Annotated in this window: 59 protein-coding genes and 1 pseudogene (1 of these 60 only partly in view); 28 read left to right on the plus strand and 32 right to left on the minus strand. The window is 63.6% G+C overall.

What is annotated here, in order from left to right; translation table 11 throughout:
- Nucleotides 1-335: 335 nt before the first annotated feature.
- The gene (locus MF270_RS21230; protein ID WP_238367796.1) at nt 336-1,676 is read left to right on the plus strand and encodes an SAM-dependent methyltransferase; all 1,341 of its coding nucleotides are present in this window, start codon (nt 336-338) and stop codon (nt 1,674-1,676) included.
- Nucleotides 1,673-2,728: a type II glyceraldehyde-3-phosphate dehydrogenase gene (locus tag MF270_RS21235; protein ID WP_238367797.1), complete on the plus strand. Its 1,056-nt coding sequence runs from the start codon at nt 1,673-1,675 to the stop codon at nt 2,726-2,728. Before MF270_RS21230 ends, MF270_RS21235 begins: the two co-directional genes overlap by 4 nt.
- A gap of 22 nt (nt 2,729-2,750) precedes the next feature.
- Here the strand turns inward: MF270_RS21235 and MF270_RS21240 are convergent, their stop codons facing one another.
- From MF270_RS21240 to MF270_RS21310, 15 genes are all read right to left on the minus strand, one after another.
- Nucleotides 2,751-3,521, minus strand: coding sequence for an SDR family NAD(P)-dependent oxidoreductase (locus tag MF270_RS21240; RefSeq protein WP_238367798.1), 771 nt, complete (start codon nt 3,519-3,521; stop codon nt 2,751-2,753).
- Entirely contained in the window at nt 3,518-4,456 is a 939-nt protein-coding gene (arcC, locus tag MF270_RS21245) for a carbamate kinase (protein WP_238367799.1), read from the minus strand. Before arcC ends, MF270_RS21240 begins: the two co-directional genes overlap by 4 nt.
- Before the next feature lie 2 nt (nt 4,457-4,458).
- Nucleotides 4,459-5,460, minus strand: coding sequence for an ornithine carbamoyltransferase (gene argF, locus MF270_RS21250; protein WP_238367800.1), 1,002 nt, complete (start codon nt 5,458-5,460; stop codon nt 4,459-4,461).
- Nucleotides 5,461-5,474: 14 nt separating this feature from the next.
- Nucleotides 5,475-6,701, minus strand: a complete 1,227-nt coding sequence (locus MF270_RS21255) for an arginine deiminase (RefSeq protein WP_238367801.1) — start codon at nt 6,699-6,701, stop codon at nt 5,475-5,477.
- 24 nt (nt 6,702-6,725) lie between these two features.
- Complete coding sequence (locus MF270_RS21260; protein WP_238367802.1) at nt 6,726-8,174, minus strand: YfcC family protein; 1,449 nt, start codon at nt 8,172-8,174, stop codon at nt 6,726-6,728.
- A gap of 17 nt (nt 8,175-8,191) precedes the next feature.
- A complete protein-coding gene (locus MF270_RS21265) occupies nt 8,192-10,576 on the minus strand; it encodes a heavy metal translocating P-type ATPase (RefSeq protein ID WP_238367803.1) in 2,385 nt (794 codons plus the stop codon).
- Between the two features lie 83 nt (nt 10,577-10,659).
- Nucleotides 10,660-12,018: an NADH-quinone oxidoreductase subunit N gene (locus MF270_RS21270; protein ID WP_238367804.1), complete on the minus strand. Its 1,359-nt coding sequence runs from the start codon at nt 12,016-12,018 to the stop codon at nt 10,660-10,662.
- On the minus strand, nt 12,018-13,478 hold the full coding sequence (locus tag MF270_RS21275) for a complex I subunit 4 family protein (RefSeq protein ID WP_238367805.1): 1,461 nt from the start codon (nt 13,476-13,478) through the stop codon (nt 12,018-12,020). Before MF270_RS21275 ends, MF270_RS21270 begins: the two co-directional genes overlap by 1 nt.
- Before the next feature lie 17 nt (nt 13,479-13,495).
- Nucleotides 13,496-15,391: an NADH-quinone oxidoreductase subunit 5 family protein gene (locus MF270_RS21280; protein WP_238367806.1), complete on the minus strand. Its 1,896-nt coding sequence runs from the start codon at nt 15,389-15,391 to the stop codon at nt 13,496-13,498.
- A complete protein-coding gene (nuoK, locus tag MF270_RS21285; protein WP_237273239.1) occupies nt 15,388-15,699 on the minus strand; it encodes an NADH-quinone oxidoreductase subunit NuoK in 312 nt (103 codons plus the stop codon). The genes MF270_RS21280 and nuoK overlap by 4 nt, the downstream gene beginning before the upstream one ends.
- Nucleotides 15,696-16,220 (minus strand): NADH-quinone oxidoreductase subunit J family protein, encoded by a 525-nt coding sequence (locus MF270_RS21290; protein ID WP_238367807.1) that lies wholly within the window; start codon nt 16,218-16,220, stop codon nt 15,696-15,698. The genes nuoK and MF270_RS21290 overlap by 4 nt, the downstream gene beginning before the upstream one ends.
- 33 nt (nt 16,221-16,253) lie before the next feature.
- Nucleotides 16,254-17,011 (minus strand): IS5 family transposase gene (locus tag MF270_RS21295; protein ID WP_238367808.1). Its coding sequence is split into 2 segments (ribosomal slippage): nt 16,254-16,675 and nt 16,675-17,011, totalling 759 coding nucleotides; the frame shifts between segments, so codons are not numbered across the junction.
- A gap of 27 nt (nt 17,012-17,038) precedes the next feature.
- Nucleotides 17,039-17,959, minus strand: a complete 921-nt coding sequence (locus MF270_RS21300; protein ID WP_238367809.1) for an NADH-quinone oxidoreductase subunit H — start codon at nt 17,957-17,959, stop codon at nt 17,039-17,041.
- A complete protein-coding gene (locus tag MF270_RS21305) occupies nt 17,956-19,803 on the minus strand; it encodes a heavy metal-binding domain-containing protein (RefSeq protein WP_238367810.1) in 1,848 nt (615 codons plus the stop codon). Before MF270_RS21305 ends, MF270_RS21300 begins: the two co-directional genes overlap by 4 nt.
- Nucleotides 19,800-20,162, minus strand: coding sequence for an NADH-quinone oxidoreductase subunit A (locus tag MF270_RS21310; RefSeq protein ID WP_238367811.1), 363 nt, complete (start codon nt 20,160-20,162; stop codon nt 19,800-19,802). The genes MF270_RS21305 and MF270_RS21310 overlap by 4 nt, the downstream gene beginning before the upstream one ends.
- Nucleotides 20,163-20,540: 378 nt before the next feature.
- On the opposite strand from MF270_RS21310, the gene MF270_RS21315 reads away from it, so the two are divergent.
- Nucleotides 20,541-21,227 carry a DUF6629 family protein gene (locus tag MF270_RS21315; RefSeq protein WP_043847429.1) on the plus strand — a complete coding sequence of 229 codons (687 nt, stop codon included), beginning with the start codon at nt 20,541-20,543 and terminating at the stop codon, nt 21,225-21,227.
- A gap of 396 nt (nt 21,228-21,623) precedes the next feature.
- Here the strand turns inward: MF270_RS21315 and MF270_RS21320 are convergent, their stop codons facing one another.
- From MF270_RS21320 to MF270_RS21390, 15 genes are all read right to left on the minus strand, one after another.
- On the minus strand, nt 21,624-22,580 hold the full coding sequence (locus tag MF270_RS21320) for an IS5 family transposase (protein WP_238367812.1): 957 nt from the start codon (nt 22,578-22,580) through the stop codon (nt 21,624-21,626).
- 208 nt (nt 22,581-22,788) lie between these two features.
- Entirely contained in the window at nt 22,789-23,814 is a 1,026-nt protein-coding gene (locus MF270_RS21325) for a TrbL/VirB6 family protein (RefSeq protein ID WP_238367813.1), read from the minus strand.
- The gene (locus MF270_RS21330; RefSeq protein WP_094023174.1) at nt 23,814-24,233 is read right to left on the minus strand and encodes a hypothetical protein; all 420 of its coding nucleotides are present in this window, start codon (nt 24,231-24,233) and stop codon (nt 23,814-23,816) included. The genes MF270_RS21325 and MF270_RS21330 overlap by 1 nt, the downstream gene beginning before the upstream one ends.
- Nucleotides 24,234-24,250: 17 nt before the next feature.
- Nucleotides 24,251-25,237 carry an ATPase, T2SS/T4P/T4SS family gene (locus MF270_RS21335; protein ID WP_238367814.1) on the minus strand — a complete coding sequence of 329 codons (987 nt, stop codon included), beginning with the start codon at nt 25,235-25,237 and terminating at the stop codon, nt 24,251-24,253.
- A 1-nt stretch (nt 25,238) separates the two neighbouring features.
- Nucleotides 25,239-26,561 (minus strand): TraB/TrbI/VirB10 family type IV secretion system protein, encoded by a 1,323-nt coding sequence (locus MF270_RS21340; protein ID WP_238367815.1) that lies wholly within the window; start codon nt 26,559-26,561, stop codon nt 25,239-25,241.
- Nucleotides 26,558-27,220, minus strand: a complete 663-nt coding sequence (locus MF270_RS21345) for a TrbG/VirB9 family P-type conjugative transfer protein (RefSeq protein WP_238367816.1) — start codon at nt 27,218-27,220, stop codon at nt 26,558-26,560. The genes MF270_RS21340 and MF270_RS21345 overlap by 4 nt, the downstream gene beginning before the upstream one ends.
- A gap of 41 nt (nt 27,221-27,261) precedes the next feature.
- The gene (locus tag MF270_RS21350; protein WP_238367928.1) at nt 27,262-27,915 is read right to left on the minus strand and encodes a VirB8 family type IV secretion system protein; all 654 of its coding nucleotides are present in this window, start codon (nt 27,913-27,915) and stop codon (nt 27,262-27,264) included.
- Nucleotides 27,916-27,917: 2 nt separating this feature from the next.
- Nucleotides 27,918-28,730, minus strand: a complete 813-nt coding sequence (locus tag MF270_RS21355; RefSeq protein ID WP_418887894.1) for a type IV secretion system protein — start codon at nt 28,728-28,730, stop codon at nt 27,918-27,920.
- Complete coding sequence (locus tag MF270_RS21360) at nt 28,727-29,869, minus strand: lytic transglycosylase domain-containing protein (protein ID WP_238367818.1); 1,143 nt, start codon at nt 29,867-29,869, stop codon at nt 28,727-28,729. The genes MF270_RS21355 and MF270_RS21360 overlap by 4 nt, the downstream gene beginning before the upstream one ends.
- A 3-nt stretch (nt 29,870-29,872) precedes the next feature.
- The gene (locus MF270_RS21365; RefSeq protein ID WP_238367819.1) at nt 29,873-30,076 is read right to left on the minus strand and encodes a hypothetical protein; all 204 of its coding nucleotides are present in this window, start codon (nt 30,074-30,076) and stop codon (nt 29,873-29,875) included.
- Complete coding sequence (locus tag MF270_RS21370) at nt 30,076-32,448, minus strand: VirB4 family type IV secretion/conjugal transfer ATPase (protein ID WP_238367820.1); 2,373 nt, start codon at nt 32,446-32,448, stop codon at nt 30,076-30,078. The genes MF270_RS21365 and MF270_RS21370 overlap by 1 nt, the downstream gene beginning before the upstream one ends.
- A complete protein-coding gene (locus MF270_RS21375) occupies nt 32,438-32,716 on the minus strand; it encodes a VirB3 family type IV secretion system protein (protein ID WP_238367821.1) in 279 nt (92 codons plus the stop codon). Before MF270_RS21375 ends, MF270_RS21370 begins: the two co-directional genes overlap by 11 nt.
- A gap of 11 nt (nt 32,717-32,727) precedes the next feature.
- Nucleotides 32,728-33,018 (minus strand): TrbC/VirB2 family protein, encoded by a 291-nt coding sequence (locus MF270_RS21380; RefSeq protein WP_238367822.1) that lies wholly within the window; start codon nt 33,016-33,018, stop codon nt 32,728-32,730.
- Nucleotides 33,015-33,656, minus strand: a complete 642-nt coding sequence (locus tag MF270_RS21385; protein ID WP_238367823.1) for a lytic transglycosylase domain-containing protein — start codon at nt 33,654-33,656, stop codon at nt 33,015-33,017. The genes MF270_RS21380 and MF270_RS21385 overlap by 4 nt, the downstream gene beginning before the upstream one ends.
- Nucleotides 33,657-33,729: 73 nt before the next feature.
- The gene (locus MF270_RS21390; protein ID WP_088671273.1) at nt 33,730-34,065 is read right to left on the minus strand and encodes a hypothetical protein; all 336 of its coding nucleotides are present in this window, start codon (nt 34,063-34,065) and stop codon (nt 33,730-33,732) included.
- Between the two features lie 183 nt (nt 34,066-34,248).
- Here MF270_RS21390 and MF270_RS21395 point away from each other — a divergent pair, with 183 nt between their 5' ends.
- From MF270_RS21395 to MF270_RS21485, 20 genes are all read left to right on the plus strand, one after another.
- Nucleotides 34,249-34,527 carry a hypothetical protein gene (locus MF270_RS21395; protein ID WP_418887895.1) on the plus strand — a complete coding sequence of 93 codons (279 nt, stop codon included), beginning with the start codon at nt 34,249-34,251 and terminating at the stop codon, nt 34,525-34,527.
- A gap of 114 nt (nt 34,528-34,641) precedes the next feature.
- On the plus strand, nt 34,642-34,977 hold the full coding sequence (locus MF270_RS28385; RefSeq protein WP_336246044.1) for a hypothetical protein: 336 nt from the start codon (nt 34,642-34,644) through the stop codon (nt 34,975-34,977).
- Nucleotides 34,974-35,297 (plus strand): hypothetical protein, encoded by a 324-nt coding sequence (locus tag MF270_RS28390; protein ID WP_336246045.1) that lies wholly within the window; start codon nt 34,974-34,976, stop codon nt 35,295-35,297. The genes MF270_RS28385 and MF270_RS28390 overlap by 4 nt, the downstream gene beginning before the upstream one ends.
- 237 nt (nt 35,298-35,534) lie before the next feature.
- Nucleotides 35,535-36,377 (plus strand): hypothetical protein, encoded by an 843-nt coding sequence (locus tag MF270_RS21405; protein WP_238367824.1) that lies wholly within the window; start codon nt 35,535-35,537, stop codon nt 36,375-36,377.
- Between the two features lie 181 nt (nt 36,378-36,558).
- Nucleotides 36,559-36,936 carry a hypothetical protein gene (locus MF270_RS21410; RefSeq protein WP_238367825.1) on the plus strand — a complete coding sequence of 126 codons (378 nt, stop codon included), beginning with the start codon at nt 36,559-36,561 and terminating at the stop codon, nt 36,934-36,936.
- A 39-nt stretch (nt 36,937-36,975) separates the two neighbouring features.
- Nucleotides 36,976-37,236: a metal-sensing transcriptional repressor gene (locus MF270_RS21415; RefSeq protein WP_238367826.1), complete on the plus strand. Its 261-nt coding sequence runs from the start codon at nt 36,976-36,978 to the stop codon at nt 37,234-37,236.
- Between the two features lie 8 nt (nt 37,237-37,244).
- Nucleotides 37,245-38,564 carry an MFS transporter gene (locus MF270_RS21420; protein ID WP_238367827.1) on the plus strand — a complete coding sequence of 440 codons (1,320 nt, stop codon included), beginning with the start codon at nt 37,245-37,247 and terminating at the stop codon, nt 38,562-38,564.
- Nucleotides 38,565-39,044: 480 nt separating this feature from the next.
- Nucleotides 39,045-39,689, plus strand: a complete 645-nt coding sequence (locus MF270_RS21425; protein WP_238367828.1) for a hypothetical protein — start codon at nt 39,045-39,047, stop codon at nt 39,687-39,689.
- Nucleotides 39,690-40,010: 321 nt separating this feature from the next.
- A complete protein-coding gene (locus MF270_RS21430; protein ID WP_238367829.1) occupies nt 40,011-40,331 on the plus strand; it encodes a hypothetical protein in 321 nt (106 codons plus the stop codon).
- Nucleotides 40,332-40,543: 212 nt separating this feature from the next.
- On the plus strand, nt 40,544-41,560 hold the full coding sequence (locus MF270_RS21435) for a YncE family protein (protein WP_238367830.1): 1,017 nt from the start codon (nt 40,544-40,546) through the stop codon (nt 41,558-41,560).
- Between the two features lie 39 nt (nt 41,561-41,599).
- Nucleotides 41,600-41,971, plus strand: a complete 372-nt coding sequence (locus MF270_RS21440; RefSeq protein ID WP_238367831.1) for a DUF5676 family membrane protein — start codon at nt 41,600-41,602, stop codon at nt 41,969-41,971.
- Nucleotides 41,968-43,350 (plus strand): MBL fold metallo-hydrolase, encoded by a 1,383-nt coding sequence (locus MF270_RS21445; protein ID WP_238367832.1) that lies wholly within the window; start codon nt 41,968-41,970, stop codon nt 43,348-43,350. The genes MF270_RS21440 and MF270_RS21445 overlap by 4 nt, the downstream gene beginning before the upstream one ends.
- Before the next feature lie 17 nt (nt 43,351-43,367).
- The gene (locus tag MF270_RS21450) at nt 43,368-44,855 is read left to right on the plus strand and encodes a thymidine phosphorylase family protein (RefSeq protein ID WP_272490849.1); all 1,488 of its coding nucleotides are present in this window, start codon (nt 43,368-43,370) and stop codon (nt 44,853-44,855) included.
- Entirely contained in the window at nt 44,852-45,808 is a 957-nt protein-coding gene (locus MF270_RS21455) for a ribose-phosphate pyrophosphokinase (RefSeq protein WP_238367834.1), read from the plus strand. The genes MF270_RS21450 and MF270_RS21455 overlap by 4 nt, the downstream gene beginning before the upstream one ends.
- A gap of 59 nt (nt 45,809-45,867) precedes the next feature.
- Nucleotides 45,868-48,159 carry a copper-transporting P-type ATPase gene (locus MF270_RS21460; RefSeq protein ID WP_472850410.1) on the plus strand — a complete coding sequence of 764 codons (2,292 nt, stop codon included), beginning with the start codon at nt 45,868-45,870 and terminating at the stop codon, nt 48,157-48,159.
- A gap of 15 nt (nt 48,160-48,174) precedes the next feature.
- Complete coding sequence (locus tag MF270_RS21465) at nt 48,175-48,432, plus strand: DUF2933 domain-containing protein (protein WP_238367836.1); 258 nt, start codon at nt 48,175-48,177, stop codon at nt 48,430-48,432.
- Nucleotides 48,429-49,109: a methyltransferase family protein gene (locus MF270_RS21470; protein WP_238367837.1), complete on the plus strand. Its 681-nt coding sequence runs from the start codon at nt 48,429-48,431 to the stop codon at nt 49,107-49,109. The genes MF270_RS21465 and MF270_RS21470 overlap by 4 nt, the downstream gene beginning before the upstream one ends.
- A complete protein-coding gene (locus tag MF270_RS21475) occupies nt 49,078-50,415 on the plus strand; it encodes an APC family permease (RefSeq protein ID WP_238367838.1) in 1,338 nt (445 codons plus the stop codon). The genes MF270_RS21470 and MF270_RS21475 overlap by 32 nt, the downstream gene beginning before the upstream one ends.
- Before the next feature lie 12 nt (nt 50,416-50,427).
- On the plus strand, nt 50,428-51,393 hold the full coding sequence (locus MF270_RS21480; RefSeq protein ID WP_238367839.1) for a hypothetical protein: 966 nt from the start codon (nt 50,428-50,430) through the stop codon (nt 51,391-51,393).
- A gap of 309 nt (nt 51,394-51,702) precedes the next feature.
- A complete protein-coding gene (locus tag MF270_RS21485) occupies nt 51,703-52,200 on the plus strand; it encodes a c-type cytochrome (RefSeq protein ID WP_238367840.1) in 498 nt (165 codons plus the stop codon).
- Nucleotides 52,201-52,267: 67 nt separating this feature from the next.
- Here the strand turns inward: MF270_RS21485 and MF270_RS21490 are convergent, their stop codons facing one another.
- Entirely contained in the window at nt 52,268-53,464 is a 1,197-nt protein-coding gene (locus MF270_RS21490) for a multicopper oxidase family protein (protein WP_238367841.1), read from the minus strand.
- 169 nt (nt 53,465-53,633) lie between these two features.
- On the minus strand, nt 53,634-54,176 hold the full coding sequence (locus tag MF270_RS21495) for a L,D-transpeptidase (RefSeq protein WP_238367842.1): 543 nt from the start codon (nt 54,174-54,176) through the stop codon (nt 53,634-53,636).
- A gap of 179 nt (nt 54,177-54,355) precedes the next feature.
- Here MF270_RS21495 and MF270_RS21500 point away from each other — a divergent pair, with 179 nt between their 5' ends.
- The 5 genes and pseudogenes from MF270_RS21500 to MF270_RS21520 all read left to right on the plus strand — a co-directional run.
- Nucleotides 54,356-55,231 (plus strand): DUF305 domain-containing protein, encoded by an 876-nt coding sequence (locus MF270_RS21500; RefSeq protein WP_472850408.1) that lies wholly within the window; start codon nt 54,356-54,358, stop codon nt 55,229-55,231.
- A gap of 9 nt (nt 55,232-55,240) precedes the next feature.
- Nucleotides 55,241-56,007: pseudogene (locus MF270_RS21505) on the plus strand (MauE/DoxX family redox-associated membrane protein).
- A gap of 138 nt (nt 56,008-56,145) precedes the next feature.
- Nucleotides 56,146-56,499, plus strand: coding sequence for a hypothetical protein (locus MF270_RS21510; protein WP_238367843.1), 354 nt, complete (start codon nt 56,146-56,148; stop codon nt 56,497-56,499).
- A 62-nt stretch (nt 56,500-56,561) separates the two neighbouring features.
- Nucleotides 56,562-56,777 carry a hypothetical protein gene (locus MF270_RS21515; protein WP_238367844.1) on the plus strand — a complete coding sequence of 72 codons (216 nt, stop codon included), beginning with the start codon at nt 56,562-56,564 and terminating at the stop codon, nt 56,775-56,777.
- Nucleotides 56,774-56,802: the 5' portion of a TolC family protein gene (locus tag MF270_RS21520; RefSeq protein WP_238367845.1), read on the plus strand. 1,384 nt of this gene lie beyond the right edge of the window; the window shows 29 of its 1,413 coding nt (coding positions 1-29); its start codon is at nt 56,774-56,776; the stop codon falls past the right edge of the window. Before MF270_RS21515 ends, MF270_RS21520 begins: the two co-directional genes overlap by 4 nt.

Below are 56,802 nucleotides of genomic sequence, written 5' to 3' on the forward strand. Positions count from 1 at the left end.
CTCAGCATAACAACGAAAGCCGCCTGATCATGCCCTCAGGCCATCCGGGAAATTACACCACCTTGACGGACGTGACCTCGAAGCCGCAAACGAAAGATGATCGCGACCGCGTTTAGTGGGTCGCTGGCTCCTGTCCTTCGGCAACGCAGAGTCAGCTATCGGTACGCGCGCACGGAATTTGTTTGGTCCGGTATTTCCAGTGGGTCCCTTCTGCCTTCGGGTACCGACGCAATATGGCCGCGCTCTGTAATCAACAAAGGTGTGGGTCGTCTGTTTTGAGAACCGGGGTCCTTCGGTGCCCCTTCCGAACTCAGACAAACGCGGAGGCAATGATCATGTCCAACAGCGAAATCTCACCTGATGAGCGGTTTGAATTGCTCGACGGCGCAAGGCAGCCTCTACGCCTTGCACCCGGAAGGGCGGCGATGTGGTTACTTGCCAAATTGCTCAGCCGTCTGGTTCGGAACGGTCACCTGACCGTTGTAGACGCCTGCGGTGAGACATGGCGGTTCGGTCACGTTGACGGCCCTGCCGTTTCGGTCCGATTGACCGACAAGGCGCTGCCTGCGCAACTTCTTGCAAACCCCAGTCTGGCGCTTGGCGAGGCCTATATGGACGGAACGCTCCGCATCGAGACCGGCAGCCTGCGCGACCTTCTTTCGATTTGCATGGCTGACCTCGACGCCGTCGACGCTTTGCCCGGGAAACGGATCAGGCAAGGGCTGGACGTTTTTTTGAGCCGCAGGTTGCATCACAACCCGATCAACCGGGCCCGCTGCAACGTGGCGCATCACTATGATCTCTCGACCGAACTCTACGATCTCTTTCTTGACGCGGATCGACAGTATTCATGCGCCTACTTCGCCACGGGCAATGAAACCCTGGACGAGGCGCAAGCCCTCAAGAAACGACACATCGCTGCAAAGCTGCTGCTGCGGCCCGGCCTCGAAGTTCTCGACATCGGCTCGGGCTGGGGTGGCTTGGCGCTGGAGCTTGCCCAAAACCATCAGGCCCGCGTGACCGGCCTGAGCCTGTCGACGGAACAGATCGTGGCCGCCCGCGCCAGCGCAATGCAGTCCGGCCTGTCCGAACAGGTCGCCTTTGAACTCCGCGACTACCGGCAAGAGAAAGGCCAGTACGACCGTGTCGTCTCGGTTGGCATGTTCGAGCATGTGGGCTGCAGCGGATTTGATGACTATTTCAGCACGATTCAAAGGGTTCTCAAGCCGGATGGAGTCGCGCTTGTGCATGCGATCGGCACCATGGCACCCAAAGGTGGCAGTGATCCGTGGATCAGGAAATACATCTTCCCCGGTGGCTATCTTCCCTCGCTGTCCGAAACGATCTCGGCGGCAGAACGGTCGGGGCTGTGGGTCACGGATGTCGAGGTCCTGCGCCTGCATTATGCAGAGACCCTGCGGCACTGGTCCGAACGCTTCGCCGCCGAGCGCGAGACCGCGCGCGTGCTTTACGACGAGCGGTTCTGCCGGATGTGGGAATTCTATCTGGCCGTCTGCGAAATGGCATTCCGGCATGGCCGGTTGATGGTGTTCCAGATCCAACTGGCCAAACGCCGCGACACCGTTCCTCTGACGCGGGATTACATAGCGGACGCCGAGGCAGGTCGTTACTGCAAAATCGGCCCGACTGGCAATCAAACAAGGAGAGCAGGATGACAGGCAAAGGGCAAATCAGGGTCGCCGTGAACGGATACGGTGTGATCGGCAAGCGCGTGGCCGACGCGGTGGCTGTGCAGAACGACATGGACCTGATCGGCGTGGCGGATGTCGTGGCCGACTGGCGCGCCCGGATGCCCGCCACCAAGGGCTTTGCCCTCTACGCTGCCGACCCGGAACGGGAATCCGCGATGCAAAAGGCCGGCCTAAACCTCGCCGGCGACTTGGACGATCTGCTGGCCGCCGCCGACATCGTGATCGATTGCACGCCGAAAAAGATCGCCGGTCAGAATGTGGAAACATACCGCGACAAAGGCATCCGCTTCATCGTTCACGGCGGCGAAAAACACAGCGTAACGGGCCATTCCTTTGTCGCCGAAGCGAATTATCAAACGGCACTCGGGCGAGACAGTACGCGCGTCGTGTCCTGCAACACGACCTCGATCGTCCGCACGCTGAGCGCACTCAAGCGGTTCGGGCTGCTTGGCTCGGCGCGCGGAACGCTGCTTCGGCGCGCCACCGACCCGTGGGAAAGCCATCTGGGCGGGATCATGAACACGCTCGTTCCCGAACCCGAGATCCCCAGCCACCAGGGGCCTGATGCGCAAAGCGTCGATCCCGAGCTCGACGTGATCACCATGGCGGTCAAGGTGCCCCAGACCCTTGCGCACCTGCATTACTGGTCCGTGAGGATGCCGCGCAAGGCATCAAAGGACGAGGTGCTGGAGGCATTCCGCGCGTCGTCCCGCATCGCTTTGATCCAGATGGCGGACGGTTTGGGCGCGCTGAATGCGGTCAAGGAGATGATGGCCGATTTCGGGCGCCCCAACGACAGCCTCTACGAGGTGGCCTTGTGGGAAGACATGCTCAAGGTAGAAGGCGACGAGTTGTTCTATGCGTACATGGTCGACAACCAGGCCATCGTGATCCCCGAGACCATCGACGCGATCCGCGCCCTGACCCAAGCTGAGCCAAACGGAACCGCATCGATTGCGCGCACGAATGCGGCGCTGGGGGTCGGTTCGTTTGCGGCCAACACACCGACGCGTTAGCAAACTGAATTGGCGTGACCGATCAGCCCGCAGCCATGCCCCCGTCGACGGGATATTGCGCTCCGGTGATGAACGCGGCGTCGTCGGAGGCGAGGAACAAAACCAGGTTGGCGATATCGAGGCTTTCGCCATAGCGACCCAGCGGGATCGTATCGGAAAGCTGCTGCTTTACTTCATCGCCGTGGCCGGGATTGAAGCCTTCCTCCAGCGACCGCATCATCCGCGTGTTGACCGGCGATGGATGCACGGAATTGACCCGCACGTTGTGGCCCGCCGCCTCGATCGCGGCGGCGCGCGTCAGACCGACCACGGCATGTTTCGACGTGATGTAGGGCGCGACGTTCGGGCTGCCCTTGAGGCCCGCAATGGACGACATGTTGATCACGCTGCCTGATCCCTGTCCGATCATCACTGGTAAGACATGCTGCAACCCAAGGAATGCGCCGCGCACGTTGACCGCCATCACGCGGTCGAAATCCTCGATCTTCTGATCGACCAGCGGCGCCACCTTGCCTTCGATCCCCGCGTTGTTGAAGAACACTTCGATACGCCCGAATTTCTCGACGGTTTGCGTGACATATCGTTCGCAATCCTCGACCGACGATACGTCGGCCGCGATTGTCAGAACATCGCCCGAATTGCCAAGATCCCTCGCGGCATCCGACAGATCACTTTCCCTGAGGTCGACAAGCGCGACCTTGGCGCCTTCGCTCAGAAAGAGCCGCGCGGTTTCCAGACCGATTCCAGCTGCGCCCCCGGTGATCAGGGCGACTTTGTCGGCGAGACGTTTCATCGAGAATCTCCTTTTGATGATTTTGGGGGTGACGAACGAACCTGCGTCCCGGCCGTTCCATCTAGAAGCGCCAGCGCATCCTCCAGCCGCCCAATACCGGCGAGGCCCCCTGCCTCCGCGAATTCGGCCGCCGCCGCCATCTTGGGGCCCATGGAGCCCGCCGCCAGGTCCAGCGCCCGCGCCTCTGGCGGGGTGAGATGTCGGATGGGCGCCGCATTATCAGTTCCGAAATCCCGGTAGGCCGCATCCACGTCAGTGAGCAGAAGCAGCGCATCCGCCCCGAGCCGTTGCGCAAGCAGCGCGCTGGCGGCATCCTTGTCGATCACGGCCTCGATCCCGGTCATGCTGCCGTCGGGCAGGCGCAGCACGGGAATGCCCCCGCCTCCGGTGCAGATCACGATCACGCCCTGATCCAGCAGCAGGCGCAGCACACGCAGGTCCGGAATGTCCTGCGGCTTTGGCGAAGGCACAACGCGCCGCCATTTGTCGCCGTCCTGCGCGATGCTCCAACCGGCGGCGGCGGCGCGTGTTTCGGCCTCTTCGCGGGAATAGACCGGGCCGATGAACTTGCTGGGTGCCTGAAACGCAGGGTCATCCGCGTGGACAACAACCTGCGTCAGCAGCGTGGCCACGGGATGCGCATGATCCAGCGCATTCTCCAGCTCCTGTTCGATCATGTAGCCGATCATCCCGCCGGTTTCGGCCCCCAGCACGTCGAGCGGATAGGCCTCGTCGGGTTTGTAAGCCGCCCCCTGAAGCGCCAGAAGCCCGACCTGCGGCCCGTTGCCGTGGGTCACGACCAGCCGGTGTCCGGCGCGCACGATATCTGCCAGCGCAACGGACGCGGTCCGGACGTTGGCGCGCTGATTGTCCGCTGTCAGGGTTTGTCCCCGCTGTAACAGGGCGTTCCCGCCAAGCGCTGCGACTACCAGCACGGCTAGTTCCCCAACGTGGCGACAAGCACCGCCTTGATCGTGTGCAACCTGTTTTCGGCCTGATCGAACACGATGGAGGCGGGGCTTTCGAACACCTCTTCGGTCACTTCCATCGCCGTGATGTCAAAGTGTCTTGCGATGTCGGCGCCAACTTCGGTCTCGGCGTTGTGAAAGGCGGGCAGACAGTGCATGAATTTGGTCTGCGGATTGCCGGTCTGCGCCATCACGTCCGAGTTGACCTGATAGGGCAGAAGCTGGCGGATACGTTCTTCCCATTTGTCCTTGGATTCACCCATCGACAGCCAGACATCGGTGTAGATGAAATCGGCCCCTTTCACCGCCTCGCCCACCTCTTCGGTGATGGTGATCCGCGCGCCGGTGGTCTCTGCGATCCGGTGCGCTTCGTCCTGAATGGCTGGATCGGGCCAACAGGCCTTTGGCCCGCAAAGACGCACATCCATACCCATCTTGGCGCCGCCGATCAGAAGGCTGTCGCCCATGTTGTTGCCCGCATCCCCCAGAAACGCATAGGCGACCTGACCCAGCGGTTTGTCCGAATGCTCGGACATGGTCAGGAAATCCGCAAGAATTTGCGTAGGGTGAAATTCGTCCGTCAGGCCATTATAGACCGGCACCCCGGCATATTGCGCGAGTGTCTCGACGATGGGATGACCGAAACCGCGATATTCGATCGCGTCATAGACCCGGCCCAGCACGCGGGCGGTGTCCTTGACGGTCTCCTTCTTGCCCAGATGCGACCCCGACGGCCCCAGATAGGTGACATGGGCGCCCTGATCGTGGGCGGCCACCTCGAAGCCTACGCGGGTGCGAGTGCTGTCCTTCTCAAAGATCAGCGCAATTTCCTTGCCGATCAGGCGCGGCACCTCGTAGCCGCCGTATTTCGCTGCCTTTAGGTCGGCCGACAGTTTCAGCAGAAAGACGATTTCCTGCGGGCTGAAGTCGCGCAGCGCAAGAAAGTGGCGGTTTCGCAGATTGTACGACATGGGGTTTCCTTTTGTCAGATTGCATCGCGGATGGTGGGGCAGCTCATGCAATGGCTTCCACCCCTGCCCCGGCCCAGTTCGGCGCCGGGAATGGCCAGAACTTCGATCCCGGCGTCCTTCAATGCCGCGTTGGTGTCGTCGTTGCGGTCATAGCCGATGACAACACCGGGCCGCAGCGCCAGCACGTTGTTGCCATCGTTCCATTGTTCGCGCGATTGCTCGGCCAGATCGCTGCCGCCGGTCGGGACCAGATGCAGTTTCTTGAAACCCAATATCTCGGCGGTGATTTCGAAAAGATGCCGGGCGTCGCGCCGGATATCGAGCGCGGCACCGGCCGACCCGGGACGCAGGTCATAGCAGGTGATCGCGTCCGCCACTTCCTTGAACGTGGTCACGACGTCGCCGCCGCAATGGGTGAATACCGTGTCCAGATGCATTGCCGCCCGCGACCGGGGCATCTGGCAGGCGATGACGCGCGTCACGTCACCCCCCAGAAACAACGCCTCGGCCAACTGACCCACCGCCTGCGGAGACGAGCGTTCGCCCATACCGACCATCACGACGCCATGGCCGATGGGCATGATATCGCCCCCTTCCAGGGTAGCCGCGCCAAATTCGCGCGTCGGATCGCCGAACCAGACACGCGCATCTGCGAACTTGGGGTGGAACCGATAAACGGCGGCCATCAACAGCGTTTCGGGCCGCCGTGCCGGCCAGTACATCGGGTTTAGAGAGACGCCGCCATAGACCCAGGCGGAATTGTCCCGCGTGAAGATGAAATTGGGCAGCGGTGGCAAAACAAAGCCGTTGAGGCCGAGATAGCTGCCGAACATGCCCGACGGGGTGAAAGTCAAATCGTCCACGGTGATCCCACCAACGAGAAAACGGGCCAGATCAGCGCCGGACAACTCCTCCATCCAGCCGCGCAGATCGTCGCGCATGCCGACGCCGACTTCGTTGCGGGTGATACGATGGTCAAGCACCCAGCCGCGCGCCTCGGCAGTGTTCAGCGTCTCGGCGAGCAGCGCCATGGCATCCAGAACCTCGATCCCTTCACCGCGCATGATGTCGGCAAAGACAACATGATCTTTGATCGCCTGCTTGACCCAGAACACATCGTCAAACAGCAGATCGGCGCAGTTTTCGGGGGTCAGGCGGCGGTGGGCAAGTCCGGGCGGCGACACGATCACCTGCCGCAATTGCCCCGTTTCCGAATGTACGCCGAGTTTCAGTTCAGACATCTGCGGTAACTCCTATGTATTCAGTCAAAGAATGGCGGCCAAGCTGATGCTGGCCGAGATGAAGACGACGAGGATCAGCAGTAATGGCCATACGAAGACAACCCACCGATCAAACGATACGCGTCCGATCGCCAGACCGCCGATCACCACTGCGGATGTGGGCGTGATCAGGTTCACCAGCCCGCTTGCGGATTGATAGGCCGTCACCACAAGGTCGCGACCGACGCCCGCAAAATCCCCCAGTGGGGCGAGGATGGGCATCGACAGAACCGCCAGTCCGGAAGATGAAGGTACGAGGAAGCTCATCCCGATCTCGATCCAGAGCATCAGGTTGATGAACGCGATTTCCGGCAGGCCGCCGAGGGTGTCGGCCGCATTGTTCAGGATCGTATCAGCGATCAGGCCTTGTTCCATGATCACCACGATGCCGCGCGCCAGCCCGATCACGAGTGCCACGCCCAGCAGATCCTTGGCGCCATCGACAAAGGCCGCGGTGAGCTTTTTCTCGCCCATCCGCGCGACAAGTCCGACAACGATGGCCATGCCGAAGAAAAGCGCGCCCATCCGGGCCATCCACCATCCCTGGCTCGATACGCCCCAGATCATCACGGCGAAGGTTGCGAAGAACAGGACAAGAACCAGTTTCTGGGTGCCGGTCAGCTTCGGCTCGCTGAATTCCGCGTCCGTCTCCTTCAGGAAAAACCGCTGGTCGTTTTCGCGTTGCGCCGCGACGACGGATCGCGCCGGGTCCGCCTTGACCCTTGAGGCGTAGCGCATGACATAGGCAATGCAGATCGCGAGGCCGCCGATCAGGATGATCAGCCGCAGCGCCATACCTTCGGTAAACGGAATGCCCGCCGCATTCGAGGCGATGACGGTGGCGAATGGGTTGATCGTCGATCCCAATGTGCCGATGCCCGCGCCGATCAGGATGATTGCCACGCCGGTTATTGAATCGTAGCCTGCGGCGATGACGACAGGGATCAGCAGCGCGTAGAACGCGAGTGTCTCTTCGGCCATGCCATAGGTGGTTCCGCCCAGGGCGAAAAGCGACATGAGGATTGGAATCATCCATATCTCGCGTCCCTTGAGGCGACCCATCGCGGTCTGGATCCCGGTATCGATGGATTTTGTGGCGTTCACCACTCCCAGAAAACCACCAAGAAGCAGCACAAACAGCGCCACGTCAATGGCATTGGCGGCATAGCTGTCGGGGTCATAGAATCCCGCGACAGGTGCCAGCATGACATCGACAAACCCCTGCGGATTGGCTTCGACCGTCTGATAGGTGCCCGGCACCGCGATCTCGCGCCCGACCTCTTCATTCATCGCGCGGTCGTACTGCCCGGCAGGGATGATCCAAGTCAGGGCCGCAACGGCGATAATCAGCAGAAAAAGGATGGAATAGGCGGTGGGAAATCGTGCTGTCAATCCGCCCTCATCGGGCTTTTTGTCTATAGATGTATCGGTCATCGTGGCCTCCTCTTCTTTCAATGTGTTTGGTGTGTTTGAGGTGCGGACCCCGACGCCTGGACGGTTTCAGAATCCACCGGGTTCCGCCGATCACCTGCGCCGCCTTGGCCTTCGCTGATCCCTTCCAGCCGCGTCCGCTTGAGAAGCAGCGCATTGACGGCAACCAGCGCCGAGCTGCCCGACATGGCAATCGCGGCGACCGCAGGGCTGATGATCAGCGGGTAAAACACACCTGCAGCCATCGGGAAGGCGATCACGTTGTAGGCCACCGCCCAGAACAGGTTCTGGTGCATCTTGCGCAAGGTGGCGCGAGATAGTTCGATCGCGCCCACGACATCGTAGGGATCGCTTTTCATCAGCACGACATCGGCGCTTTCCATCGCCACATCCGTGCCCGCGCCGATGGCAAAGCCGACATCGGCCTGGGTCAGCGCGGGCGCGTCGTTGACGCCGTCACCGACCATGCCCACCTTCTTGCCCTGGGCCTGAAGCTCCTTGACCTTCTCGGCCTTCTGACCCGGCAGCACGTCGGCAAGCACCATGTCGATGCCAAGCTCGCCCGCGATCCGTCGCGCGGTGCCTTCGTTGTCGCCGGTCAGCATCGCGACCTCGACGCCGCGTTCGCGCAGCTTGACCACGGCGGCCATGGCGCTCGGGCGCGGTGCATCGGCGATGGCAATCAGCCCGAGCATCAGCCCGCCCTTCGCCACATGCACCACAGTGCGGCCCTCGCCCTTCAGGCGCTCGGCTTGGGCATCGAGCGCGCCAAGGTCGATGCCTTGCTCGTCCATCAACCGACGGTTGCCGACCAGCACCGGCTCGCCCGCGATCTCGGCGCGTGCGCCGCGGCCTTCGAGGTTCTCGAACCCGGCCATCTGCGGCACATCGAGCCCCTCGGCGCGCTGGACGATGGCCAGCGCCAGGGGGTGGTCTGATCCGCGATCGACAGAGGCCGCGGCGCGCAGCGCATCATCCTCAGTACTCCCGTCAGCCGCGACGAGTTCGACAACGCGCGGCTCGCCCATCGTCAGCGTGCCGGTCTTGTCGAAGACGATCACGTCGAGCTTGGTCGCATCCTCGAGCGCCCCGGCATTCTTGAACAGGATGCCGTGCTGCGCCCCCAACCCGGTGCCCACCATGACAGCCATCGGCGTGGCCAGCCCAAGCGCATCCGGGCAGGCGATGACGAAAACGGTGATCGTCAGTGTCAGCGCGAACAGCAGCGGCGATCCGATCCACCAGAACCAGACCGCGAAGGTGGCCAGCCCGATCACGATGGCGATGAGAACCAGCCATTGCGACGCCCGGTCGGCCAGAAGCTGTGCTGGTGCCTTGGAATTCTGCGCCTCCTGCACCAGCTTGACGATCTGCGCCAGCGCGGTGTCGGCGCCGACCTTGGTGGCGCGGTAGCGGAACGTGCCGCTTTTGTTGATCGTGGCCCCGATGACGGTATCGCCCACGGCCTTGTTCACCGGCATCGATTCGCCCGTCAGCATCGACTCGTCCACCAGCGACGATCCTTCCAAAACCTCGCCATCCACCGGGATTTTGTTGCCGGGGCGGATCACCACCGTTTCGCCCTGAAGCACATCGGAGGTCGGCACCTCGATCTCCTGCCCGTCGCGGATCACCGTGGCCATCGGTGGCGCGAGATCGAGCAACGCCCGGATCGCCGCGGAGGCACCGGCGCGCGCCCGCATTTCCAGCCAGTGGCCCAGCAGGATGAAGACCAGCAGGACCGCGACCGCCTCGTAGAACTGCACGCCGGGAAAAAAGAAGGTCGAGCCGACGCTGAACACATATCCCGTGCCGACCGACAGCACGACCAGCACGGCCATGTTGAGGATGCCGTTCCTCAGTGCCCGCCATGCCGCCACGAAAAACGGCCAGCTCGGCCAGACAACGGCCGCGCTTCCGAGAATGAACAGCCACAGGTCCAGCCTCAGGCCGAAAGGCGGTGCCGGGGGCGCGAACATGCCGGCCATCGGCGAGTAGATGAAGATCGGGATGGTAAAGAGCAGCGCCACCCAGAACCGGTTGCGCATGTCGCGGACCATGTCGGCCATCTCCATGCCGCCGCCGTGACCCATCTCATGGGCCATCGCGTCCTTGGCAACGGGCCCTGTCGCGCCATGCGCCGCGTGGTCTTCATGGCCGGTGTGGTCCATCTGGCAGATATGGTTCGGCATACGCTCTCCGGCGCAGTGAAAGCCGCAGGCGTCGATCGCCTTGCGCAGCGCCCCCGCGCCCACCGCCGTTTCGTCGTACTGCACTGTCACACTGGCAGACGCAGGGTTCGCTTCGGCCCGATGCACGCCGTCGAGGGCGGATACATGACGTTCGACCGCGAGATGATCGAGTTCCTCGAACAATCCGCGGACCTCAAGGGTCAAGGTTTTCAATGTCGGCTCCTATCGGTACATCCTTGCGGTCGCGAAGGACCGTCAAGGTGATAGACGTCGCCCACCTTCGAGCCTTACAGCGATCACCCCGGAAACACCCCGGCAAGCAATCCCATGAACAGCGTGACCAGCGCGGTCGCGCCCAGCACGATCATCAGCGGCGGCGCCGGGGCGGCGCTGTCCTGACCGGCCTCGCGTGGCTGATACATCGGCACCACGATGCGCAGGTAGACCGCCAGCGCCAGTACGCTGTTGAGAATACCGATCACCGCCAGCCACAGATAACCCGCCTCGATCGCCGCACCGAAGAGCAGCACCTTGCCGACAAAGCCGAAAAGCGGCGGAATGCCCGTCAGTGACAGCAGGAACACCACCATCGCTACGCCGATCACAGGGCGCGCGCGGCCGAAGCCCCGGAAGTCGTCGAGGCTGCGCCCTGCGACCATGATCACCGCGAAGGCGCCGAGATTCATCGCCACATAGGCCGCGCCGAACACGATCACCGAGGGCAGCGCCAGCGAGCCCGGCCCCAGATCCACGATCCCCATCATGAAATAACCCGCCTGCGCCACCGACGAATAGGCCAGCAGGCGCACCACGTTGCTTTGCACCAGCGCCGCCAGGTAGCCGAACGTCATCGTCATGGCGGCGATTAGCGCGACCACCATCGGCCAGCCGGTGCTGACCGGCAGGTCGCGCAAGATCTGCGCGAAGGCGAAGATTGCCGCGACCTTGGTAATTACCGACAGATAGGCGGCCACGGACATCGGCGCGCCGTCATAGGCGTCGGGTGCCCAGAACTGGAACGGCACCAGCGCCGCCTTGTAGCCCAGCCCGATCAGCACCGCGGTCAGCCCGGCCAGCGCGATCAGCGTCCTGCCCTCCAGCCGGCCCAGCTCGGAAAAGAGCGTCGAGCCGGTGCCGCCGAACCAGAAGCTCAGCCCGTAGATCATCACCGACCCGGTGACGGACCCGAAGACCAGATATTTCATCGCGGCCTCGGTCGCCGGATCGTCGCGCGGCCAGGCGACCAGCGCGAAGGAGCCAAGCCCGGTCAGCACCACGCCCAGCACCAGCATCATCATGTCGCCGCCGCCCGACAGCATCAGCGCCCCCAGCGTCACCAGGCACAGCAGCGCGTAGACGCTGCCCTCGCGGTCCTTTCCGGCAATCTCGGCGCGCGCCATCAGAAGGGCGAGCGCGGTGCCGGGCAACAGGATCAGCTTGGCCCAGGCCGACAGCAGGTCGATCCGGTAGGTGCCGCCGAACACGCTGGTATCTGTCTCCAGCAGCGGCAGGGTCAGCGCGGTTGCCAGTCCCAGCCCGATCACCCCGATGCCGAGGGCAAGCCGCGGCGCGCGCAGCATCTCGGACACCAGCATGAGCACCACGGTCACCGCCAGCAGCATTTCCGGGATCAGCAGGGAAAGATCGCGGGCCATCAGAATTGCAGCGCCCGCATCGTTGCATCCATCATGCCCAGCAGCCAGGACGGCGCGACGCCGATCAGCACGATCAGGACCAACAGCGGCACGATGGCCAGCTTTTCACCGCGGTCAAGATCGGGCATGTCGGCCCATTTCCCGTTCCGCTCTCCGAGAAAGACCGCCGCAATGGCCCGCAGGTAGAGACCCGCGGTGATCACGATGGCGAGGATCGCCGCGATAGCCCAGGGCTGGGCGTTGAGCGTGGCCAGGAATATCTGGAACTCGGCCGGGAAATGCGCCAGACCCGGCAGCCCGAGCGACGCGAAGACCGACAGGATGAACGCCCAGCCCAGCCAGGGCACCTGCCCCAGCAAACCGCCGAAGCCGGCCATCTCGCGGCTGTGGGCGCGGCTTTGCAACATCCCGACGAGAAAGAACAGCGACCCGGTGACGATCCCGTGGCTGACCATCTGGAGCGCCGCGCCGTTCAGCGCCACCGCACGCAGATCGGCGTCGATGGTCAGCGCCGCCACCGCGACGGCCATCACCACATAGCCCATGTGGTTGACCGACGTGTAGGCGATCATCTTTTTCAGGTCGGATTGCGCCAGCGCCGCGAAGGCGCCGTAGATCGCGCTGAACACCCCGAAGGCCAGCACCACCTGACCGGCCTGCGCAAAGGCCTCGGGCGTCATTTGCAGGGCAAAGCGGATCAGCCCGTAGGTGCCGAATTTCAGCATCACCCCGGCGAGGATGACGCTGCCCACAGTCGGTGCCTGGACATGCGCGGCGGGAAGCCAGGTGTGCACCGGAAACGCCGGGATCTTGACCGCGAAGGTGAACAGCATCGCGACCAGCGCCAGCATCGCCGCGAGGCCGGTCAGCGGCGGCATGTCGATCCAGAGCCGCATGTCGAAACTGCCGGTGGCCAGAAATAGCCCGATGATCGCCAGCAGCAGTGGCAGCGATCCCAGCAGCGTGTAGATGAAGAACATCAGGCCCGCACGCTGACGCTCCTCGTAGCCCCAGCCGACAATCATGAAATACATGCCCACCAGCGAAACCTCGAAAAAGACGTAGAAGAGCAGCGCATCGAGTGCCGCGAAGGTGCCGATGGACGCGGTTTCCAGCATCAGCATCAGCACCACGAAGACTGCCGGGCGGTCGGTGATCCGGGCCGCATAGATCGACGACAGGAAGAACAGCAGCGATGTCATCAGGATCAGCGGCAGGCTCAGCCCGTCGATGCCCAGCCGGTAGGCGGCGCCGATCGCCGGGATCCAGGCGATTTCCTCGACCTGGGCAAAACCGCCGGGCAGCGTACCGCGCGCCCAGATCGCCAGCGTTACCAGAAAGGTCAGCCCCGTCGTGCCGATGGAAATGCCGTGTGCTGTGCGGGCTGACTTGCGGGGAAGTGCCAGCAGCAGCAGACCGCCAAGCAGGGGCAGGAAAACGGAGAGCGAGAGAAGGGGCATGGCGGGCTCGTCTTTCTTCAGGAGTATAGCGGTGCCGCAAGCAGCAGCACGACAATGAGGGCGATCCCCATGACGGTCAGGGCGAGTTCGCGGTGGATCAGCCCGCTTTGCAGCAGACGCAGGCGGCGGCCAGCGGCGACGGTTCGGTGAACAAGGCCGAAAATCAGCCCGTCGATGCCGTTCTTGTCGGTGTCCTCGGCGCGGTCGCCCAGCCGCAGGTTCAGGCGTCCGAACGCAAGCGTGCCGGCATGGATGCGCTGTTCCGCGCGCTCGACCCCCGATGCGCTGCCGAAGCCCACAGCCCGCACGAGCCCCAGCTGGGCGGCCAGCAGGCGTTGTTCGAACCGTTCGCAGGCAGCGGCGGTGGCGAGCGCGGGGCGCAGGATCAGCGCATCCATGCCGCCCGCGAGCGCGAAGCCGCTCTGCGCCAAGGGCAACATCGGGCCGAGCAGGCGCGCCGGGCCCAGGAACCAGCCGAGCGCGAGGCCGACTAGTGCCGCCGCGAGGCCAAGGATCATCGCGGTACCCTCGGGGGGCAATTCGGCACCGAGGCCATGTTCCAGCGGCGCGAATGCGGCCCCCAGCCCGACAGCCAGCGCCGCCAGCGGGGCCATCCCGGCCCCCATCCAGCCGATCCCCTTGCCGGAAACGGGCCGCGCCGCGCCGCCCCAAAGCACCCTTAGCGCCCGCGCCATGTAGGTGCCTGTCAGCACCGTTCCGGCCAGCGCCAGCGGGACCAGCCAGGCGGCCCCCGGCGCCGCGAGCGCGGCGGCGATGATCGCGTCTTTGGAAAAGAAGCCGGCCAGTGGCGGGATACCCGCCAGCGCCAGCGCGGCAAGGGCGAAGGCGGCAAAGACCAGCGGCCGCGCCCGGCCCGCGCCGGCCACTGCGTCCATATAGGTGCTGTCGCGGTCGTGCTGGAACACCCCTGCCCCGAGGAACAGCGTGCTCTTGATCGCGGCATGGGCGATCAGATGCAGCAGCGCCGCCACCGGCACGCCCGCGCCCACCGCCAGCAGCATCAGCCCGTACTGGCTCGAGGTCGAGGCGGCTAGCAGCCGCTTCAGGTCACGCTCGGCCAGCGCGATCAGCCCGGCGACGACAGCCGTGACGCCGCCCACCAGCCCGACCGCCAAGAGCGCGCCTGCGGGCAGCATCGGCGCCACCCGAATCAGCAGGATCGCGCCCGCCGCCACCAGCGTCGCCGAGTGCAGCAGTGCCGAAACCGGCGTTGGCCCCGCCATCGCGCGCTGCAACCAGTCCTGCAACGGCACCTGCGCCGACTTGCCCATCGCGCCGACCAGCAGCAACAGCCCCGCCACCAGCGCGGGCGTGCCGGTAATCGCCAGCGTGGCCTGGATTTCCGAAGTTCCGGCCCAGCCGATCAGCACGAATATCCCGAGATAGAGACCCAGATCGGCGCTGCGCGTGTAGAGAAACGCCCGCGTCGCGGCGGCGGGCACGCCCGCGCGGCCGTGCCAGAACCCGATCAGCAGATAGCTGGAAAAGCCGATCAGTTCCCACGCGGCAAGAAGGGTGATCCAGTCGCCTGCCAGCACCAGCGCCTGCATCGCCGCAACGAAGAGCAGCACCGTGCCGAAGAAGCGCGGCCTGTCTGGGTCCGCGCGCATGTATCCCGCGGCATAGACCAGCACGCCGAAGGCGACAGTGGCGACCAGGGCCGAGAACACCGCCGTCAGCGGCTCCGCGCTGAGGATCAGCGGCATTCGTGGCAATCCGGAAAGGACCAGTTGCGCCGCGTTCCCGCCGAACGTGCCCGCCAGCAGGGCCAGCGCCGCCGCGAAACCGATGCCGATGCCGGTCAGCGCGATCGCCTCGGGCGCGCGGCGCAAGGCCAGCACGGCAAGCCCCGCCAATAGCGGCGCGGCAATGATGAGGGCCAGCAGCGTCATCCCTTCAACTCGCGCGCTTCTTCCATCTCGACCGATCCGCGGACCCGGAAGCGCGCGATGGCGATGCCGAAGCCGACCGCCATTTCCACCGCCATCACCGCCATCACGATCAGCACGAACATCTGCGCCGCCGGCTCATCGGGATGCAGATAGCGCCAGAAGGCCACGATGTTGACCAGCGCCGCGGCAAGGATCAACTCGACCCCCATGAGGATCATCACTAGGTTCGTCTGGCTCAGCGCGCCATAGAGGCCGACGCCGAACAGCCCGGCCCCGACGCTGAGCGCGATCATCAGTTCAAGGATCATTTGCGCTGCTCCGCGTTGGGCACGATGGCGACCATCGTCGCGGCCACCATCGCGGTCAGGATCGTCAGGCCCGCCGACTGGAAGACGAGCATCGACCGGCCCAAGAGTTCGCGCCCCAGCGCCTGGGCCTGTTCATGCGCACCGGGCACCGACAGCGCGACGGGGCCCCAATCGGGCAGCCAGACCAGCATCAGCGCCGCCAGAAGGCCGATGCCCCCCGCCCAGAGCGACAGGCGTTTCTGGTGGGTCATGTCCATTTCGCCCAGGCCGCCGGGATCCATCATGAACATCACCATGAAGATCGCCATGACGCTCATCTCCGTGGCCATCATCATGATCTGCAACACGCCGAGGAACTCGGCCTGCATCACAAGGAACAGGGCGCCCACCGCCGTCTGCGAGAACAGCAGCGCCAGCGCCGAGCGCACCATCGAATGGGTGCGGAAGACGACGATGCCGAACCAGACCGCGGCCGCGCCGAAAAAGACGAGAAAGATCATCTGGACGGTCAATCCGGTCATATCGGCACCACTAGGGTCTGGACTCATTGAGTTTCAAAGCCAGTAGATGACGGCTGCGGCGAGAGCGATGGCTGAGAGGAAGACCTTCGGGCACCTGTCGTAGCGGGTCGCCACACGCCGCCAGTCCTTCAGCCTGCCGAACATGATCTCGATCCGGTTGCGCCGTTTGTAGCGACGTTTGTCGTACTTCACAGGTTTCTTGCGCTGCTTTCGACCGGGGATACATGCGCGTATCCCTTTGTCTTGCAACGCTTCTCGGAACCAATCGGCATCATAGCCGCGATCCCCGAGCAACCATTTGACGTTTGGCAAGCTGCTGAGCAAGGCGCGTGCCCCGATGTAGTCGCTCACCTGTCCGGCGGTTACGAACAGATCAAGCGGGCGGCCCTTGCTGTCGCAAATGGCATGCAACTTGGTGTTCATGCCGCCCTTGGTACGGCCGATCAGACGTCCACGCCCCCTTTTTTGACGCCCATGCTGGTCGCTGTCCGGTGGGCTTTGAGATACGTGGCATCGATCATCACGGTGTTCTTTTCACCGTGCCTGGCGGCCAGCCCCGCCATCATCCGGGCAAAGACGCCTTTGTCGCTCCATCGTTTCCAGCGATTGTATAGCGTCTTGTGTGGACCGTAGGCTGCAGGCGCGTCGCGCCATCTTAAGCCATTGCGATTGATGAAAATAATCCCACTGAGGACGCGTCTGTCATCAACGCGTGGCTTGCCATGGGACTTCGGGAAAAAGGGTTCAAGACGTGCCATCTGCGCGTCCGTAAGCCAGAATAGATCAGACATGTCACCGCTCGGTTTTCGAACCGTGAATCACGTACCCAAGCGGAAATCAATGGGTCCAGACCCTAGGGCGATCACCCCCACGATAAAGATGTTGGCCAGCGCCAGCGAGATCCCCAGTTTCCAGCTGAGCGCCAGATAGCGCGCTTCGCGGATGCGCGGCATGTAGCGCCCGACGCCCAGCATCGCGGCGGCCACGAACATGATCTTGATCGCGCTCCAGGCCCAGGGCGGCAGCCAGGGGCCGAGCCAGCCGCCGAGGTAGAAGGTCACGGTCGCGCCCGCCAGCGCCAGGATGATCGTCATGCGCCCCAGCCGCAGCACCGCGAGGCGCGCGCCGGTATATTCCGCCTCGACCCCTCCGGCCAGCTCGCCGGTGGCATCGGGCAGGTCGAGCGGCGGCAGCCAGGCCAGCCCCATCGCCGCCACGACGAACAGGACGAAACCGATCGGCTGGTAGATCACGTTCCAGAGCTGCGCCTGCGAGGTCACGATCTGCACCGTAGAAAGCGACTCCGCCCGCATCGCCACGGCAGTGATCGGCATTACGATCAGCATCGCATAGGCGATGAACTGGCCCAGGAACCGCCAGCCCGCGATCATGGCATAGGCCCCGTTCGGCCCCCATCCGGCCATGATGAGCGCCACCAGAACATAGGCCAGCGCCGCGTTCAGGAACAGCGCCCCGGTGGCCAGGTCGGTGATGATCAGACCCGGCGCCAGCGGGATCACCGCCACCGCCAACAGCCCGGCCACCAGCAGCAGAACCGGCCCGATCTCGAAGAATAGCCGGTCGGATTTGCGCGCCAGCACCGACTCGCGCCCGAGCAGCGCCAGCGCCGCCCAGGCGGGACCCGTCAGGCTCAGGTGGCCATGCACCGCCCAGCGTTCGATCACGGCCAGAAGGTAGGCCCCGAGGGCCAGCGACAGAAGGACGATGGCGACAGTCATCCGCGCATCTCCCAGGGCGACAGGTCGAGCGAGCCGATGGCCACCAGCGCATCGCCCAGCTCCCGCTGCCGGGTCAGATCGTCGATCAGGGCAAGATGCGCGGTGGACGGCGTTTTCAGCTCCGCCCCGGTCACCTTGCCATCGGTCAGCGTCACGGTCAGGCGCGCCGCGCCGCGCGGCGTTTCGATGCTGGCCGCGCCCTCGCCCGAGACCACGCCCACATCCGCCAGCATGGGTGCGGCAAGCGTGCCCGCCGTCGCGATCAGCCCGATGCTCTGGTCGATCTCGTCGCAGCGCAGCATCATCCGGGCCAGCGCGTCGCCGCCATTCCGGACGCGGATCCCGAACCCAAGCTCCTTCAGCGTTGCATCGTCGCTGCGCGCATCCGACCCGCCGCCGCGCGCCCGGTCCACCGGCCCCCACGCGACGCGGTCCTTTCCGACACGCCCGATCCCCCGCAGGCGCATCCGCATCAGGGGCGCCGCCTGAACCCGTCGGATCAGCCGCCCGATCGGTCCCGCCAGCGCGGCGATTTCGGCGGCGCCTGCACCCTGCACCGCCAGTTGCAGCGCCCCGGCCCGCCCCGCCAGCCACAGAAACCCGGTTTGGACGCCGAACTCGGCCAGCCAACTCAGGTGGCTCGCGATCCGCTCCCGCTCGATGGCGGCGGCACGGGCGCGGCGATCATCCGCGCCGAACGCGATTCCGGCAGCGTCCTCGATCGCAGCACAGGCCAGCGCCCGGTAGGCAATCGGGCTTGACTGCATCGCCGCCAGATGATCGACGAATTGGCCCGGGGCCATTGCCGTCCCCCCCGGCAGGTCGGCCATCCCGACAAGGCTCCGGGCGTCGCTGCCCGCCACGGTATCGCCGTCCAGTGTCAGGCTCAGGTGCAGACCGGCGGGCAGACCGGGGAAGAACGGGCCGAAAGGCGCTTCGATCCACTCCATTTGCAAGCCGTCGCTGCTGCGCGGCTGATCTTTGGTCAATTCGACCATCGACATGAAATGTGGCTCGATTCCGTCAACGGGTTCGGAGGAATGCCCGCCATGTCCGGAATGCCCACCATGACCCCCGTGGCCCTTGTGCCCGTGGCCGCCCTCGCTGCCGGCCTTCACCAGGGTCATGCCGCATTTCGGGCATTTGCCGGGTTCGTCGCTGACCACTTCGGGGTGCATCGGGCAGGTGTAGGCGGCGTCCTTGGCTGTGTCACCGTGGTCGGTGTGGCAGCTATCGCCCGACTTCGGTTCGTGCCCGGAATGGTCGGCCATCTCGGACATGGTCTGCGCCTGCCCGTGACCACGGTGGCCTGCTGCGGATGTTTCCCGCGGGACAAGGGTCATGCCGCATTTGGGGCAATCGCCGGGCTCGTCGCGGATTATTTCGGGGTGCATCGGGCAGGTGTATTCGATGCGCACTTCCAGTGCGGCAGCGGTAAAATCGGCCGCATCCGGCTGGAAAGCGCCCGCTGCGACGACGCGGCGCAGCTCTGCCAGTCCCGATTGCAGGCCCTCCTGGGTCAACGGCGCCGATACATCGGCCGCGGGCAGAGGCGCGATGTCCCCGGCACCAAGCGCGAGGATCGCCCGCGGGCGCGGCATCTGGGCAAAGACGACCGCCGCTGCATCCCGCAGACCCTCCGGGATCGGGCCGACGATGATCAGGACCCCGGCGTGGCGCGGCGTGCCGACGACGCGCAGGTGCGGCCCCGCCAGATCGAGCCCCCGCGACCGGGCGACGGCCGGACCGGGCAGCACGAAGGCACTCAGGTCGCGCGACATTGCCGTGGCGATGACCCGCCGGATCCCGGAGATCGCGCCCTGACGCGCGCCCGCAAGCATCATTGCCGCCTCAGTGCGCCCTGGCTCCAGCCATAGAGCAGGCCCAGAAACAGGATGGCAAGAAACACGCCCATGTCGAGCAGGGCGATGAGCCCTTCCTCGCGATAAACGACGGCCCACGGATACATGAAGGCCATTTCCATGTCGAAGGCGAGAAACAGAAGCGCGTACCCGGCATAGCGGGCATGGTAACGCACCCAGACCGGATCGCGCGACAGGGTGCCCGCGGTGGCGGGAACATCCTTGCCGGGTTCCGCGCGGGCGCGTCCGATCGCGCGGGCAAACGCATAGAGGCTGATGACAAAGCCGAACACGCCGACGCTCAATCCGAATAGGATGGCATACTGGGAAAGCTCGCTCATCTTCTACTCCGCCTCCTTGCGACTGGTGGTCCAGGATCACACTAAGTCTTTGAACTTCGGAGCACAATCAGGCAAACGCCCAGGCCTCGCCCCGGCTGATATCAAGACGCTGCAGGACACAGACCATTACAGAACCGTCGGTGAAACCGTATACTGTGACGCAAACGACACCAGATGGACCGGCCGGAGACCCGGCGTTCGACCCGTGCCGCTTTAGCCTCTGCGCCCGCGTGACTGCCGAGGCGACGCGGAGCAGGCGTTTCGCCTCCTGTTTTGGGGGGAGCCGGACCAATCCTGCGGCTGACGATTTGCATTCTTTTCAAGGCTGTAGAAGTCGCTTAGGTTTGGAAACAGAGTAGGCTAGAAAAGGAAAATGCCATGTGCCTGTCGGCCCAAGTCAGTTTTGCTGCAAGCGTTTTCCTTGTCGGGGGTGGGGCCGCCATTTCGATCGTGGCCTTCCAGCGCAACAAGCGCTATCTCCCGCTTGCATTGATGCCGCTTTTCGCAGGTCTTCAGCAATTCACTGAGGGTTTCGTCTGGGTTGGCATGAACGGAAATGATCCACTGACGGTCTTGTGGGGGGCGATGGGGTTCATCTTCTTCACTTGGTTCATGTGGCCGATTTGGGTTCCCTTCTCGGTTTATGTACTGGAGCCGGACGACAGTCCGCGTAAGCGATTGTTCCGCCTTATGGCGCTGATCGGACTGGCCTTCGGCCTGCTGCTCTACATCCCGCACGGGCTCAACAGCGACATGGTCGTGGTCGAGATCAACAACCAGTCGCTGGCCTATGAAAAATCCATGTGGCTCGATTTCATGATGCCGCGGTGGTTGACCAACACGATCTACGTGACCCTCATCACACTGCCGCCGGCCCTGTCGCACTACAAACATGTGCGCCATTTCGCCCTGACGCTGGTGGCGGTGATCGTGGTCGATATTGCTTTCCTGCAATATGCCTACATTTCTTTCTTCTGCCTGCTGGCAGGACTTGCGACGCTGCATCTGGTCTACATCATCCTGACAAACAAGTGCGCCCGTGAATGTCCTGAACTGTTCGCCTAAATCCGACAAGTAAATGGGATCCGGGCAAAGACTGCTGGTACCAATGACGAGGTCAACGGGAAGCGCTTGATCTGAAAGAAGAAGCTGCAAAAAAGTAAGCGCGCTTACGTGCATTCGAATCCCTATTTCCTCACCCGCATTGCCCCATACCGACCCTGATACAGTTTAAAACCTGTTCACTACATCTTCAAAGAAGGAGACCACTGCTTTCGGGTGGCCTAAGGTAAATGTGAGACTTGTTCGGTCAAGTTGGGGAACGTCTGAACTACGCCTTCGGCTTCGCCGAAAGCCAGTCACTCAGGCTGTGAAAGCGAAGCGCGCGCGCCAAGCACGATGAATTTCGCCCGGTATGGCGCCGCTGAGGGGCCGAAACGGGGTCTTCAGACAGAGTCCGCCTCATGCCATCAGCTTCCGTCGCACGAGGAACAGGTTGCCGAGGGCGAACAGCGTGAAAAGTTGCGCGCGGTTTTTGGCCAGCCCCCGGTAGCGGGTCTTCAGATAGCCGAACTGGCGCTTGAGCACGCGGAACGGATGCTCGACCCGGGCACGGATCATGGCGATGATGCGGTTGATGTCCGCGTCGGTGGGGTCGAGGGTGGCACCCTTTCCCGCCTTCCGCATGACGCCCCAGAACTTGCCGGGAGTGGAGAATGCGGCCTCGCGCGCAGCGCTGACATAGCCCTTGTCCGCCCACACCGATGTCTCTTTGCCATGTAGGAGCTCATCCCACACCTGGCTGTCGTGCACCTTCGCTGTCGTGGTTTCGAGGCTGTGCACGATGCCGCTCTCAGCATCCACTCCGACGTGCGCTTTCATACCGAAATACCAGTCGTTACCCTTCTTCGTCGACGACATCTCCGGATCGCGGGCCTTGGCTTCGTTCTTGGTCGAGGACGGCGCGTCGATGATCGTCGCATCTACCAGCGTGCCTGAGCGCAGGGTGATACCCTGATCGGCCAGATGCATGTTCACCTCGACGAACAACCGCTCCGTTAGTGCGTGCTTCTCCAGCAGGTGTCGGAAGTTCAGGATCGTCGTCTCATCGGGGATGCGGTCATCGCCGAGCTCGATGCCCGCGAACCGGCGCATGGCCTCGCTGTCGTAGAGCATCTCCTCGGCCATGGGATCGCTGAGCGCATACCATTGCTGGAGGAAATACACCCGCAACATCGTTTCCAGTGGCATCGGCGGACGCCCTCCGCGCGCACCCCGCTTCGGGTAATGCAGTTCAATCAGGGCAAGCAGCCGCGTCCACGGCACCACATCTTCCATCTCGGCCAGGAACTTCTCGCGCCGCGTCTGTTTCTTCTTCATCGCGTGGCGGAGGTCGGGAAAGGCTGGCTGCTTGGGCATCGGCGGGCGTCCTTTTTCGTCCCGCTCAGTCTACCCCGCCGCGCTCAGCGCGCGAGGTTTTTCAGACTCTCCTTGGCTGTAGGGGAGGTAAAATCAGCTAACCCGCCAAACACCCTACATACCGCGTAGAAGCCGATTTCATGTTGCACACACAATGCAAAAGGTAGAACTTAAGCCATTGAACTTCCAAACGAACCAGTCCAATCCATCACTGGACCAACCTCTTTGCCCTCTCTGATACCCTGACTAGCTGAACGCTCGTGGTTGTTGCTGCCGCCCTTAAAGCAGCTGGACTGTGCACAACGCCTCGCCCAATCACTTCCCCAGCGGTCAAAGCCCCGACCCGCGCCCGCCCTTGAACGCCGGACGTATTGACCATCCCCCTGGCAACCGCAGCCGCAGCGGCAAACGCATTCGGTCCGGCCACAACCATGAAATTCCCCGACAGGCCACGTACAATGAGCGGCGTCGCCGCGACGAACCCCTTCGCGAGAAACACCATCACGAAGAACGGGATAAGCGAGCCGATATTGGTCGCGGAGCCAGGATCGCCGAGCTGCGCCAGGAGCGCGTTGGCCATGCCGACTACGGTCGAGAACATCGCGGCGATGACGACGGGGTAGAAGGCATAGCTGACGGTGGTCGAGACCCAGCGGTGGAAGAAATCCTTGGTCGCCTCGAAGAGCGATAGTGCGATCATGACGGGCGCGAGTCCGAGCATCAGGGTCAGCATCATCTTGGCGAAGATCAGCACGATCCCGGTCATGAAGCCGAGGAGGCTCAGGAGCACGAGGCCGATACCACCGAGGATCGCACCGGTCATCCAGTTCAGGTTGCTGCCGATGGCGTTCAGGTAGTCGGCAAATCGTTCAATGAGATTATCAAATTCGCCAGCGAAGTGCGTGGCCCCTGCCCCGCCTCCACCAACTGACGACACGAGCGCGCCTGCGACGTAATCCAATCCGCCGATCACCGCGTTGGCGACTGCATTGAACTGGACCCAGTTGAAGGCAAAAAGCCCGACCAGCATCAGCTTCATGAGGTACCAGAAGAAGCTCGCGCCATCCATGCTGCGGTACTGGAAGGCCATATTGATGAAGAGCCCGATGGCCGAGAGGGTCACCATCAGCAGGACGATCGTGCCAATGTTGCCTGCGACCGCCCCGAACTGGGACTCCGCGGCATCGGCAAGGAACGCGTCCGCCGTTCCAACCATCCAGCTGACGACACCCATTACCAGTTGCCTTGGGCTTCACAGATGTCCTGAACGCCTTGGCGGATGTCATTGCGTTCCCGGCGGATATGAAGCTGGGCCTGCGTATGTTCAGCATTGGAGCTGGTGGCAAACCGCTCGGCGTATTCCGCTGAAACCTCATCCCATCCCGGGAAGCGCGTTTCGCAAGAGCAATCCTCTGTCTCGGCAATCCGCTCCCAAGCACGCAACTCGTATAGGTCCATCATCGTCAGCGCCTTGTAGGCTTCGCGTGGATGCAGTTCATCCATCCAAGCGGGGCGCGCAGTGCGGTCGTTGCAGATCCGGTACCTCTGCGGCGCAATGTCGACCGTGAGGTCGGTTGACACGTTGGGCGCGCCCTCGGACAGTGCCGAACCGGCACCAAGAACGACAAGAATGGCAATGTTGGAAAGGCGCATGGGGTATCCTTTGATGGTCACTGGCGAAGCTCTTCGGTCTGACCGGGCAGGTAGAATTCGGTGATGCCGCGCGCGCCCTGGTGGCGGCCGGCCTGGATGATGACGTCGATCGAGCCTTCGATGTAGCGGATCATGTCGGTGTAGGTCAGGGGCAGATCGGTCTTCAACGCGGCGATGGCAAGTCGTCTCACGGCGAGCTGGGGGGTTTCCGCGTGGAGCGTGGTGAGCGAGCCGCCATGGCCGGTGTTGATCGCCTCGAGGAAGGTCATGGCCTCCTTGCCGCGAACCTCGCCGAGCACGATGCGGTCAGGCCGCATCCGCAGCGTCGAGGTCAGGAGCTGGTCGGCGCCGCGAGTGTCGCTCTCCCGATCCGAGATCAGCGTCACCGCGTTCGGTTGTCCGGGCCGCAGCTCGGCCGCCTCCTCGATGGTGACGATCCGCTCCTGATCTGGAACGAGGGAGAGGATCTTGCGGGCCGCGACGGTCTTGCCGGTCGAGGTCCCGCCCGAGACGATCATGTTGAGCTTGTTCTGGACACAGAACTTGAGCGCGGCGTCGATCTCGCCCGTGGCCACGACCTCTCGCAGAGCAAGGTTCCGCTCGCGCCGCAGCGCCTCGAGGCTGGTTTCCTGGTCGAAGAGATATGCGAGTTTGATCTCCTGCAGCGGCAGGCTTGAGAAGAACCGCAGCGAGATCGAAAACCCGCCCTCGACAGCGGGCGGCTGGATCACCTGGGCACGGATCGGACGGTCCCGGTAGAGGATGCTGACGGAGACGATGGGTTTCTTCTGGCTGAGCGTCGTGCCCGCGGCCGAGGCGATCTGGTTGCCGAGGTCCTTGATGGCGGTCTGGCTCAGGGGCGTGCCGAGCGGAGACATGAAATGATCGCCGTGGAACTCACCCCAGGCGCTGCCGTCGGGGTTGATACAGATCTCGATCACGTCCGGACGGCCGATGGAGGGCGCCAGCGCATCGAGCGAGGCTTCGAGGTAGCTCGCCGCCATGTCAGAAGATCTCGAGGTCGCGATCGACCATGACGGTGATCCGCGTGCCCTGGTCGACATGGATGACCGGTTTGATCGCCAGATACTCCTGCATGACGCTTTGCGTGCTGTCGCGCAGATCGGACCCGACATCGCTCGCCACATCCGCCGCCGCCTCGTCCTCGATCTGACCCGCCGCGGCCGCCGGGAGCGCGCCGATCAGCGAGATGAGCGCGGCCGAGCCGAAGCGCTCTGCGAAGCGCGTGTCGACGAAACCCGTCGTTCCGGAGCGCCCGAGTTCGTCGCCGCCATAGGCGCTGATCTCAATCGACTGGTTGTCGGGCAGGATGATCCGGTCCCAGGCCACCATCACCCGGGACTGCGCCAGCGCCACGTCGGAGCGATAGCGCCCGATGAGCCGCGCGCCGCGCGGGATCAGGACGCGAGAGCCGTCGAAGGCATGCACGTCCTCGGAGACGATGGCACGGATCGCGCCGGGCAGGCTGCTGTCGAGCGCGGTCTCGGTCACCGCCTGGATCATCGTGCCCTGCGGCACGGTGTGGGACGCGTTGGCGATCACCTCCGCGCGGGTCACCTCTGCGACCTGCGCACCGGACCTGACGAAGGTCTCGTCGGCGTTCAGCCGGGCCTCGATGGCCCCGCCCTGTGGTCCGTTCCCGGCCCCGGAGAAGGCGATCATCGGTGAGGCGATGCGTTCGGCGCGGGCCTCGGCTTCCGCCGCGCGGCGGCGTTCGAGCTCGGCGAGACGCAGCTCTTCCTCGGTGGGCCCAAGTGCTGTGGGCGCGGGTTGTTGCAGCTGCGCCAGTTCCAGATCCATGCCCATCTGTTCCAGCGCCCGGTCGCGCTCGGTCAGCTGCCGCTCGAAGGCGCGGCGGGACTCTTCGCCTGCTGCCTGCAGCGCCGCGATCTCAGCGGTCAGATCGCTGATGGCGGCATCTGCGGCAGAGGACGATGGCTCCGCCTCCTTGGCCAAGAGCACATCGAGTTCGGCCCGCACCGCCGCCAGCGCTTCGGCCAGGGCGCGCTCGGTCTCGCTCGGTCCGGCGTCCGCCGGCGCCGGCTCGGGGGTCCGGACCGGCAGTACGGCGGGCACCAGGTCGCCGAAGCCCGAGCCCTGGTCCTGGAACTCGGCTGGCGCGGCGGTCGGCATCGGCGCCGACCCCTCGGGCTGGAATGCGGCATAGGCGAGACCGCCCAGGCCCGCGATCCCGAGCACGCCGAGAAGGGCCGCGACCGGGGACGGACGCCGGACCCCCGCCTTCTTCCCGCTCGCGCCTTCGAGCGCGGCAAGACGGGCCGCGAGATCTTCAGGTTCGTTGCTCATGCGCCGGCTCCCGCACGGCCAAGGTCCCGGATGCAGACCACCTCGTCGCCGAGGCGCAGCACCCATTGGGGGTTCACCCCGGAGACGCGGATCACGCCATCCGCCTGCGCCTGGCTGTTGACAGAGCGCTCCGCGCCGCGCGTGTGGCGGAAGATCGCCGGGACGGGCGCGTTCCGTGCGAAGCGGAAATAGGTGAAGGTGCCATCGTCCCAGACCGAGAGTGGTGTGAACTCGCGCTGCTCGCTCGCGCCGTAATTGGCATTGGGCGCGGCAGCCGCCACCGCCTGCCGAGGTGCGCTGCGGCTCTCGGGGTAGCGGAACTGCACGACGTAATGCGGGGTCTCCCGCGCCTCGACGACGTGGAAGTAGTAGGACCGCCGGTTGGTGTAGACCGTGATGTTGGTGGCGACGCCCGAGGCCACGGGCTTGATCGCGAAGGCGCGGCCGCCCGGGACCGCGTCGAACTGGAAGCCGACCGTGTCGCCGGCGATGATCGAGCGGATGGTCTCGCCCTCGCCGAATTCGACCGTGGTGACACGGGTGAGGCTGGTCACCACGCGGAACACCTGGCCGTCGACCCAGGTCGCGATCCGGACCCGGCTGTCATGGGCGCCGCGCCCGGGCGTGGTCTCGGCCCAGGCGGGGAGTCCTACGGACATCGCGGCCGCGATGAGGAGGCCGGAAAGGGAAAGGCGGGTCGTCATTCGGCGCGGTCCGATCTGATGGCGTATTGCGTGACTGTGAAGCCGAAGGGGTTCTGCCAGACCTCGTCGAGGACGCGCGGGGTCTCGGGATGGAACTCGAACATCAGCGTGGCGGTGAAGGCGCCGTCCTGCACGCCCTGCGGTCCGGTCAGGCGTTTGCGCAGGCGCACCTGGGCGCGGTTCTCGCCGATGAGCGTGATGCTGGCGATCTCGACCGCCATCTCGGCCCCTGCCCCGTAGCGCGTCGGCGGATAGGTCTCCTGTCCGCTGGTCCAGGTCACGCGCATGCTGGCCTCGGCGGCACCCTTCGATTGCGCCAGCACCCGGCGCACGCGCAGGTCATTGTCGAGCTGGTTGTAGGTCTCGCGGTCGGTGATGTAGCGGTAGATCTGCGCCTCGATCACCGCGGGACGCTCGGCGAGCGTCACTGTCTGGACGGCTGCGTTCGGCAGGGCGAGACCAGTGGCCGGATCGAAGGGGACGACGACCGGGGGCGGGACCTCGATCAGGAGGGCGATGGCGGCGGCCGAGAGGCAGCCCAATACGCCGAAGACAGCGCCGCCGATGCCGATCTTGCGCCAGGTCTCTTCGCGGCGCAGCGCGCCATAGACCAGTTCCTCCTCGACGATCGCGTCGATGCCCGTTCCCATCGTCATGGCCGGAGCTCCGGCAGGGTGAAGTCCATGTAGCGGCGCTCTTCGGCGATGGTCGCGGCATCGACCACGCCCGCATTGCCTGCGCCGACGGTCTGGATCGCCTCGAGCTCCCACATCCGGGTCATCGCGATTGCAAGCTCCGCGGTCACCCGGGTGTTGTGGTCCATCGACTCTTTCAGATCAGCCATGTCGGGGATCATCTCGACCAGGCGCTCGACACGTTCCAGCGATTGCGCCGCCTCGGCATGGCTGTTCTGCGCCGCCGCCGAGAGCACGGCCCCAGTGGTCGCGCGGGTGGCCACCCCTTGCGCGCCGGGACTGCCGCTGCGGGCGATCTCGGCAAGGCTGTCCTCGTCGAAGCCAGCGCTCGCCAGCGCGGTCTCCATCTGGGTGCGGAGCGGCCCGGCGGAGGAGCCGAGGAGCGCGCTCCAGTCGCCCTGCTGGATGCCGGTGATCAGATCGCCGATGTCGGAGAAATCCGCCTCGAGCAGCCCGTCGAGATCGCCGCCCATGAAGAGGCCGAGGATCCGATCCCGCGCGCCGGTGAGCGAGGCGTACATCTGGTTCAGCTGGTCGAGCTGCTGCTGTACGAGGTCGAGCTGCTCAAGGAGGGTATCGAGCTGATCGGTCTGGATCCCGAAGTCCTCCAGCATCTGCTGCAGCTGGCGGATTTCCTGGGCGATGTTCTGGGTGTCGACCGTCGGCACGCCCTGGGCGATCGCAGGCGCGGACGCCATGCTCATGGTCACGGCTACCGCGGCGGCTGTTCCGAACAGAATTTTCCGTGCGCGCGGGAAGTTCGTCCTCATCGCAATGTCTCCAAACTGAAATCCATGTATTGCCGCTCGGCAGCCTGGGCCGCGGCGAGCGCGATCTGTTCCGCGCTCATCGGCTCGGTCCGTGCCGCCTTGAGGCGGGTGCGGATGGCGACGAGGCGCGCCAGTTCCGCGCGGGCATAGGTGTTGAGCGCCAGCGCCTCGTGCAGATCCTCGGTCTCGCCGATCCGCTCGATGATGTCCTGCACCCGGAGCGCGGCAGCCCGGACCGAGACCATCGAATAGTCGCCATAGACCCCGGAGCCATGTGCCGAGAGGCTGAAGCTCGCATTGGCGAGAAGGACCGGATCGATGGTGCCGAGCGCGTCGATCCCGCCGACCGCAGCGAGGTAGCGGTTGTACTGCTCGGGGATGACCACGACGTAGTGCTGGGTCTCGGTGAAAGGCGGCACGCCGCCGTAATCCTGCACGTTGCCGGGCCCGGCGTTATAGGCGGCGAGCCCGTGGATGATGTTGCCGCCGAACATGTTCAGCATCTGCGCGAGGTAGCGCGCGCCGCCGGTCACCTGCAGGTAGGGATCGTCGTAATAGGCGGGATAGATGCCGAGATCGGAGGCGGTGCCGGGCGTGATCTGGGTGAGACCGAAGGCGCCGACGGGTGAGCGGGCACCGATCTGGAACCGGCTCTCCTGCCAGATCAGCGCCTGGAGGAGGCAGCGCCATTGCACCAGCGACAGTCCGGCGCGCGACACGCCCTGCAGGGAGAAGGTGTCGCGCGCCGCGCGGATGATCAGCTCCTCGATCCCCTCGCGCGCGTCGCCGAACATACGGGCCGCGGCCGGATTGCCATCCTCGGCGCCATAGAGCACGGCGGCGGAAGTCTCGGAGCCCCTGCCCGCCTCCAGTCCCGCGATGGTCGCAGAGACATCGGTTCCGCCCAAGCTTGTCGCCTCGACGAGATCGTTCAGCGCCGCGAGCTGCTGGCGTTCGATCTCGGCCAGCTCCTCTTGCCCAGTCAGCCGGTCGCGCTGCAATGCGAGATCCCGGTCGCGCTGCGCGATGAGCGCCGCCGTGCGCGTAAAATCCTGCGCATCAAAGGTCGGCACGCCCTGACCCGACGCGGGACACGCGAGCGCGGCGACAGCGAGAATTGGAGAAAGCCGGCGCAACATGGATCAGTCCGCGAGCCCGAGCGCGGTGAAGCTGCAGGAGGTGTCGGCCCGCGTGACCGCCACGCCCTTGGTGGAAACACGCGACGCGTTCGGGCTCTCGGCCCGAAAATTGAAGCAGTTCGCCGTCGCGGGCTTGTATTCGGCGCAGGCCGACAGGGTGAGCCCGAGGGCGAGACACCCCAGGCGCAGGGTGAACGTCTTGGTCATCATGTTCTCCAGAATTCCGGGCGGTCGCGGTAATCGCTGCCCACCAGCTCCTCGCCCTTTTCCATGCCGCCGAGGATGGTTACGAGCGGCCCGAGGCTCGAGAGATCGGCGTCGATCACCACCGATCCACGGTCGTCGCGGACGAGCGCCAGGCGCGAGGACGAGCCGACGCCCAGAAGGATGTCGAGCTCCTTTTCCGAGAGACCCAGCATGGCGTAATCGGTCTCGCTCGCGCGGATGTTGGGCAGGAGGATCTGCGTCGGTACCGCCTCGACGATGGTCTTGCCGGTGCGGGTGCGTTCGAGCTGACTGGCGTATTGGGTCATCATCACGACGACCGCGTTCTGTTTCCGGGCGGTGACGAGCCAGTTCGACAGCCGCTCCGCGAAATACGCATTGTCGAGCGCCTTCCAGGCCTCGTCGATCAGGATGACGGTCGGCTTGCGGTCTTCGATCACCCGCTCGACCCGCCGGAAGAGATAGGAGAGCACCGCCATGCGTTCCCGCTCGCTCTCGGAATCGAGGATGCCGGTCAGATCGAAGCCGGAGATGTCGCCGGCGAGGCTGAAGGTATCGTGGGCATTGGCGCCGAAGATCCAGCCGTAGCGGCCGTCGGCGGTCCATTCCTGCATGCGCTCGAAGAGATCGCCCTCGTCATCGGTCGAGACCAGCAGCGAGGCAAAATCCGACCAGTTCCGGAGACCTTCGTGACTGGCCGAGGCGTTCTGGCGCACGACCTCCTGCAACCGGTTGGTCTGGACCGGGGTGAGCGGGCGATCGCGACGTTCGAGGAGCGTCGCGAGCCAGTCGGCGAGCCAGGCCTGGCCGCGCGCATCGGTCTCGGTCTGGAGCGGATTGAGACCCGTGGGCCGCCCGGCCCGCACGGTCGAATAGCTGCCGCCGAGCGCCCGCACCGCCATCTCCATGCCGGCGCGGTAGTCGAAGACGAAGAGCCGGGCATTGGCCCGCCGCGCCATCGCCATGAGGAAGGCCGCGAGCACGGACTTCCCCGAGCCGGGGCGTCCAAGGATCAACGTATGCCCGCCGGTCGGCTCACGATCCGGCGCGCCCTGTTCGTGGAAGTTGAACCGGAACCCGCCGCGCTCGGGCGTCGGGAAGAGCGTGATCGGCAGGCCCCAGGGCACGTCGCTCCCCGGTTTACCGAGAGGCGTGCGGTGCAGCGTGGCCAGGTCCGCGAAATTGTGGTTGGTGATCGCCGCCTTGCGGCTCCGCGCCCCGGTATTGCCGGGATGCTGGGCCATGTAATGCGCCCGCGCGCCGAAGCCTTCCGAGATCAAGTTGATGCCGGTGCTGGCGGCGATGTTGCGCACTTCGGCGCAGATATCGTCGAGCGCGGCCCGGGTCTTCGCATAGACCGCGACCGTCATGTGATGCTCGCCGAATATCAGGCGCTTCGATTCCAGGTCGTCCTGCGCAAGCTCCAGTTCCTCGGCGAGGCTGACCGCGCCGTCATTGGCAGCCTGCATGAGCCGCAGCTGCCGCTTGATGCGGCCGGCCATGATATTCGAGTTTACGGCCACGAAGGAATGCGCGACGACCATGTCGACCGGCAGGTTCAGCTCGTCGAGCATCAGCGCGTCGGTCTTGGCCGGGTAGTTTTTGACCGCGAAGATCGCGCCGAATTTCTCACCCGCCGCCCCCTCGGAGAGACGGATCGTCGGACCGTCGAAGGTCACCCGCGTGTTGGCCACGTCCTCGGCGAGGATGCCGAAGCGCGAGCGCGGGAAGAGCGGATGCTCGCAGCCCGTGTTGAGGCTGCCGAGGAAGCCGAGCAGTGTGCCGGAATTTGCGGACAACAGCCGGGGTTTCATCTCGTCGAAGGTGGAGAGGATGAACCCCACCACCTCGTCGAGCTTGCGCAGCCTCCGAACCGTGCCCTGCGCGAGCCGCGCCCGGGAAGCGGTGGCCAGGAACGGCAGGCCCCTGCCTGTCTCGGGGCGTTTCAGGACCGTCAAGGTCAGCGTCTTGTCGCGCAGCCCCGACGCGCGAAGATGCGCGCGCCAGCGCCGGTCGATCTCGCCCGCAAAGCCATCCTCTTCAACCGGCGGCAGATCCACCTCGACCGCCTTCGAGACCTTGTGCAGGTAGAAGGAGAACCCTGTCCCGGCCTGCGCTACGATCCCGGCCATCAGCGCGCCGATGCGGTCGAGATGCACATCCTCGCTCGTGGTGCTGTTCACCCCCTCGAGCCGGATGCATTGCATGAGCTCGTTGCCGCGGGTTCGGATCGTGGTGTCGCTGACGAGGCTCACATAGGGCAGCATCTGCGAGAGACGCTTCTCGCCCGCGACCCAGGACGGCAGCGCCGTCCCGAGATCGAGGTCGTCGCCATATCCAGCATCACGGGGCATAGCTGTCGCCTCCGTGAAGCTTGCGGTTCCGGGTCGGCGGCGTCTCCTGGAGCGTGATCACCAGCACGTCGAGGAAGTTCGAATCCCAGTCGGCGGCCTTCCAGAGCGCGGGCCAGGCGATGCCGGCGATCAGCACCACGACCCAGCTCTGCACCCAGAGGAACAGGAGCGTGGAGCCGAAGAGCCAGACCATGGCGTACATGATCGGCAAGCCCATGAGCTTGGGCGGCCTGAGGAGGCCGATGAAGACGCGCGACTGGTCCGCCATGGTATCAGACCTCAGGTGGTCCAGATCGCGGCGACGATGGTCGGGGCGGCCGCGATCCCGGCGATCGCCACCACGACCCAGAGCGCCTGCCGGAAATCGAGGATGCCGAAGAGCCAGGACAGGAACACGCCGATCAGCGCCAGCGTGCCGATGACGATGCCCAGGGGCCCGGTGATGGCATCGACGATGCCCTGCAACAGGGTCTGCACCGGCGAGAGGTCGATGCTTTGCGCCAGCGCCGGTCCTGCGGCGACGATCAGCAGGGCCGCCGCGACGGCGGTCAGATTCACTTGTCTTCTCACGAAATCTCTCCTCTCAGGCGCAGCATCGCGGCGGTCACTTTCGCCACGTGGCCCATGGTTTCTCGGTAAGGGGGAATGCCGCCGTGACGGTCCACCGCCTCGGGTCCGGCATTGTAGGCGGCTAGCGCCAGGCGACTGTCGCCGAAACGGTCGAGCATCATCAGCAGATACCGCGCAGAGCCGTCGAGGTTCTGGCGCTGATCATGCGGATCGACGCCCAGAACGCGCGCTGTGTCCGGCATCAGCTGGCCGAGCCCGATCGCGCCCGCGCCGCTCAGGGCGCGCGGATTATAGGCGCTCTCGATCTCGATGTTGGCCCGATAGAGCGCGGCCCAGTCGGTGACCGAGAGACCGGCGCGGCGCAACCCGGGATGACCCGCATAGCGGAAGGCAGTCGCCTCGATGGCCGCCAGGATCTCGGGAGGAGCCGGAACGGGCGCACGCGGCGCGCGCTCTGGGTCCGCTTCACCTTGAGATTGGTTGGAGAAGAGAAAGAGCCGGTCGCCGGGACCCGTTGCACCGTTCGCTTGCGTGTCGGTCGATGCGTCTGGATCATCCTGCGTGGCGGAGACATCGATCAGCCGACCGTCCTGGCCGACGGAGAAGATGAACCCGCCTGTCGTCGTCTGTGCCAGCAAGGCCGAGGGTGCGGAACAAACACCTGTACCAAGCAGGGCAAGGACCGCGAGAACGCGGCAGGCGGTAAATCCGTCAGGCCTTGGCGGCCAGAGGTTTGCCCGGGGCTTCGTGGGGAACCCGTCCGCCTTCTTCGAGCGGGATGGAAACGACGGTCGCGCCCATGTCGGCCAGGAAACTGACGAGGCCGACGATCGTCTTGAATTCGCGGATCTTGAGATAGCTGCGCGAGGTGACGAGCAGTTTCTCGTCCCGTCCATCGGCAGAGACGGCCCGCACGGTCCAGGTGCCGTACCAGCTGTTGTGGCGTTTCTCGGCGCCTTCCTTGCAGACGACCTCGGCCCTGTATCCCTGGCCGAGCAATCCGCGCAGTCCGTCTTCGGTGACCACATTCGGTGCTTCTTCTATCATGACCTCCCTTGGGCCCTCCTCATCATGAGTACCGGCCCGTGGGACATTTCCACACGGGCGATACAAGACAACATTAATGACTGCAAGACGATTTCTTCATCTTGACTGGATGCTTTCGCGCACTTAGGACCGCTATCACACAAATCCACCGTTTCACACCGGCAAAGGAGTTTTGCCCTGCGCATGTTTTGTGTCGGACGTGCCAACCTGCCCGGTTTGGTGGCGATCTTCGTGCTGAGCGGTCAGATGGCAAGCGCCTGCACCGCGCCGGACCGGCCCTTCCTGCCCGAGAACCCTGAAGACGTGCGCGCGTACGCCGACCTGCTGCGGGCCGACTTCGAAGGATACATCGCCGACATCCAGGAGTACTTCCGCTGCCTTGATGCCGAGCGCCAGCGCGCCTTCCTCGAGGCGCAGGAGGTCAGCCGCGACTATGGGCGGCTGGTCGAGATCCTGGAGTGAGGACCCGCAAGCTTTCTGGTCTCCGCTTCAGACATTGAGCGTCACAAAGAAATCTGATTGCCGTCATTCGTGTTGTATTGTATTCGGCCGCACAGTTTTGTGGAGAGTCGATACATGCGACGCAAGATCCTGCGGCTGGCGATGGCCGCGACATTGACGCTTTCGGGACAAGTCCCGTTGGCGACCCCGGCGAGCGCCTACCAGGTGGACTGCGCCATCCTGCTCTGCCTCGCGGGCGGCTGGCCGGCCTCGGCGCCATGTGCCCATGCCCGCGCGGTTTTTATCCGCCGGATCACCCCCTGGCCCATCGAACCGCCGCTGCAGATCTGGCGCTGTCCCATGGGGGCGTCGTTCTCGCCGATCGAGGCCCCCGGACCGTCCGAACGCCTGTTCGATGCCGCCTTCCAGGCCCCCTGCCCCGACAGTCCTTCCCGGAGGATGCGCCGGTGATCGAGGTCCAGGCCACCGACGGGGCGGACATCGACATCTCGGACGACGCCTTCGATTTCGTGCGCAGCATCCGGGTCTATCACATCCAGTACCGCCAGCACGAAAACCGCGACGGGGACTGCAATCGCAGCGACTCGACGCGGCACGGGTCCTTCGGCGCGCAGGGCGACTATCGCTGGACCCCGTCCAGCACGGCCCAGGTCCCGCCTGCCTCGCAGCTGCGGATCCCGAACGGGTGCGGCAGTTATTTCTATCGCTCTGTCTTCATCGACTGGCGTGACCACGCCGGAAACTACGGCTCCGAAGAAGTCCGCTACTGACCATTTCCCGGCCCGGGTCACCCCGGGTCTGAACATCCATTTGCACCGGAGGCTGTGCATCCCACACCCAGAAAAGAGAACGACGCCAGACCGATAGTCCGACGCCGCGCCCGATTACTCACTGTGCCCGAGTTTTCTAGCCGATCGCCCGGAGTCCTGCAACCAGCAAAGTTGTTTTGCTGGCAGGAATGTTGTTGCCTCACGATCTGACGTCGTCCTTCCGAAGAGACGACATTCATGGACCTTACAACCGGCTCAATTCTGCGACAGATTCTCCGATGCGACCTGTCCGTTTCCGCGCACAAGCTCGCGACGATCATCCTCGACGGCATCGCCTGGAAGGACGGCTACAACGGGCTCGAACGCGGCACCGCTGCTTTCACGCTGTCCACGCTTTCCGACATCATGGGCGTGACCCGCCAGCACCTCACGACCCTGCTTGCGGAGCTCGCGGCATCGGAGCTTCGCGTCGAGCGCTGGAAGCCGAACGGCAAGTTCGCGCCGTGGCTCTTCCGCTTTGGCTGCGTCGCCGACGAGTCGCCACAGCATCTGACGTCAACTGGGGGCGACACGTCACTATATAGAGACTCTAATAACAAAACTATCTTCTCCGGGAAGATCGAGATCGCCCCCGGCTCGAACGTCCATCGCACGACCTGGGCGGCGCTCATCAAGGCGGCGAAAGCCGCCCTGCCTTGCTGGAACGTGGACACGCAAGCAATCTGGGATCGCTTTATGGCCTTCAACGAAGCCCGCGGAAACACCTGCGTTCCGGCGGGGTTCCTCCTGGGCTTCATGCGGCGTTGGCAGACATCGGTTGGGCGACCGCCGGCATCGCCGACTTCCGTCAGTCGCCCCAAGTCGGAAACAGAGAACGCCGAGGCCGAACTGGTACATCTGACGCGCTCTGCCCCGGCTGCAAACCGTCAGTTTCACGCCGCCGACTTGCAGCGCAGGATCGGCCATGTGGCCTACAAGGACCGGGTCAGGGCCATGGTCGAACGGTTCGGATGCGGGGAGTTTGCGGCGACGCTCGCCGTCCACGGTGAAGCCGCACGTCGCCGAGAGATCAGTCCATGAGCGATCATCAACTTGCTATTATCGGCGGCGCCCAACTATGCAATTGCCTGCCTTGATCATGATGCCATGTCTTGCGCCGCCTAAGATGGTAACCACGCATCGAATTCGCGTCGCCCGAAGGCAAGGCAGGTCGTCTTTGATATGGTCCGACCCGCCAAGGCCACTCTCTTAGCGCGCTGTCTTGTTGCGATTCGGATTGCAGGCTTCAAACAGCGTCCGTATCGATGCGGCACTCATCGCGCGCTTCATGGTCTTCCGACCGGATGCCGAACGAAGCCTGCCGGATGCAAAGTTACGTCTTCTCAGGGCTTTGGTCTCGAAACGCGGGCAACTTGTCGAGACCCGAAAGCGCCTTCTGGCACAAATCAAAGCACATGAGAAATTGAGCACGGCAGACTGGTTCGCAGATATGGACACCGAATTGAAAGATATTCTGGATCGCCAGATCCAACAGCTGGAGGTGCAGATCGAACAGGCTCACATGCCGCAGCAGTCGTCTTCCGCCTTCAATGGCCCGTCTGCCTCGCATCGTGCCACTGTTATGCGCGATCGGTGCTAGGCTGGTACGGTCCTGTTGCCAGCAGGATAATCCGTTCATATGACAGATTCCTCGGTTCATGCAAGTCATCCCGCCCTCGTCGCCCGGCTGAAACGCGCTGACGGCCACCTGCGCGCCGTGATTGAGATGATCGAGGCAGGCAAGCCCTGCCTCGAAATCGCCCAGCAGATGCAGGCGGTCGAAAAGGCTATCACGAACGCCAAGCGGGCACTGATCCATGATCACATGGACCATTGCCTGGACGTCGAAGGTTCCGAAACAGATCGCGCCGAACTGCGGACGATCGCTCGATATCTCTGAGGCCCGCCATGCTCGATATTCTCGCCGACCGGACTTATCGCCACTTGTTTCTGGCGCAGGTCGTGGCGCTTCTGGGAACTGGACTCGCAACGGTCGCGCTCGGTTTGCTGGCCTTCGATCTGGCGGGGGACGACGCAGCTTTGGTGCTGGGCACAGTCTTCACGATCAAGATGGTGGCCTATGTGGGCATCGCGCCCATTGCCGGGGCATTTGCGGACCGGTTGCCGCGCCGCGCGTTTCTGGTGACGCTCGATCTGGTGCGCGCCGGCGTTGCGCTGGCATTGCCCTTCGTGACCGAGGTCTGGCAGGTCTATGTGCTGATCTTCCTGCTCCAATCGGCCTCCGCCGCCTTCACGCCGACCTTTCAGGCGACGATCCCGGATGTTCTGCCCGAGGAGGCCCGATATACCCGCGCGCTGTCGCTGTCGCGGCTGGCCTACGATCTGGAAAACATCGTCAGTCCGACTCTGGCCGCGCTTCTGCTCACGGTGATGTCCTACAATTCGCTTTTCCTTGGAACGGTCGCAGGTTTCGCGGCCTCGGCCCTTCTGGTTGTTTCGGTGCTGCTGCCCAGCCCCAGCCCGTCCGAGCCACGCGGAATCTACGATCGAACCACACGGGGCATCCGCATCTATCTGGCCACCCCGCGCCTTCGCGGGCTTCTGGCCCTGAACCTCGCGGCGGCGGCGGCAGGCGCGATGGTGCTGGTCAATACCGTCGTATTGGTGCGCGGAGAGCTCGGCCTGTCGGAGAGCGCGCTGGCCTGGACCATGTTCGCTTTCGGCGCGGGCTCCATGACGGCCGCGCTTGTCCTTCCGCGGGTATTGGATGCGCTGCCGGACCGGCCGGTGATGTTCGGCGGCGCGCTGCTGATGGTGGCGACACTTCTGGGGCTGGGAGTGAGGGTTCTGGTAGCCGGGCTCGGCTGGAAGATCCTTCTGGTAGCCTGGTTGCTGGTGGGACTTGGGTATTCCGCCGTCCTGACGCCCTCGGGCCGGCTGCTGCGCCGTTCCGCCCATGCCGGAGACCGCCCCGCGCTGTTCGCGGCGCAATTCGCGTTGTCCCACGCCTGCTGGCTGGTGACCTATCCGCTGTCGGGCTGGCTACTGACGGTCTACGGCGTCGTTCCGGCGCTGGCCGGATTGGCGCTGCTTGCGGCCGGCGGAATGCTCGCCGCAGTGAAGCTCTGGCCGTCGGGCGACCCTGTCGAACTTGAACACACACATGAAAACTTGCCACTCGATCATCCCCACCTGAGGGGGCATCGCAGGCATATCCATGCCCTGGTGATCGACGAAAGCCATCCTCGCTGGGCCACGCATTTGTAAGTTTTAGTTCGACGCCAAGCCTGTACGTAGGCAAGTCCACTTTCTTCCATAGGGGCATCCGTTCACCGCGCAACATTGGTCATTATGAACTCGATGTGTGGATTCTGGTAGTGCCCCGAGGCGTGGTGTAGGAGGCCGCGCGCGGAGCCGTTGGCGTAGCGCAGCGCGCGGCCGGGCTGGTGGCCACCGCGTTTCCATCCAAGCAAGCTTGCGCTGGACGGCGGCACGGCTGGCGCCCGTCAGGGCCTCGGCCATCGGGGCCGAAACGTGCGGCCATTCGGTCAGCACAGCGCGCAAGTAAGGGGGTGTCTTGCCTGAAAGCGACTTCATCTCGGCCTCTGCCCGCGCAGATATTTCGATGGCGTTTGCCAAACTGCGAGCCAAGCTCCAAGTCGTAGGCTTGTGCAGAAAGGTCTGGCAATCGACGAAACTTCAACGAGTGTTAGACCCGGGGTGGTCTGGCATGCAATCTTTGACCCTATGCAAAAGTTTTTCCTCCTGGACATGCCTGCAAGGTTATTCGTTCGGAACACGCTGCTCGTCAGCCTCGTAGGATTGTTTGCAGTACTCGTGCCCTACATTATCCTGACTCCGGGTTTCGGGGCGATGCTGGCTGAGGGCGGAGCAGCGTTGAGCCGGTTTCTCCGTCAAGTTCTCACGAACGGTCTGCCGGTCGTCTTCGCGGTCAATTACGTCGGCTTCTTCCTGATTGCCTTGGGGAACACACGGACCGAAACGCACAAGGTGCCAATATTGGCGCTGGTGCTCGACATACCCACAAGGGTTGCCGCCTTTGTTGTCCTGCACGTGATCATCTACGTGATGTCTGCCGACTGGTTCGATTCCTTCGGAGGCAGTCGCGAGACGGCGCTGCGTGTCGTGGCTCCGACACTCGCGAGATCGGCGTTTTTCGAAAACTTGTCTGGCGTCTATCTCTATGCCTCCCTCTTGTGTACGTTTCCGATGCACGTGGACTTGATCGCACGTGCAGGCTGGACGCGACGGATCGGCAGAGGATTGCCGCGTTTGGCGATGCCTGTTTTACTGGCCTCGATTTGGTTTGCGCTTGCCGTCGTCATCCTGACGCTCTTGGCCGTCCAGATCACCAGATGGCAGCAGTCCTGATCCTCGCAAGGCTCCCTGCATCACGAAGAGTTGCACGGCCCGAGGATCCGCCGGGACGCGTGCTCTCGTCCGTCCCGCGTGGATATTGCTGCTGAATTATCCGGTTAACAGATTGATTTATATCTGCATTCACGTGGCTCTGATCATGGGCAAATACGCCTCTCCCGCCTCCCCTCGCGGTCCAGAGACGGACGCTCGGGGTTTGACCTGAATCATGGAAGCGCCCCTCACCCTTCGCGATCATGGGAATGTTGCTTCTGAAGGGCGAAAGTGTTGCGAGGCAGACGCTCCCTAATCTTGCGGACACGCGGCATCAGGTTGGTGCCGGTGCTTCTGGCATTTCTTGCGATTGCGCTTTCTTCCCTGCATGCCAGCGAAGTCCACGCGGAAACAGGGCAGTTGCAACAAGTTCAGGTCCAGCAGATAGACGACGATATCCATCCCGCTGACTTTCCCTCAGAAACTGCTGAGGCGCATTGCACGATGAATCTCTCTTGCCATGCGCAAGGGTTGTTGGCTGCGGCCGCAAGTTTGCCCGATGATACGGCCGTATCCGGCTTGGCCTGGTCCGAAGCCATTGTCTTGCGTGACGGACGGTGCCTCGCGGTGCCGACACCCCCTCCCCTTGCCGCCCGCGCCTGACGCGCGCGGGGTGAACTGACTCGACAGTTTCCGAACCTTGAGCGTTCCTCGCGCGCTCCTTTCGTTGCGATGTCGACGGAAGGACAGCGGCGGTCGTGTCATGGCATCCACGGTGACACCCGCGATCCCACGAAATCCATCCATCAGGGAAGCGTCTCATGTTTCGACACCTTTTCCGTCCTACACTCGTTCTGGCAACGGCCATACTGCCGATGATGGCCACTGCCGGCGAACTTCGCGTCTTCATTCCGGAAGGCAGCGCCGACACAGTTCGCGTCGTCGATCCGCAAACCGGTAAAGACCTCGGCAGGATCGAAGGCATCCTGGCCGTTCACGGTCTCGCGGGGAGCCCGAACTCCAAATACCTCGTGGCCGGCAGCTACGCCGAAGTCGACCGTGACGCGGCAATGGCAGCGGTCAAACCCGCCGATGTGAGCGGAGACGAGCACGCCGCCCACCACGCCAAGCCAGCGGAGCGGATCGGTCCTCAAGATGCCGGCATCAGCCTGCTGAGCGTCCTCGATGCGGAAACCGGCACGCTTGTGCGGCGTATCGAGGTGCCCGGCGTGGTGCACCACGTCGCGATTTCGCCGGATGGAAGGACTGCCGTCGCGACGCATCCGGCAAACGACGGTGTCTCCATCGTCGACCTGACGTCGCTCGAACTCGTCGCCTGGGTGCCGACCGGCGTGATGCCCAACTATGCCGTTTTCGGGACGGACCCCGGCGTCGTCTACGTGTCCAATGCCGGAAACGGGACGATCAGTGAGGTTGATCTCGACCGGGCGATCGTCCGGCGCAACCTGCTGGCTGGCGACGAACCCGAGCACCTGGTGATCAGCCCCGACAGCAAGCGCGTTCTTGTTGCGGATGCCGGGAACGGCACCGTGATCGAGCTGGAGATATCGAGCGGGCAGGAACTGCGCCGGTTTGAGATAGGTGGCGAGATACATGGCCTGGACCTGTCCGAAGACGGGGCGCGCCTGCTGGTCGCCGCGAAAGAGTCGGACCGCATCGTCGCCATAGACCTGGGAACAGGGGGCTTGGAATCCGCTTCGCTCGCACCGGTGCCCTATCACCTGACGACGATCCCGGGAGCCGACAGCGTCATCGTGTCGAGCCGGGACGAGCCGAAGGTCTGGGTCGTCGATGCGACCTCTCTCTCGGTGCTCCGGGAAATCAGGATCGAAGGCGAAGGCCATCAAATGGTCGTTCGGCCGGCCTCGTGACGACTTCGGACCCCGACTTGATGAAAAGGAGCAACTGAGATGTTGGCGTTTCTCTACTTCGTGGCCGTCGCGGCGCTCCTCTTCGCCGCGCTGAGATTTGGATGCGGCGCATGCGTGATGGGCCGCGATACCGACGGCGCCGGCGCGGCGCATCTTCTGCCAGTCCTCCCGCTTGGCTGGGCACTGAGCGGGTTTCTAGGCGCAACCTTCGTGATCTGCGTCGTCTTCGACCTCGTGTTCCCGCAGTTCGCCATGAATGCGTCCTGGAGAGCGCTGTTGCCCGGCTTCGTCTGGTTGACACCGTGGTCCTTCATTCTCGGGCTGGTGGAAAGCCTGCTGTACGGATGGTACGTCGCGCTCGTTTTCGGCGGCCTCTACAACGCGGCTGTTTCGCGGAGGGCTGGCGCATGACCCTGCCTTCCCGCCCGACACTGCGCTTCCTGGGCGCCACCGGAACGGTCACCGGATCGCGCTACCTGGTGGAACGGGGCGATCGCCGCATCCTAATCGACTGCGGGCTGTTCCAGGGGTTCAAGCAGCTTCGGCTGCGCAACCGAAAGCCCTTCCCGGTGCGCCCCGGCTCGATAGAGACGGTTCTGCTGACCCACGCGCATCTGGACCATTCGGGCTACCTGCCGGCATTAATCCGCGCCGGTTTCCGGGGTCGGGTCCTTTGCACGCCCGCCACACGGGAATTGTCCGGGCTGATCCTGCCCGACAGCGGCCACCTGCAGGAGGAAGAGGCCAGGCACGCACGAAAATGGCGCTACTCGAAACACAAGAAACCGGCCCCGCTCTACACCCTCAAGGATGCACAGGCGGCGTTGGAACATCTCGAGACTGTGGAGTTCGACCATCCGGTTAACCTCGGCGGCGGCCTGTCGGCGGAATTCATTCCGGCGGGTCACCTCCTCGGGGCCGCCCAGATCCGCCTGACGTTGGACGGCCTCACGGTGCATTTCTCCGGCGATCTGGGGCATGATCCCGATCCGCTGATGTGTCCGCCCGTGCCGTTTGCAGGGGCAGACGTGCTTGTGTGCGAGTCGACCTATGGCAACCGCAAGCATCCCGACACCGACCCGGAGGCCGAGCTTGCGCCGATCCTGAAGCGCACCTTCGCGCGCGGCGGCACCGTGCTCATTCCGTCCTTCGCGGTCGGGCGGGCGCAGGGGCTCATGTACCATATCTCGCGCCTCATGAGCCGCGGCGAGATCCCGTACGTGCCGGTCTACCTGAACAGCCCGATGGCCGTGGACGCCACGGAGATCTACCACCGGCACCATGACGAGCATCACGTCGCGTGGGAGGACTGCATCGGCATGTTCCGGATCGCAGAGCGGGTGAACACGGTCGAACAATCGAAGGAACTCAATACGCGCTTCGGGCCGATGATCATCGTTTCGGCCAGCGGGATGCTGACCGGCGGACGGATCCTGCACCATCTCCTCAGCTTTGGCAGGGACCGGCGGAACACGATCGTGCTGTCCGGTTTCCAGGCCGGCGGGACACGCGGCGCAGCACTGGCCGGGGGGCAACGCAAACTCCGGATCTTTGGCAAGGAGGTGCAGATAGACGCCGAGGTCGTGCAGCTCGAGACCTTCTCGGGTCATGCCGACGCGGACGAAATCCTGGCGTGGATGGCTGCAGGGCCGGCCCCGACGATGACCTACCTCACCCACGGCGAACCCGAGGCGGCGGATACCCTTCGCCGGCGTATCGCGCATGAGCTGGATCGCCCCGTGCGGGTCCCCGAGCACCTCGAGACCGTCAGACTGGACCGCCCGAGATGACCCGGCAACAGAGCACGATGCGCCTTCAGAGGGCAGGTATTGATACATACAGGCAGCCGGTCGTTTACATGCCGGCCGACTGCCACTTGTGCCGCGCCGAAGGATTCTCGGCGCTGGCCCGTGTCCGGATTTCACTCGGTGGCCACACGATCGTCGCGACCTTGAATGTCCTGACAGACGCCAACTGGCTGCCGCCGGGCACCGCCGGGCTCAGCGACGCCGCCTGGCGCGCGCTGTCGGCGCGCGAGGGCGATGTCGGAACCTTCGCTCATCCGGAACCGCCGGCATCGACCTCGGCTATTCGCGCAAAAGCCTATGGCGGCCGCCTCGACGACGACGCCTGCAAGGCGATCATCGAAGATACCGTTGCGCATCGCCTTTCCGATCTCGATCTGGCCGCCTTCGTGACGGCTTGCGCGGGCGACAACCTGGATGCCGCCGAGACGATCGCCCTGACGCGCGCCATGATCGGGGTCGGAGAAAGACTGGACTGGGGAGGCGGGCCGGTTCTCGACAAGCACTGCGTCGGCGGCCTGCCGGGAAACAGAACGACGCCCATCGTCGTCGCCATCGTTGCCGCGGCGGGGCACCGGATCCCGAAGACCTCGAGCCGCGCCATCACCTCCCCCGCGGGCACCGCCGATACCATGGAGGTCATGGCGCCCGTGGCGCTCGACATCACTGCGATGCGTCGCGTGATCGAAGCCGAGGGCGGCTGCATCGTCTGGGGTGGGGGCCTCGAACTGAGTCCGGCCGACGATATCCTGATCCGGATCGAAAGGCCGCTCGACTTCGACAGCGAAGGGCAGATGGTCGCCAGCATCCTCTCGAAGAAGGCGGCGGCCGGTTCTACGCATGTCCTGATCGATATGCCCGTGGGTCCGACGGCAAAGGTGCGATCGGTCGCCGCGGCAGAGGCGCTCTCGCGGCGCCTCTCGATCGTGGCCGAGGACATGGGATTGCACCTGGCCGTGCATCGCAGCGATGGAACGGCCCCCATCGGGCGCGGGCTCGGACCTTGTCTCGAAGCCCGCGACGTTCTGGCCGTTCTTCGCAGGTCACCGGACGCTCCTGCGGACCTGCGCGCGCGCGCACTGGATATCGCCGGCGCGGTCCTCGGGATGACCGGACGCGAGACGTCCGGCGGGGACCGCGTGGAAGCCTTGCTGGACAGTGGCGCGGCAGAAGCGAAGTTCATGGCGATCTGCGATGCGCAGGGCGGTTTTTCGGAACCCGGCGAGGCGCCGAATCGTCATGTCGTTTCCGCCGATCGGGACGGGATTGTCGCCAGCTTCGACAACCGCCGCATCGCGCGGATCGCGAAACTGTCAGGGGCTCCGGGGCGCAAGACCTCCGGTGTCCGGCTTCATGTCCGGCTCGGTGAACGTGTGCGGCGCGGCGCACCACTCTATGAGATTCACGCCGAAACGCCTGGCGAGCTTGGCTGGGCCCTGGATTACGCCGAGGCCGGACCGGCCCCGATCAAGCTGGAGGACGAAGCGTGAAACCTGTCGTGCTCACATTTCCCGGCATGGAAACACTTGCAGTGGAGATCGCGCAAGAAGTGGGCGCCGACTGCGCATCCGTCGTCCTGCATCGCTTTCCCGACGGTGAAACATTGGTCACCCTGCCCCCGGACCTCGAGGGGCGAAGAGTGGCCCTGCTGGCCTCCCTGAGGGTCCCCGACCCCCTCGTCCTTCCCTTGCGCTTTGCGGCAGAAACCGCTCGGGAGTTCGGAGCCACCCGCGTCGGGCTCATCGCGCCTTACCTGGCCTACATGCGGCAGGACCGGCGGTTCGGTCCGGGCCAGACCGTCAGCGCGCGGCTATATGCCAGGTTCCTGCAAGAGAGTTTCGACTGGCTGGTCACGGTCGATCCGCACCTGCACCGGATCAAAAGACTGGATGAAATCTTCGACATCCCTACGCGGCGGATCGCGTCTGCGACGCAAATCGCGGCCTGGATCGCGCACAACGTTCCAGATGCCATCGTCCTCGGCCCTGATGGCGAAAGCCAGCAATGGGTTGCCGAGGTCGCGGGTCTCGCAGACCGCCCCTACGAAGTGCTCAGCAAGGTGCGCAACGGCGACAGGTCCGTGGATGTCAGCGTTCCCGACAGCAGAACGTTCCTCGATGGCACGCCCGTGATCCTCGACGACATCGCGTCATCGGGACGAACCATGGTCAAGGCGATCGAACGACTGCGGCAGATCGGTACCCGTCCGCCCGTCTGCGTCATCATCCACGCCGTTTTCGCAGGCGATGCATTCGCGGACATCCGGAACGCCGGAGCCGCACGCATCGTCACGACGGACAGCATCCCGCACGAAAGCAACGCAATCCACCTTCGGTCCGGCATCGGGCATGCCCTGCGCGAGCTTGAGGAAGTCCTTGACCTTCCCGGCGCTGGAATGTTGCAGGGTCGGGGAAATGAAACCGAATCCGGGAAAGACACATGACTCACGCGCACCATTCCCACGCCGGCCAAGAGGCGGCGACAACGATCTATACCTGTCCGATGCACGCGGAGATCCGTCAGGAGGAACCGGGCGACTGCCCGAAATGCGGTATGCATCTCGTGCCGGAAAGCGAACTCGACCGGCACAAGGGCCACGACCACCATGCACATGCGCATGATGGCCACGCGACGAGGTCCGATGGACGCTACGATAGCGTGCCCGCCGGCTATGACGGCCCGGTCTACACCTGTCCGATGCATGCCGAGGTGCGGCAGACGCATCCAGGCTCCTGCCCGATCTGCGGCATGGGGCTGGAACTCGAATCCGCCACGATGGCCGAAGAGGGGCCGAACCCCGAACTGGTCGACTTCACCCGCCGGTTCTGGGTCGGTGCGGTTCTCACGGTGCCGCTCCTTGTCCTGACAATGGGGCCGTTCCTCGGTCTGCCCGTCCGAGAGATATTTGGTGAACGGGCGACGCTCTGGATCGAGCTTGTGCTTGGAACGCCTGTAGTCCTGTGGTGCGGCTGGCCGTTTCTGGTTCGCGGCTGGAACTCCTTCCGCACGATGAATCTCAACATGTTCTCGCTGATCGGCATGGGCGTCATGGCCGCTTGGCTGTTCAGCATCGTCGCCGTTCTCTTGCCGGACATATTCCCGGATGGTTTCCGAGACGCGGAAGGCCATGTCGGCGTCTACTTCGAGGCGGCTGCGGTCATCGTCACACTCGTCCTTCTGGGACAGGTGATGGAATTGCGCGCGCGAGAAGGGACCGGCAAGGCGATCCGCGCGCTGCTGGATCTGGCCGCCAAGACGGCGCGGATCATCCGCGACGATGGCAGCGAGGAGGAAATCCCGCTTGAGGACGTCCAGGTCGGCGACCGGCTGAGGGTGCGCCCAGGCGACAAGGTTCCGGTCGATGGCGTGGTCGTCGAGGGCCGCTCTTCGGTCGACGAAAGCATGATCACGGGTGAGCCTGTTCCCGTCGAAAAGGTCGCGGGCGAGCCGGTGACCGGTGCCACGATCAACGGGACGGGATCCCTGGTGATCGAGGCGCGCCGGGTCGGCGCGGACACCATGCTGAGCCAGATCGTCGAGATGGTGGCCAATGCGCAGCGGTCACGGGCGCCGATCCAGAAATATGCCGACAAGGTTTCGGGATATTTCGTGCCCGCCGTCATCGCCATCGCGGTTCTGTCCTTCATCGGCTGGGCTGTTTGGGGGCCCGCGCCAGCCTTGGCCTATGCTCTGATTGCCGCTGTCGCCGTCCTGATCATCGCGTGCCCCTGTGCGCTCGGTCTCGCGACGCCCATGTCCATCATGACAGCCACCGGCCGCGGTGCGCAGGCTGGCGTGCTGATCAAGAACGCCGAGGCGCTCGAGCGTTTCGAGAAGGTCGACACCCTGATCGTCGACAAGACGGGAACCCTCACGATGGGCAAACCCCGTCTGGTCGGCGTGTTCCCCGAGGCGGGGCATGACGAGGCCGAGGTGTTGCGTCTTGCTGCAACCCTCGAGAAGGGTTCGGAGCACCCGTTGGCCGAGGCGATCGTGGAAGGTGCCGAAGAGCGTGGCGTCACGCTCGCGAATGCAGAAGACTTCGAGGCCGTCACCGGCAAGGGGGTCATGGGCAGGGTCGATGGGAAGTCCATCGCGCTCGGGAACCTCAAACTGGTTCGGGATCTCGGACTCGAGGCGGGCCACCTGACCGAAAAGGCGGACTATCGGCGCGACGAGGGTGAAACTGTCATGTTCGTTGTAGTCGAGGGCGAGGTCGCGGGAATGGTCAGTGTCGCCGACCCTGTGAAGGAGACGACGCCTGCCGCGCTCAAGGCGCTTCACGAACTCGGCTTCCGCATCATCATGGCGACGGGCGATAATGAACGAACGGCAAGAGCGGTGGCTCTACGCCTCGGCATCGATGAAATCCGCGCCGACGTTCTGCCGGAGGACAAGGCCTCGATCATCAGGGAACTGCAGGGCAAGGGCGCGAAGGTCGCCATGGCAGGAGACGGTGTCAACGACGCCCCTGCCCTCGCCCAGGCCGATGTCGGGATCGCCATGGGCACCGGTGCCGACGTTGCCATCGAGAGCGCCGGGATCACACTGGTCAAGGGCAACCTCGACGGCATCGTTCGCGCGCGGCGCCTGGCCCGCGCCACCATGCGTAACATCCGCCAGAACCTTTTTTTCGCGCTGATCTACAACGCCTCAGGTGTCCCGGTCGCAGCGGGCGTTCTTTTCCCGGTCTTCGGCATCCTGATCAGCCCGATGTTCGCCGCCTTCGCGATGAGCGCGTCGTCGATCTCTGTCGTGCTCAATTCGCTGCGGTTGCGCGCCGCAAAAATCTGAAGCGGAGTTCAGGACATGAATGATTACAGCGAACACAAGGTTCCGGAGGCTTCGGGCGAACATGCGCGGCCACCGTCCTTCTGGAAGTCACGCGCAGGCGTTTATCTGATCGTCGCGTTGGTTCTGGGCGGACTGCTCCTTGGCTACGAGCACCGGATCCATATCTTCGCCGGTGACTGGATCCTTTGGCTGCCCCTCCTGATCTGCGTGGGCATGCATTTCTTCATGCATGGCGGCCATGGCGGACATGGGTCGGGGGGAGATAAACCATGACCGCCCCCGGAACTCCCTACGGACTCTGGCTGCTCGTGTTCATCAACTCGGCGGTGTTCATCCTCTTCGCCTTCAGCTTTTTCAAGCCGCAGACATCGCGGGACTGGCGCAGTTTCGGGGCCTTCAGCGCCTTCATCGTGGCGCTCTTTGCCGAGATGTATGGTTTCCCCCTCACGATCTTCTTTTTGTCGGGGTGGTTGCAGGCGAACTGGCCTTGGGTTGACTGGTTCGCCCATGACAGCGGGCACCTGCCGGAAATGATCCAGGGCTGGCGGTCCAATCCGCATTTCGGACCGTTCCACTTTCTTGGCATAGCCCTGATCGGCGTCGGCTTTTGGCTGCTTTCGGTGGCCTGGCACCATCTGTGGACGGCACAACGTCAGGGCCATTTGGCCGTGACAGGACCATACGCCCGGATCCGGCATCCGCAGTATGTCGGTTTCGTTTTCATCATGGCAGGGTTCCTCGTGCAGTGGCCGACCCTGCTCACGCTGGCGATGTTCCCGGTCCTCGTCTGGATGTATGCGCGCCTCGCCCGGAGCGAGGAAGCCGAGAGCCGCGCCAGGTTCGGCAAGGCATGGGACAGCTATGCCGCGCGGGTTCCCGCCTTCGTTCCACAATTGGAGTCCGGCGCGACGACCGGCAATGGCCGTCACGGAGGTGCAGGTGGAGCATAGACATGAAATCGCAGGCGGCGACGGCTCGATCAGTCTGACCAGCGCAGTCGCCATGGGGACAGGCGTCATGATCGGCGCCGGGATCTTTGCCTTGACCGGCCAGATCGCCGGACTTGCGGGCCCTTGGTTTCCGCTTTCCTTCATCGCCGGGGCCGTGGTGACCGCGTTCAGCGCCTATTCCTACATCGCCATGTCGAACCGGTGGCCGTCCTCCGGTGGAATCGCGATGATCCTGACCAAGGCCTACGGCCCGGGGGCGGTTGCCGGGGCGGCCTCTCTTCTCATGGCGTTGAGCATGGTCATCAACGAAAGCCTCGTGGCGCGGACCTTCGCCGCATACGCACTGCGTCCGTTCGACATCGAGGGCGGGCCATTGGTCCCGCTCATCGCTGTGTGCCTCATCGTTTTCGCCTATGTCGTCAACGCGTCCGGAAACCGGTCGGTCGGACTGCTGTCGGTTCTGATGTCGGCGCTGAAGATCGGCGGCATTGCCTTGTTCGGCGTGGCCGCCCTCTGGGCGAGCGGGTCCGCGGGCGGTGACACCGGCACGTCGAATGACTTTGCCGCCATCGGCTTCGTGGGTTCGGTCGCGCTGTCGATCCTCGCCTTCAAAGGCTTCACCACGATCACCAATTCCGGCGGCGAAATCACCGACCCGCATCGCAACGTCGGGCGCACGATCGTGATCTCGATCGTGATCTGTGCGGTGACCTATCTTCTGATTGCCCTCGCGGTGGGTTCCAGCCTGACACCCGCCGAGATCGAGGACGCCCGCGACTACGCCCTCGCCGAGGCCGCGAAGCCGGTCCTCGGGCAGACGGCGTTCTACCTCACCGTGGCCCTTGCGATGGTGGCGACTGCGTCGGGGATCATTGCCAGCGTCTTCGCCGTGTCGCGAATGCTGACCATGCTGACCCACATGGAAATGATCCCGCACAGCCATTTCGGCATGTCGGGCTCGATCCGGTCACACATGCTGATCTACACGGTCGTGATTGCCGGCACGCTCGCGGTCCTGTTCGACCTGTCGCGCATCGCGTCGCTTGGGGCGTTCTTCTATCTTATCATGGACATGGCGGTGCATTGGGGCGTGTGGAGCCGCCTGCGGTACGAAATCAACGCGCGCGGATGGGTAATCCTGACGGCACTGGCCCTCGACGCGATCGTGCTGGCCGCCTTCACGACCCTGAAATTGCAATCGGACCCGATGATCGTGGCCTACGCCGTCGTCGGCATCGTCGCGGTCTTCACCTACGAGAGGTTTTACCTCGGGACCTGGTTCGGGGACCAGAAGGAGGAGGCGTAATACGCTGGGGCCATGCCACGAGGTGAGCCATCCGTTGTCCTGCTGATTAGCCTGAGCGCTGCGGCGCTTGGAGGTCTCGTCGGCTACGCCGCTGCGGCAGGGGGCTGGCGGCCAGTCCTGTCGGGCGTCTTCCTCGCGCTGGCGACGTTCGTGGCAAGCCTCGTTTGGACCGGGCTCGGGACGTGCCGCCGCAGTTCTGCTACGGACACAATTGGCTGGCGCCTGGCGCGGGCCGGCATTCTGGCGGCACTGCGACCCGCGATGCGCGCGGTGCTTTCGGCCCGTGAAACCCCGGGTCCGGACGGCTCGGCGAGGCTCCTGCCTCACGAAATCGATGCCCTCTCCGTCCGGATCGAGCCGATGGCTGTTAACTTGCGCGAACATGCCGCTCTCGCGGAATTTCCGAGCGTCGGGAACCGGCTCATGGTTGAACTCGCCGTCTTCACGGCGGCTGCCTACCGGGTCCTTCTGGATGCGGGCTGGACCGCCGAAGCTGCTCGAAGCGCGGTGGCGGACGCCGGCTGGCTGCTCTATGCGCGTATGCTCGCGCTCTCCTCTTTGCCGTTCCGGCTGACGACCCGCGATCCGGCCAAGCGCTTGCGGCGCACCATCCGAACCCTGTTGCGGTTCCCGTTCGGCGCTCCAGGCGCCCCCGGCTACGAAGTGCGTGTCAGCGAAGATGCGTCCGGGATCTCGACGCATTTCACCCACTGCCCGCCGCAGACCTTCGTCCGGACCCTGATCTTGCGTGACGACCGGGGCGATCTTGAGGCTTTCCGGCAGAGCTGGTGCCGCTACGACTGGCCCGGCGCAGATTTGATCGCCGGAGATGGGCGACGGGGACACTATTCCCGTCCGCATACGCTTTCCCACGGAGATTTGGTTTGCGACATGTGCTGGACCGGCCAACCGTTCTCGGAAACGAAGGATCGAACCATCACGGATTGCGGCGCTACCGAGAGGAAGAGCCCGAAATGACGGTTCCGGGAACGCGCTCCGACCTGATCCGACGCTCGTGGATCCTTTCGATCTTCGGGTCTGCCGACCCCATCGTTGCACCAACCAATCCATCCGGATCGCGACGACTGTCGTCTTGGGCGCTGGAAGCTTTCGTGCCCGGCGGTAAAGTGCGATTGATGCACGATTTCCCTATGTGGGAGTGCCGGAAAAACTGGCGCTCTTCATCGCGGCCGGACCAGCTCCTGCCATTTTTGGCGGCCTGCTTTATGCTTGGGCGCTTTGTGGGCGGGAACTGCCCGCCAATCCCCAACGAAAGGAGTATTTCGCATGAAACGTATCGTTCTCGCCTTTTCGGCTCTCGGTATGCTCGTCGGTACGACAGCATACGCAGATGGCAGCAACCAGCACATGATGACGTCTGGTGACATGATGGCACCCGGCCTGATGATGCCGACCATGAATGCTGCACGCGGTCGCGAGTTGTTTGCATCGAAGGGCTGTGTCGTCTGCCATTCTGTCAACGGGGTCGGCGGGGAGGACGCCCCGATGCTCGACGCAGAGTTCATGGACGACGTGATGAACCCGTTTGAATTCGCGGCACGCATGTGGCGCGGCGCAGGCGCGATGGTCGCGCTTCAGGAAGATGAGCTCGGCGGTCAGATCGATTTAACCGGCGAGGAACTCGCCAACATCACTGCATTCGTTCATGACGCAGAGGAACAGCGAAAGTTTTCGATGGCAGACGTGCCTCACGAGATCGAGGAAATGATGCATCATCAAGGCGAGGACGACCATCACGAGGAAGACGAAGAGGATGACCATTGATTACGTCGAAATGGTCGGCGTGACCTGTCACTGATCCGGCTTGCGTTTCGCCTTCCGTGGCACGCGATTATGCGACCCTGATCCAGGTCGCCATTCCGTCGGCTTGATGGCTCAACATGTGGCAGTGCAACATCCAGGCCCCCGGATTGTCCAGTGTAACGAGAATGTTCCTCTGCTCGCCGATGTCGAGAAAGGTCGAGTCTCGGAAGGCGGCGAATGTGCCCGCCGTGTCGCGCTCCCAGAAGTGATGGCCATGCAGGTGCATGACATGCGGAAACCCGGTTTCGTTCCGGACCGAGATTTCGACCGTACTGCCACGCGGCACGGACAAGAACGGTCGCCGCGGCAGCCCTGACGAATCGTTGAGTGCCCAGGTCCCCGTGCCACGATGCGGCAGCCCTCCGACGCCGCCCTGCAATACCAGTTCGGCCGACCGTGACGGCTTTTGCATCGGGGGGACCCGGTTTGGCGGCAACGGCTTGATGGGCTCCGGTGTCGGCGGACGCGTGGCCGAGACGGCGATGTCGCCCAGATCGGCTTCGTCCGGCCCCCAGATATCCCTGAAAACAACGTTGCCGCGCACGTCGCCAATGACGTCGCAGCGTTGACCGGGTGCCAGTAGAATGGTCTCGAAGTCCATCGGTTCAGACAATGGCATGCCGTCAAACGCCACGATCCTGCCGACCAATCCGGAAAGACGCAGGCGATAGATCCGGTCGATTGATGGATTGATCAGACGCAATCGTAGACGATCCCCGGCCTTGACGCTGCTTACAGAGGCGTAGGACGTCACGACATTTCCGATCCGACCCTCGGTCGAGAATTGGTTCGGGCGAAATGCCTCGTCGTATTTTCCGTCCTTGGCCAGAAGCACATCAAAGAATTGGACGACGATATCGTGATCGACGGCAGGCGGAATGTTCTCTTCAACAATAAATGCGCCGAAAAGGCCCCGACTGACCTGTTCGTATGAAAGATAATGCGAGTGATACCAAAAGGTGCCCGCATCCCGCACGCGGAACTGATAGTCGAAACTCCTGCCCGGGGCGATGACGTCCTGTGTCAGAACATTCACGCCGTCCATTCGGTTGGGAATTCTCAACCCGTGCCAATGCACGAGCGCACCGTCATCAAGGTGATTCTTCAATGTGATCCCGACCGCTTGCCCTTGCCTAAATCGCATCGTCGGACCGGGTAGACTGCCGTTGAAACCGAGCATCGGGATCTTTCGTCCGGCGATCCGCGTGTCGATGCTGTCTGCCACAAGTGTAATGCGCTCGGTCGCCGCAGGGAGACGGGTGGCCACAAATGCCCCGGACAAGCCTGCAAGGAAACGTCGTCTGGACAATCGCACGGTGATGCCTCCAAGACCTTAGTCATCATGCTGCAGGTGCCATCTTCCGGACAGGGGGTTCAAGCCATGGGGCTTTGGATCACGCCGTTGTCACCTTGGGATACAGATAAACCCGGGCGCCGACGGCGACGCGTTCGTACAGATCTTTCACGTGGTCGTTCGTCAGACGGGCGCATCCGTTCGATACCGCAGACCCGATGGTTTCAGGGGCATTGGTGCCATGTATGCGCAGGTAGGTGTCACGGCCGTTGTCGTCGTATAGATAAAGCGCCCTTGCCCCGAGGGGATTGTTCGGACCGCCCTTCATCCCGTCACTATAGCGCGCATATTTGTGTGGCTCTCTGCGTATCATGGCGTTCGTAGGCCGCCACCACGGCCATTTCGCTTTTCGAGCCACCGTGAACTTGCCCGGTTGATACAAACCCTTGCGCCCCACTCCCACGCCGTAACGGATCGCCAGCCCTTGTTCGAGCAGAAAGTACAAAAAGAAGTCGTCCGGGACGACATGCACTTCTCCGGGCAGCCAGGACGGCTGACCGGTGTTTACAAGTTGCGGAAGAAACCGGTCCGGCAATTGGACGCTGTGGCCTGACAATCCGCTTGGCACGGCGACCGATGCCAAAGATATCGAAAGAAACCTTCTGCGATTTGGCCGTTTCATCGTAACACCTCTCTTTTTCACCATGAAAAAACGGCGGCCGTTTCAGCGATAGTCACGAACCCGTGACCATTCCAACATTGGGCTGATTTGTTGCCGTGACGGGACGAATTTGACACTCAACGAAACCCTCCCGCGCTGGAATGTCGTTTGACTTCCAGCCTTTAAGCGGAGGGATATTCATGCACTATTCGCGATTCTTCATGATGATCGCCACCTCGACCGTGGTGATGTTCGGCTTGATGTACCTGAACACATATCTGTTCGGGCACATCTTTTTCTCGGAAACGCGCGCCTACATGGCCCTTTTGATGGGGGCTGCGATGGCCCTTGTGATGCTGGCGTTCATGCTGTCGATGTACACAAACAGCAAGGTCAACACGGCAATCTTCATCGGCGCGGCCCTGGTTTTCGGATTGACGCTCTGGCTCGTTCGCAGCCAGGTGACCGTTCAGGACAGGTCCTACATGCGGGCCATGATCCCCCACCATTCGATCGCCATCATGACCTCATCCCGGGCCGAGATCACTGATCCGCGGGTCCGCACCATGGCTGACGACATCATCTATGCGCAGGACAAGGAAATCGCGGAGATGCGGTACCTCATCGCGGACATCAGTGCCAACGGCGAGGCCGCGGACACAGCGCCGGCGTCCCACGCTAACGTCGTTAGTGCAGAGGAGGCGCTGCGAACTGAGGTTGTGTCCAAGGTCGATCCGGAATTCCTTTCCGAGGACGAAATCACCCGGGTATTCCCGGACGGCGGAACATGCCGCTTTACCTATACCAAGGGCAGTCCCGCAGTTCTGGCGACGGGCGCCGACGGTAGCGATCAAATCGCGCTGATCAAGATTAGCGGCGATCTCGTGCGTCTGAACGCGAGCTCTGAACGGGCCTTTTCGCAAGCGCCCATCTCTACAGAGATCAGAGACGTCGAGAATGGCCTCCACGATCTCGTCGTGTCGGCTGGGCAGGACTACAGGGCAGGGTTCCGTGGGCAATTCAGTTGTGCCGGATAAGGGGGTTACTTGCCAAAGGATACCGAGACTAAGACCGCGCAGATCTATCGAAAAGTGAAGCCCCGGGCATATCTGCTCCTATGGGCTGAAGTCGAAAGATCTGCTGGAGCGATGGTGTGTCCGCGTCGAACACCATCCTCTCGAAACGCACCAAGAAACCCGCGCCTTTATGGAGAAACACGATATTGCCACGATGCCGCAGACGGTCATCGAAGGCGAGCGGATCGGCCGGTATGATGACCTGAGGGTCTTTCTTGAAAATCGACGCACCGTCGGAAGAACAGGACGGAACGACATACCAGCCAGTGATCGCCATTTTCTCGGTGGCGGCATTGCTGGCGCTGGCTTTTTCCTGGCAACAGTACGGATTACCGCTGACAGCGCTCGGCTTCGAAAGGTTCATCTCCCTTTAGATGGCCATCCTCGCGATCCAGAAGCTTCAGGACGTCGAGGGATTTTCGCTGATGTTCCTCAACTACGACCTTTTGGCGCAACGCTGGGTGCCATACGGTAAGCTTTATCCGCCTGGCGAAGCCTTCGCCGCCATCCTCATGACAGCGGGAGCGCTGATATGGATTGTGGCGCCGGTCGCTCTATTCATAGGGACTGTCGAAGCGATCAGTGTGTTCAAGACCGTCTGTATCGAACGACGCGAACTGAAATGCGCCTGCGTCGGAGGCGACAGCGCGGTTCCACTCGGGTTCATTTCAATCACCGAGAACCTGATGATGATCTTCATGGGCATCTGGATGTTGGTCCAAGCATTCTGGTTATGAGCCTGGGCCTTGAACGGCAAATTCCGGCACGGTATTCTGCCAATTTTTCAGGCAGTTGTCTGTGTCCGCGCGGTCCTGCCCGTTACAACGAACTTGTGTATTGTGGGGTCGGATTGCTCACAATATAGCAATCCCACCATGAGTGTGATTCGCACCTTTTTCCTTCATCTGTTGGCGCTGTCGGCGCTGTTGGCGGTGCTGGTGGCCCCGTCCAATGCATCGGCCATGATCAGCTGTCTTGAGACGAAGCATTTGCAGCACGCGGTCGGCATCGATGCGTCTGACCATCATGGTTTTCACGATGTGTCGGATGAGCAAACCGACCAACAGATGTCTCATTGTCAAAATCATGCATGCACGGCCGGCGTGTTCCATCTGCCGGCGCAGGCACCGTACGAGCTTTTGATTAAGCTCTTGGACAATTCGTGGGACGCGTCGTCGCTCATGTCCATGCCCGCCCCCGAAGGGCTCAGGCGGCCACCTCGCGTTTGATGCAAACCGAAGTCAGCGATCTTGCCGCTGACCCATAGCATCTGAATCGACGAGGATACCAAGTGAAAAAACTGACTGCGGCAATGCTGCCGCTGCTCGCTGCCGGGTGTGCATCCGTGGCCGAGCTAAACGATGCGACCGCTTTCATAGTGGCCGCAAACCCCGTTGTCGTGTCTCAAGCGCGCCCGGCACCCGGCGTGAGCTACACCGCGCACCGGATCGAAGACCCCGCCGATTGGCGCGGTCTGAACGACGCGCAATCCGGAGAAAACAGATGAAGACGGTTGCAGCGATCAGCGCAGC

It is taken from the genome of Mesobacterium pallidum (assembly GCF_019966535.1).
In the GTDB taxonomy this organism is placed as follows: Bacteria; Pseudomonadota; Alphaproteobacteria; order Rhodobacterales; family Rhodobacteraceae; genus Mesobacterium; species Mesobacterium pallidum.

Bases quoted from the DNA above. Each gene is read 5' to 3' on its own strand.
- MF270_RS21270 (WP_238367804.1), bottom strand. From the start codon at position 12,018: ATGGCCCGCGATCTTTCCCTGCTGATCCCGGAAATGCTGCTGGCGGTG.
- MF270_RS21435 (WP_238367830.1), top strand. From the start codon at position 40,544: ATGATGGCCACTGCCGGCGAACTTCGCGTCTTCATTCCGGAAGGCAGC.
- MF270_RS21390 (WP_088671273.1), bottom strand. From the start codon at position 34,065: ATGATAGAAGAAGCACCGAATGTGGTCACCGAAGACGGACTGCGCGGA.
- MF270_RS21420 (WP_238367827.1), top strand. From the start codon at position 37,245: ATGCTCGATATTCTCGCCGACCGGACTTATCGCCACTTGTTTCTGGCG.
- nuoK (WP_237273239.1), bottom strand. From the start codon at position 15,699: ATGATCCTTGAACTGATGATCGCGCTCAGCGTCGGGGCCGGGCTGTTC.
- MF270_RS21445 (WP_238367832.1), top strand. From the start codon at position 41,968: ATGACCCTGCCTTCCCGCCCGACACTGCGCTTCCTGGGCGCCACCGGA.
- MF270_RS21450 (WP_272490849.1), top strand. From the start codon at position 43,368: ATGCGCCTTCAGAGGGCAGGTATTGATACATACAGGCAGCCGGTCGTT.
- MF270_RS21280 (WP_238367806.1), bottom strand. From the start codon at position 15,391: ATGACGCTGCTGGCCCTCATCATTGCCGCGCCGCTATTGGCGGGGCTT.
- MF270_RS21260 (WP_238367802.1), bottom strand. From the start codon at position 8,174: ATGACCGATACATCTATAGACAAAAAGCCCGATGAGGGCGGATTGACA.
- MF270_RS21230 (WP_238367796.1), top strand. From the start codon at position 336: ATGTCCAACAGCGAAATCTCACCTGATGAGCGGTTTGAATTGCTCGAC.
- MF270_RS21255 (WP_238367801.1), bottom strand. From the start codon at position 6,701: ATGTCTGAACTGAAACTCGGCGTACATTCGGAAACGGGGCAATTGCGG.
- MF270_RS21440 (WP_238367831.1), top strand. From the start codon at position 41,600: ATGTTGGCGTTTCTCTACTTCGTGGCCGTCGCGGCGCTCCTCTTCGCC.
- MF270_RS21330 (WP_094023174.1), bottom strand. From the start codon at position 24,233: ATGCGCCTTTCCAACATTGCCATTCTTGTCGTTCTTGGTGCCGGTTCG.
- MF270_RS21325 (WP_238367813.1), bottom strand. From the start codon at position 23,814: ATGGGTGTCGTCAGCTGGATGGTTGGAACGGCGGACGCGTTCCTTGCC.
- MF270_RS21375 (WP_238367821.1), bottom strand. From the start codon at position 32,716: ATGGCGGACCAGTCGCGCGTCTTCATCGGCCTCCTCAGGCCGCCCAAG.
- MF270_RS21360 (WP_238367818.1), bottom strand. From the start codon at position 29,869: ATGTTGCGCCGGCTTTCTCCAATTCTCGCTGTCGCCGCGCTCGCGTGT.
- MF270_RS21460 (WP_472850410.1), top strand. From the start codon at position 45,868: ATGCACGCGGAGATCCGTCAGGAGGAACCGGGCGACTGCCCGAAATGC.
- MF270_RS21470 (WP_238367837.1), top strand. From the start codon at position 48,429: ATGACCGCCCCCGGAACTCCCTACGGACTCTGGCTGCTCGTGTTCATC.
- MF270_RS21320 (WP_238367812.1), bottom strand. From the start codon at position 22,580: ATGCCCAAGCAGCCAGCCTTTCCCGACCTCCGCCACGCGATGAAGAAG.
- MF270_RS21235 (WP_238367797.1), top strand. From the start codon at position 1,673: ATGACAGGCAAAGGGCAAATCAGGGTCGCCGTGAACGGATACGGTGTG.
- MF270_RS21510 (WP_238367843.1), top strand. From the start codon at position 56,146: ATGAGTGTGATTCGCACCTTTTTCCTTCATCTGTTGGCGCTGTCGGCG.
- MF270_RS21290 (WP_238367807.1), bottom strand. From the start codon at position 16,220: ATGACCGGATTGACCGTCCAGATGATCTTTCTCGTCTTTTTCGGCGCG.
- MF270_RS21500 (WP_472850408.1), top strand. From the start codon at position 54,356: ATGTCGTTTGACTTCCAGCCTTTAAGCGGAGGGATATTCATGCACTAT.
- MF270_RS28385 (WP_336246044.1), top strand. From the start codon at position 34,642: ATGCGACGCAAGATCCTGCGGCTGGCGATGGCCGCGACATTGACGCTT.
- MF270_RS21335 (WP_238367814.1), bottom strand. From the start codon at position 25,237: ATGGCGGCGAGCTACCTCGAAGCCTCGCTCGATGCGCTGGCGCCCTCC.
- MF270_RS21475 (WP_238367838.1), top strand. From the start codon at position 49,078: ATGGCCGTCACGGAGGTGCAGGTGGAGCATAGACATGAAATCGCAGGC.
- MF270_RS21275 (WP_238367805.1), bottom strand. From the start codon at position 13,478: ATGCCCCTTCTCTCGCTCTCCGTTTTCCTGCCCCTGCTTGGCGGTCTG.
- MF270_RS21300 (WP_238367809.1), bottom strand. From the start codon at position 17,959: ATGACTGTCGCCATCGTCCTTCTGTCGCTGGCCCTCGGGGCCTACCTT.
- MF270_RS21355 (WP_418887894.1), bottom strand. From the start codon at position 28,730: ATGAGGACGAACTTCCCGCGCGCACGGAAAATTCTGTTCGGAACAGCC.
- MF270_RS21480 (WP_238367839.1), top strand. From the start codon at position 50,428: ATGCCACGAGGTGAGCCATCCGTTGTCCTGCTGATTAGCCTGAGCGCT.
- MF270_RS21425 (WP_238367828.1), top strand. From the start codon at position 39,045: ATGCAAAAGTTTTTCCTCCTGGACATGCCTGCAAGGTTATTCGTTCGG.
- MF270_RS21415 (WP_238367826.1), top strand. From the start codon at position 36,976: ATGACAGATTCCTCGGTTCATGCAAGTCATCCCGCCCTCGTCGCCCGG.
- MF270_RS21350 (WP_238367928.1), bottom strand. From the start codon at position 27,915: ATGGGAACGGGCATCGACGCGATCGTCGAGGAGGAACTGGTCTATGGC.
- MF270_RS21405 (WP_238367824.1), top strand. From the start codon at position 35,535: ATGGACCTTACAACCGGCTCAATTCTGCGACAGATTCTCCGATGCGAC.
- MF270_RS21315 (WP_043847429.1), top strand. From the start codon at position 20,541: ATGTGCCTGTCGGCCCAAGTCAGTTTTGCTGCAAGCGTTTTCCTTGTC.
- MF270_RS21305 (WP_238367810.1), bottom strand. From the start codon at position 19,803: ATGATGCTTGCGGGCGCGCGTCAGGGCGCGATCTCCGGGATCCGGCGG.
- MF270_RS21345 (WP_238367816.1), bottom strand. From the start codon at position 27,220: ATGTCCGTAGGACTCCCCGCCTGGGCCGAGACCACGCCCGGGCGCGGC.
- MF270_RS21485 (WP_238367840.1), top strand. From the start codon at position 51,703: ATGAAACGTATCGTTCTCGCCTTTTCGGCTCTCGGTATGCTCGTCGGT.
- MF270_RS21365 (WP_238367819.1), bottom strand. From the start codon at position 30,076: ATGACCAAGACGTTCACCCTGCGCCTGGGGTGTCTCGCCCTCGGGCTC.
- MF270_RS21340 (WP_238367815.1), bottom strand. From the start codon at position 26,561: ATGAGCAACGAACCTGAAGATCTCGCGGCCCGTCTTGCCGCGCTCGAA.
- MF270_RS21240 (WP_238367798.1), bottom strand. From the start codon at position 3,521: ATGAAACGTCTCGCCGACAAAGTCGCCCTGATCACCGGGGGCGCAGCT.
- MF270_RS21370 (WP_238367820.1), bottom strand. From the start codon at position 32,448: ATGCCCCGTGATGCTGGATATGGCGACGACCTCGATCTCGGGACGGCG.
- MF270_RS21465 (WP_238367836.1), top strand. From the start codon at position 48,175: ATGAATGATTACAGCGAACACAAGGTTCCGGAGGCTTCGGGCGAACAT.
- MF270_RS21395 (WP_418887895.1), top strand. From the start codon at position 34,249: ATGTTTTGTGTCGGACGTGCCAACCTGCCCGGTTTGGTGGCGATCTTC.
- MF270_RS21310 (WP_238367811.1), bottom strand. From the start codon at position 20,162: ATGAGCGAGCTTTCCCAGTATGCCATCCTATTCGGATTGAGCGTCGGC.
- argF (WP_238367800.1), bottom strand. From the start codon at position 5,460: ATGTCGTACAATCTGCGAAACCGCCACTTTCTTGCGCTGCGCGACTTC.